The following is a 57,455-nucleotide window of genomic DNA, read 5'->3' on the forward strand; positions in this document are numbered from 1 at the left end:
CGCCGAAGACGGTGAGAGGGGAACGGAGACGTTGTGGGCGCACCGGGTCGACCTTCCGTGGGGGGCGAGGCAGATGCCAACCTACCGATCGCCCCCGGGGGGCGCGCGACGGCATCAGCTCCGTCAAGTGGCCCCGCACAGTGGGTAGTCGGCGAGGACCGCGCGCGACAGAGGACCTCCCGCTGGAGTGGCGGGCCGAGCCGAGCGCCCCGTGGATCCGGCTGAGCACGTGGGCCCGCAACGTGGAGGAGGGCGTCGAGAACCTGACGGCCCGGGTGACGGTGTCCGCGCCCGGTGAGCGGGTGCTGCGGCTGTTCATGGTGGATCGGGGGATCGCGGTCGACCGGATCGTGATCGAACCGGGCGGGCCGGCTGGCGGGTATCTGGCGCGCCCCGGTCACTCACAACGGCATTCCGCTTCGGATCCGTGTATACGGAAAAGACCTTGGAACGCCCCGGCGAGTCCGAGTGCCGGAAGGAGACCATGTGTTCGGGACGTGCATCGGAAGTGATTCCCCCAGCGCCTTCCCTGTGCACCCGTGCGCCCCCCTGGAGAAAGGGTTCACCAAGTCGGCGGCACGCTTGGACTGGGCAGGACATGGGGCAAGCCCCACGTCGGTGAAACGTCACCGTTTTCCCTGGTCGACTGAAGCAGGTGGTATTCGATGAACGGCTGCGTTCCTGAATCGGAACAGGCATGGACGGTTGGTACTGCTCCAGGCATATTCCCATCCGTCGGCCACGGTATCGCCTTGTTCCGCCGGCCGCTGGAGTTTCTGAATTCTCTTCCCGCGCACGGCGATCTCGTCGAGATACGCCTGGGCCCCCAGCGGGCGTGGATGGTGTGTCACCCGGAACTGGTGCACCGGATGCTCCGGGACACCCGCACGTTCGACAAGGGCGGGCCGCAGTACGAGAGGCTGCGGGTGCTGATGGGCGACGGCGTCGTGACCTGCCCCCATGCGCAGCACCGGCGCCAGCGCCGGCTCCTGCAACCCACCTTCCGCCCTGCCCGGGTCGCCGCACAGACGGATGTGATGGCCAGGGAGGCGGAGTCCCTGTGCCGGGACTGGCGCAGCGGGCAGCGCGTCGATGTCAGTGCGGCCACGCTGGGTCTGACGACCCGGCTGATCAGCCGGCTCCTGTTGTCCGACTCGCTCTCCCCCGCCGCGGCCGACGAGGTGCGGCACTGCCTCGCCGTCATCGTCCGCGGCCTGTTCGTCCGCACGGTCGTTCCGGTCGACGCCCTGTTCCGGCTCCCCACGCCCGCGAACCGCCGCTACCGGCGAGCGGTGGAGCGGGTGCGCGAACTCATCGACGCGGTCGTCGCCGAGCGCCGCCGGGGCGCCCCCCGCGACGACCTGCTGGGGCTCCTGCTGGCTGCCGCCGAGGCCGAGGACGGCGGGGTCCCGGTCGGCGACCGGGAGGTGCACGACCAGTTGGTGTCCCTCCTGCTCACCGGTTCCGAGAGCCCCTCGATGTGCCTGGCCTCCGCCTTCAGCCTGCTGGCCCGGCACCCGGAGGCGGAGCGGCGGCTGCACGCCGAGGTCGACACCGTGCTCGCCGGCCGGTTACCGGACGTCGACGACCTGCCGCGTCTGGTCTACACCCGGTCCGTCCTCACCGAGACGCTGCGCCACTCCCCGCCCGGCTGGCTCTTCACGCGGGTCACCACCCGGGAGACGGAGCTGGCCGGACGGCTGCTGCCGCCGGGGACGACGGTCCTCTACAGCCCCTATCTCCTGCACCACGACCCGGCGTCCTTCCCCGAGCCCGACCGGTTCCTGCCCGAGCGCTGGCTGGAGGGCGAGGCCGCCGCCGGGCCGCACGGGGCGCTGATCCCGTTCGCCGCGGGCAGCCGCAAGTGCATCGGCGACCTCTTCTCCCTGGCCGAGATGACGGTGGCCCTCGCCACCGTCGCCGGCCGCTGGCGGCTGCGGCATCCGGCAGGGCGCGTCGCGCCGCCGCGCCCCGGGGCGACGCTGGGACCGAGGTCGCTGACGATGATCTGCACCGCACGAGCGGACGCACCCGGCGGCACCGTGCCGCACGCGGTGGCGCTCGCGCACGGTTCCCCGACGCCGGCGCCCGGGCCGGAGAAGACCCGGAAGGACGGTGACAACGGTGTCCACCACGCATGAGGAAAGGGCGGCGGTCGCGCAGGCGGTGATGCCCGCCACCACCCTGGGGGAGCTGATCGACGCTCACCTCTACATGCCGTTCCCGTTCCGGCGCAGTCCTCACGAAGCGGCGGCCGCGGCAGACGTCGACCACTGGCTGCACGCGACCGGGCTGAGCGACGAGCCAGGGGTCCCGGCCATGATCGCCCACACCCGCCCCGCAGAACTCGCGTCCTTCAACAGCCCTGACGCGGACCCCGGCGTTCTGCAGCTCGTCGCCCGCCAGATCGCCTACCAGTTCGTCTTCGACGACCGGGCCGAGGAGGTCGGCCGGCACCGGCCCGGCCAGTTGCTGCCCATGCTGTGCGAGAGCGTCGCGATCCTGCGCGACGGAGCAGCCCCCTGCACTCCGCTGGGAGCGGCCCTGTCCGACCTCTACCGGCAGGTCCGGGAGCGGTGCACACCGGCCCAGGCCGCGCGCTGGGCCGCGAAGAGCCGTGAGTACGTGCACGGACTGCTGTACGAGGCGGTGGCCCAGACCCACCCCTCTCCCCTGCGGTCCGGGCTGTGCACCTCGATACGGTCCCTCACCGCCGGCGTCGAGCCCTTCCACCCGCTGTGCGAGGCGGCCCAGCCGTGCGAGCTGACCCCCGGGGAACTCCATCACCCGCTGATGCGGCGTCTGAGCCGGCTGTCGGCCGACGCGGCGGTGTGGATCCCCGACCTCTTCTCCGCGGTCAAGGAGCAGCGGTCCGGCGGCATGATCAACCTTGCCCTCGCCTACCAGCGGGCCCACCAGTGTCCCCTGCCGGTGGCCGTCACCCTGGCCATCCAGCAGATCAACCGCACGATCCGCGAATTCGAGAGGGTCTACGCCGAGATCGAACCGGAGTTGAGCCCTTCGGGCGTCGGCTACGTGGAAGGCATGGCCGGCTGGATCCGCGGCTGCTACTACTGGTCCCGCACCGTGCCGCGCTACGCGGACACCGCGGCCCCGGCCCTGCGGTGAGGGGGCGCTTCGCCGGGCAGCGGGGCATGTGCCCATTCGAGCCACGGTACCCGCTGAATCCGCACTTCACGCGGCTTTAGCAGGTCATTCACCCTTCTTTGTCGTGCTCGTTCCAGAATCCGGAACGGTGGTCATCGGGAGGCGTACGCTCGCGCTGCCTCCCGATGGCCGACGACAGGAAGCGGTACGGCACATGGCGAATGAGCCGCGGCAGCCCATGCCCGAGACCCGGCCGTTGCTCGAGCGCCGCAAGGAGCTCCGGGCCCTCGACGCGGCGCTGAACGCCCTGCGGGACACCGTCGACGGCGTGCCCCAGGCGCCGCGCGGGGGGCTCCTCGCCTTCACCGGGCCCGGAGGCATGGGCAAGACGGCCCTCCTGACCGAGGCCCGGGCCCGCGCCCGCGCGCGGGGGTTCACCGTGCTGTCGGGCAGGGGCGGTGAGAAGGAGCAGGAACTTGCCTTCCACCTGGTGCGCCAGGTGGTCCAGCCCGCGCTGGCGTCGATGGACGAACAGGAGCTGCGTACGTTCCTGGGCGGCTGGTACGACATCGTCTCCGCCGCGCTCGGCCTGGTCGCCACGCCGAGCGGCCATGTTCCGGACCCGACCGGGGTGCGGGACGGTCTGGACTGGGTGATGACGCGCCTCGCGGTGATGAAGACGCCCATGGTCCTGCTGCTGGACGATCTGCACTGGGCCGATGTCGAGTCGCTGACCTGGCTGGCCTCGTTCGCGCCCCGGGCCGTGGACCTGTCGCTGCTGATCGTCGTCGCCTTCCGGCCCGAACTGCCTCTTGAGGCAGCCGCGTTCAGCACCCCCTCCGACGACCTGGGGAACCGTCCCTTCACGCTGGCGCCGCTCAGTGCGACGGCCGTGGCACGGATCGTCCGCGACGAGGTGGGCGAGGAGGCCGAGGACGCGTTCTGCGAGGAATGCTGGGAGGCCACCGGAGGGAGCCCCTTCGAGGCGGTGGAACTCTCCATCCGGCTCGGCGAGCGCAATCTGAGGGGCACCAGCCAGGACCTCCCGGCGATGCGCGACCTGGCCGCCGCGGTGAAGGGGCCCGGGCTGATCGAGCGGCTCCAGGGGCTCGGCACCACGACCGTCCGCTTCGCCTACGCCGCGGCCGTCCTGGGGCAGGCCTTCTCGCCGGAACTGGCCGCCCGGATCGCGGCGATCGGCAGCACGGCGGCGTCCGAGGCCACGGAGAAGCTGCGCGCCGCCCGCATCCTGGCCGACGGCGAGGGGCCCGGCGAGAGTCTGGAGTTCCTCCACCCGCTGATCGCCACCACCATCTACCGGTCCATCAGTCCGAGTCTGCGGGAGGGCATGCACAACTCGGCCGCGGAGGCCGTGCGGGCGGCGGGACTCGGTCAGGCAGCCGCGGCCCGGCACCTGCTGGAGGTGCCCTGCGAGGGCAGCACCGACGCCGTCACCTGTCTGCGGGAGGCCGCCCGTGAAGCCCTGCACTCCGGTGCCCCGGAAGCGGCCCGGCGGCTGCTCAGCCGGGCCCTGCAAGAACCGCCGCTGCCGGAGGAGCGTCCCGCGCTGCTGCACGAACTCGCCTGCGCGACCTTCCTCATCAAGCCCACCGCCACCGTGGCGCATCTGCGGGAGGCACTCGCGGATCCGGGCATCGACCCCGAGCTGCGCGCCTCGATGGTCTACCGGCTGACCCAGGCACTGGCCCACACCGACCGGATGGCGGAGGCCGCGACGGTGGCCGCCGACGAGGCGCGGCGGGCCGGCGCCCATCCCCGGATCCGGCTGCGGATGCAGGCCGACCACTTCGTGTGGAGTGCGTTCCGCACCGACGAGGCGGACTCGTCCGGCCGTTCGCGGGCGCTGGCCCGGCTCGCCGACCGGCTGGCCGGCCGCGGTCTGGAGGAGCGCTACATCCTGGGTCTGCGCGCCTGGGACGCCATGATGTGCGGCGAGCCCCGGCAGAAGGCCCTCGCGTACGCCGGTGAGGCCCTGCGCGGCGGACTGAGCTGGACCCACGAGAACCGGGGCTTCGAGGTGCCCGTCTCGGTCGCGCTGGTGTTCATGTACTGCGACCAGCCGCGGCGGGCCGAGGAACTGTTCGCCAAGGGCATGGCCGAGTGCGAGTCGAAGGGCTGGCGCGGCTCCCATCTGGCCCTCGGCCAGACGCTCTCCGGGTACATCCGGTACCGCCGCGGCTGCCTGGCCGAGGCCGAGAACCTGGTACGGGAGGGCCTGGGCATCGCGGACCGGGTGGAGGGCGCGGTGCCCGCCCAGTGGTTCGCCATCGGCATCCTGATCCAGACCCTGCTGGCCCGCGGCCGCGTCGTGGCGGCACGCCGGCTCGCCGACAAGTACCACTACGGCGACGCCATTCCGAACGCCGTCATCTACCCCGACCCGCGCACCGTCTACGCCGAGCTGCTCCTGGCGGAGGGCCGGCCGGAGGACGCCGCTCCCCTGCTCTCCGGCGTCGGCGAGTGGCTGGAGGGCCGGGACTGGCGCAACCCCGCGTGGTGTCCCTGGCAGCTGGGACTGGCCTCGGCCCTGTCCCGCAGTGCTCCCGACCGGGCGGTGCGGCACGCGCGGGACGCCGTGAAGCGGGCCCGGGACTTCGGCGCGGCATCCGCGATCGGCCAGGCGCTGCACACGGAGGCGGAGGTGACGGGCGGTGAGGCGGGCCTCGATCTGCACGCGCAGGCCGTCGACCATCTGGAGCGGTCGCCGGCCGCGTACGAACTGGCCCGTGCCCTGGTCGGTCACGGCGCCGCGCTGGCCCGGGCCGGCCGCCTGCACGACGCCGCCGACCGGCTCTACCAGGGCCTGGAAGGCGCGGTGCACTGCGGTGCCGAGGGCCTCGCCGCCCGAGCAAGGCGGGAGCTGTCCGCGGCGGGACTGCGCCCGCTCCCCCTGCGGTACGGGCAGACGGACACGCTCACCGCGCAGGAGCGCAAGGCCGCCGAGCTGACGGCGGGGTGCCACAGCCCGGCGGTCGTGGCCAAGGAGCTGCACCTCACGGAACAGGGTGTGCGGCACCTGCTCTCGTCCGTGTACCGCAAGATCGGCACGGACGCGGCGGGCTTGGCCGAGGCCCTGGAGACGTTTCCCCGGCCCCGGCCGTGACAGGTGCCGGTGACGGGCAGGCCACCTCGGCGGGCGCCGGTCACCGGTACCTCAACTTCCCCTCGTCGTTGCCCACTTGACGCTGAACCGTTTCACTGGTTCCCTCGGAAGACTGCTCTGGGAGCGCTCCCACCCCACCACCCCCCACGTGAAGGGAACCCCGTGCAGATATCCCCCCGCACCTTCCCGAGACGCGCCCTGCCGGCCCTGCTCGCGGCCGTGCTCACGGCCTGTCTGCTGTCCTGGGCCGGCGCCTCTCCCGCGCGGGCCGCGCCCGGTGACGGCTCGGTCTCCGACCCCAACATCGCGTACGTCGGGCGCTGGGACACCTCTTCGGGTTCCGCCGCGGTGCCCAACTGGACCGGCGCGTACCTGCGGACCGGTTTCACCGGCACCACCGTCAAGGTCAGGGCCAGGAACGCGGTCAACTTCTACGCGAGCGTCGACGGCGGCCCCGACGTGTTCCACGCCGGCGTGCGCGGCACGGTGAACCTCACTCCCCGGCCGTTGTCCCCCGGCACCCACACCCTGCGCCTGACCTACCGTTCCGGCGACACCGTCTTCCAGGGCCTGGTCCTGGACCCGGGGGCCCGGACCGTCGCCGCGGCTGCCCCGGGCGGGCTCGTGGAGTTCGTCGGCGACTCCATCACGGCCGGGGCCCTCACCGACCGGCTGGCGCTGGACTCGTACGCCTGGAAGACCGGCGAGCGGCTGGGCACGCGGCACACGCAGATCGCCCGGTCCGGCTACTGTCTCGTCGCGCAGTCGGGGTGCACCGGGCTGAGCGGGCAGTTCTTCAGGACGGCCAGCACGGGCGGCACGAACTGGGACTTCTCCCGGTACCGCGCCGATGCCGTCGTCATCAACCTCGGCACCAACGACATCGGGCACGGCGTGTCCGGCGCCGCCTTCCAGTCGGCGTACACCACGTTCCTGCGCGACGTGCGCGCCAAGTACCCCACGGCGCATCTCTTCGCGGTGCAGACGCTGAAAAGGCGCTACACCGGCGAGACCAGGGCCGCCGTCGGTGCCCGCAACAGCGCGGGTGACGCGCGGGTGTACTTCGTCGACACCACGGGCTGGCTCACGGACGGCGCCGACTACGAGGACGGCAACGGGCACCCCAACGAAGCGGGGCACACCAAGTTCGCCGAGCGCCTGGCCCCGGTCGTGCGCGCCCGGCTCGGCTCCGGGGCCACGGTGAAGGCGGCGGCGCCCGGGCAGCCCGGCGACCCCAACATCACGTTCGTCGGCCGCTGGGACACCACCAGTTCCAGCACCGCGTACACCCCGTACTGGGCCGGCGCCTACTACCGGGCCGGCTTCACCGGCCGGACGGTCAAGCTGAAGCAGCGCGGCACGATCGACCTGTGGGCGCGGATCGACAACGGGCCGGTGAAGTTCTACGACGACGTAAAGGGGACGGTGGACCTGACCCCGACGGCCCTCTCCCCCGGCAACCACACACTCCAGGTCAACTACCAGGTGGTGGCCGGGTCGTACAAGGGCGACGCGGTCTTCCAGGGGCTGGTCCTGGACAGCGGCGCGACGACGTTCGCACCGCCGGCCCCGGCCAGGACGGTCGAGTTCGTCGGCGACTCGATCACCGTGGGCACGACGAGCTCCCAGAACGCCCGGACCGCGTACGGCTGGCTCATCGGGGAGCGGCTGGGCGTCGAGCACACGCAGATCGCACAGGGCGGGGCGTGCCTGGTGGCCGCGGCGGACGGATGCGTGGGACTGGAGCGGCAGTTCACCAGACTCAACCCGAACGCGGCCACGCCCGACTGGAACTTCTCCCGCTACCGGGCCGACGCGGTCGTCATCAACCTCGGCACCAACGACGTCGGGCACGGGGTGAGTACGGCGCAGTTCCAGTCGGCGTACAGCAGTCTGCTGCGCAAGGTGCGGGCCGCGTATCCGCAGGCGTGGATCTTCGCGCTGGAGACGTTCCGCGGTCGGTTCGTCCCGCAGACCGAGGCCGCGGTGAGGGCCGCCGTCGCCGGGGGTGACGCGCGGGTGTCCTTCGTCGACACGACCGGCTGGCTGGGGTCGGGCGATCTGTCGGACTCGGTGCACCCCAACGACCGGGGGCACCGGGTCATCGCCGACCGGCTGGCACCGGTGATCGCGGCGAGGATCGGGGGGTAGTGGCCCCGGGGGCGGGCCTCACATCGGGCCGGGGCCCGCTCCGCCCTTGAGGCGTTCGAGGTCCGAGGGCCGGACCTGGATGACGAGCAGGGCGATCAGCGCGGCGACGGCGGTGAAGATCGCCGCCATGATGAACGCGGCCGAGACACCGGCGGTGAGGATCTCGTCGGACCAGGGTTTGGGCAGTTGCCCGGTGCGTTCGAACCGGATGCGCTCGGCCGGGGTCGCCTGCTGGAGGAAGTCCGGGATCTGCTTCTCGGCCTCGTTGGTGCTGGCCGTGCCGTACATCGTGACCAGGATGGACAGGCCGAGGGAGCCGCCGACCTGCTGGGTGGCGTTGAGGAGTCCGGAGGCCGCGCCGGTCTCCGGTGTGGGCACGTTGGACAGCGCCATGAGGGTCAGGGACACGAACTCCATGCCCATGCCCATGCTGAAGACGAGCATCGGTCCGAGGACGCTGCCCGCGTAGGTGGAGTGGACGTCGGTGAGGGTCAGCCAGGCCAGGCCCGCCGCCGCCAGGATCGCGCCCACCACCATGAACGGCTTGGGCCCGTAGACGGGCAGGAACCGCGAGGCCAGACCGGCGCCGACGGCGATGACCGCGCTGACCGGCAGGAAGGCCAGTCCTGCCGCGAGCGGGCTGAACCCGAGCACGTTCTGCACGAAGAGTGTGAGGAAGAAGAACATGCCGAAGATGGCGGCGGCCAGGCACAGCATGATGCCGTAGGTGCCCGCGCGGTTGCGGTCGGCGAACATGTGCAGCGGCGTGATGGGTTGTTTCGACCGGCGCTCGATCAGGATGAAGGCCGCCAGGACGATGACCGCTCCGGCGAACGAGGCGAGGGTGAGCGGGTCCCGCCAGCCGTCCTGAGCGGCTCTGATGAAGCCGTAGACGAGCAGCACCATGCCCGCGGTGGAGGTGAGCGCGCCGGTGAAGTCGAAGCGCCCGGGGTGGCGTTCGGACTCCCTGATGTAGCGCGGTGTGGCGAGCACGATGAGCAGGCCGATGGGCACGTTGACGAACAGCACCCATCGCCAGTTCAGCCACTCCACCAGCATCCCGCCCGCGAGCAGGCCGATCGCGCCGCCGCCGGCCGAGACCGCGGCGAAGACGCCGAAGGCGCGGTTGCGTTCCGGTCCCTCGCGGAAGGTGGTGCTGATCAGGGCGAGGGAGGTCGGGGAGGCGATGGCGCCGCCGACGCCCTGGAGAGCGCGTGCGCCGAGGAGTTGGCCGGCGTTCTGGGCGAATCCGCCGAGCAGGGAGGCGAGCACGAAGAGCAGCACGCCGAAGATGAAGACGCGCCGCCGGCCCAGGATGTCTCCGGCCCTGCCGCCCAGCAGCAGCAGACCGCCGAAGGTGAGGGTGTAGGCGTTCACCACCCAGGACAGGCTCGTGGTGGAGAACTCCAGTGAGCTCTGGATGTGCGGCAGCGCGATGTTCACGATGGTGATGTCGAGAACCACCATCAACTGGCACGAGGCGATGACCAGCAGCGCCATCGCGTTGCCGCCACCACCGGGTTCCCTGGTGGTGGTCGCCTGTGGTGAAGCCGGCTGCGGGCTGCCGCCTGCGGTGTCCACCGTTCGACGGTACGCCCGGCTCCCGGGCCTCACCACTCGATCAGTCGTACCGAGGCCCGACCTGAAAATACCGCGGTGTGCGGCGATAATCCGTTCAAGGTGGCCCTGCGGGCCACGTACGGCGGAGAGGGAGCGACCGTGATCCGCGTTCTTCTCGTCGAGCACACCCGTCTCGTCCGGGGGGCGTTCGCCGCTCTGCTGTCGCGGGAGGACGACATCGAGGTCGTCGCGGAGGCCGACGGCGACGGCGACGTGGTCGCGCGCGCCGTGGCGTGCCGGCCGGACGTGGCGGTGATCGGCGTGGACTCCCGGGAGGGCGAGGAGATCGCTGTGCGCGGTGAGCTGCAAGCGCGGCTCCCGGAGTGCCGGATGCTGCTGATGATGGCCTCGACGACGCCCGAGCGGCTGCGCCGTCTGCTCGACCTGCACGCCGCCGGGGTCATCAGCACCAACGCCCCGCCGGACCGGCTGGTCCACGGTGTCCGCAAGCTGGTGCGGGGGCAGCGGTTCGTCGACCCCGAGTTCGCGCTGGCCGCGCTGGACGCGGGAGCCAACCCGCTGACCCCGCGCGAGGTGGAGGTGCTGCGGCTGACGGCCGACGGTACGCCCACGCGGGAGATCGCCGAGCGGCTGTGCCTGTCCGCCGCCACGGTCCGCAACCATCTGTCGGCGATCACCCGTAAGACGGGCGGCCGCAGCCGGATCGACGCGGTCCGGATCGCCACGGAGTCGGGCTGGGTGTGAGCCCCGCACCCTTGTCCCGCCCTGTCCGCCGGCGTCCGCCCCCGTGCCGGCAGCATGGTCAGCGGCGTGTCCGTGTCCGCCCCGACAGCAGAACGGCCGGGCAGGTCATCGAGGTGTACCTGCCCGGCCCCCGCGGGCCCTCGCGCCCTGTCCCGGGATCTGTTACGAGCATCGCAGAGCGGCCGCCCCGTGGACCAGCACCTTTTGTCACGTGTGCGGCGTGAAAGCGTCATCCCGGGACCGTGACGAACGCCGGTGCGGGATGGGCGTTCGACTCGGCCCTTCCAGGTCAGCGGCCGCCGCGGATGAGGCCCGTCAGATAGCGCCAGAGCGAGGAGCGCTGCCGCGCGGCCGGGTCCGGCAGGACCTCCTCGGCCACGCCCGGGGCGGGTGCGTCCGCCCACGGCCGCGGGGGCGGCACGGAGGCGAGTTCGTACCGCACGGGCAGGGACCGCAGGCCCCGCATGAACGGCGAGGAGCGCCACGGCAGTTGGTCGGCGGGCAGGGCGAGGTCGAGGTGGTCGAACCGCTCGAACAGCCGCCCCACACCGGCCGCCGCCACGGCCGAGGCGAGCTCCCGCGCCGGGCACTGGCGCGGTCCGGCTCCCCAGGACAGGTGGGCCCGGGTGCTGATGGCGGTGCCCGAGGCGACGTGGTCGGCGAAGAGCGGGTCGGCGTGCGCGGCGCCCGCGGAGACCCACACGGGGTCGCCGGCCCGGATGGTGTAGTTGCCGAGCGGGGTGTCCCGGGCGGCGAACCGCGGGACGAAGTTGACCAGGGGCGGCTTGCGCATGACCACCCGGTTCATGCTCTCCCTGACCATGCCGGCGGACAGGCTGGCGCGCACGCTGCCCTCGCCGGAGATGACCTCCACGACGGTGTTGGAGATGAGGATGCCGACGTGGTCGGAGGTCATGCCCAGCAGCATGAACAGCTCGCGGGCGAGCTGGTCGAGCGACAGGTCCGGGTGGGCGGCCAGCAGGTACGAGGGGAAGTCGTCGCCCGGCTTCTCCAGCTTCAGCGCGGCCAGTTCGGCCAGCGTCGCCAGCAGGCGCTCCAGCGCGGCCTCGGCGTCCGGGCCGGCGTCGAGCACCCGCCACATGTCCATCAGCGCGTCGTCGCCCTGCGAGCCGGGGAAGCCCAGCAGATGGCTGGCCACCATCAGGGGCAGCGGCCGGGAGAACTGCGCGGACAGATCCGCCACGCCGGTCGCGCCGCCCTGCCCGACGAGGGTGATCAGTTCGTCGGCGTAGGCGGTGACGGCGGCCTTCAGACGCTTGGTCTGCGGGTGGCGGGGGTCCTGGAAGGGCTTGAGGGCGACGTCCCATGCGGTGCGCAGCGGCCGGTAGCCGGGGCCGCCCTGGATCAGGATGTGGTTGACCTCCAGGGAAGGCCCGAGCGGCCAGTCCGACGGCACCCTGCCCTCGGTGCGGGCCCGCCAGTTCTCCAGGCCCTTGGGCCAGCCTTCGTCGTCCTGGAGCACCTGGAGCGACTCGCGATAGCCGAGGACCAGCCAGGCCGGGACCCCGAGCAGGTCGACCGGTGCGACCGGGCCGTGCTGCTGGCGCAGCCGCTCGTACACGAGCGCGGGGCGCACCTCGTAGTCCCTGGTCAGCAGCGGCTCGGGCGCCAGTGCCTCCAGATCCGTGCCGTCCAGGTCCACGGATCCGCCGTCACCCCGCTGGGATTCCATCGTCTTGCCACCCTCCGACACGCCCTGTACCGGCACACCACCAGCCGGTAGCCGGAAACGGTGGGGACCCTACCCCAGGCCGAACTCGCGGGTAACGACGGGGGTGGGGAGGCCGGGAGGGCCGGCCCCGCGGGTCAGGCGGCCGTGTAACCGAGTTGACGGCGCATGTAGGGCGTCATGAGGCTCTTCGCCTTGGTCAGGGTGGTGGCGCGGCTGCCGAGGACGGCGGACTCCCCGCCCGGCACGGGCAGCACGGTCAGTCCGTCGGCGGGACCGAACGGCACGATGAGCGGGGTGCGCCGGGTCGGGCGGTAGAAGCGCGGTTCCTTGCGGTGCTTGCCGGAACTGTGCAGGTAACCGCGGATGTTGTGGGCGGCGATGTCCGCCTGGGCGAGGGCGGCGGGGGTGATCTTGAGTTCGCTGACGTCGTTCACGTCGCCTACGGCGAACACGTCCAGCCTGCCCTCGACGCGGAGCGTCCGGTCGACCTTCACGTGCCCGGCCCCGTTGAGCCAGTCGCCGTGTCCGGCCAGGCGCAGCCAGAGGGTGTTGGGGGTGGTGCCGGTCGCCCAGAAGGACAGGTCGGCCTCGATGACGGTGCCGCGGGCGTCGCGGTAGGTGCCGAAGTCGTTCCCGGGCGACATGAAGGAGTCGAGCCGTACCTCCACGTCGTGGGACTCCAGCCAGGCCAGTGCCTTGCGTCCCGGACGGGCACTGCCCGTGGAGTCCAGCAGGGCGGGCCCGGAGTGGGCGAGGGTGAGCCGGGCGTCCGGGCGGGCGAGGCGCAGCTCGGCGCTGAGTTCGACGCCGCCGGGGCCGCCGCCGACGACCAGGATGTGTTCGGCCGTGGCGATGTTGCGCTGGTGCTCGGCGAAGGACTTGACCGCTTCCTCGGTCGTGGTGCCGGTGAAGCGGGCCGGCTCGGGGTAGTCCGCGCCGGTGGCGATCACGACCACGTCGTACGGCAGCCGCTCGCCGGTGGCGAGGACGACCTGCCGCTCGCTGGTGTCGATGCGGACGGCCTTGCCGGTGGTCACCCGGCCGTGGCGCAGCAGCCGGTCATAGGGGATGAAGGGCGTGTGCGTCCACTCGGGGTGCACTCCCGCGCGCAGCGCGGCGATGCGGTGGAAGAAGACCTCCTTGCGGTCCACCAGCGTGACCCGGGCCGTGGCGTCCAGCCGTCTGGCCAGCCGGACACCGGCGTAGCCGCCGCCGATCACCACTACGTCGCCGTCGTGCACAACGGGGTCTCCTGTGCTGTGGGGGGGGGAGCGAGGGCCGCCGCGGACGGGCCCCGCTCGGATCGGCCCCCGGGCGGCCACTCGACTGACGCGACAGTAGCCCTTGAAAGTTAAAGAGATCCCCGGGGTTCCGTGCATGTTCCGTGAAGGGATCCGCACCTGACCGGCCGTCACCTCCCCCAGATCTCCCGGTAGGCCTGGCGGTAGCCCGACGGGTCCCAGCTGGTGGCGCCCTCGCTGTTGCCGGCCGTGGCGATGTGCACGGGGGCCACGTATCCGCTGTCGGGACGGCCGGCGAAGGCGCGGTTGAACTCGTCGACGATCTGCCAGCCCTGCAGGGACAGTGGTTCGGGCACGGTGGCGGCCTGGTACTGCCTGCTGTTGACGCGCTGGAAGGCGGACGGGTCGCCGTCACCGGCCCCGATGTTGAACGGCGGCCCGGAACCCTTCTCACCGGCGGCGCGGAAGGCGGGGGCGGCGTCGGCGAAGTACAGGTCGTTGATGGCCACGGAGTGGGTCCAGCGGTCCTGGAAGCGGGAGAGCAGGGAGGAGATCTCCCGCGGGGTGCGGGTGCTGGCGTCGGGGATCGGGATGTTCTCCACCGAGAGCAGCCGCACCCCCTGGCAGCTCGTCAGCTCCTTGCGGATCAGGTCGGACTTGTTGCGCGCGAAGGGGATCGACGCGTCGGTGATGAGCACGACCCCGGCGCGCCCGTCGGAGTCGGAGATGATCCACTGCGCGCTGATGCGGGCCACGTCCTCCACGCGGGTGGTGACGTTGGTGAAGAGGTCGGGCTGCCGGCTGGGGCCGGGGTCGGGGACGGCGTGCCAGCCGATGAGCGGGATGCCCTGCTCGTTGGCCCGGGCGGCCTGCTGGGACGTCGAGTCGGGGTCGAACCCGCCGATGACGATGCCCGAGGGCCGCAGGGCGACCGCTTCGCTCATGGCGGCCTGGATGCCGGCCGGGGTACCGCCGCCGTCGATCACCCGGACGTTCCAGCCGATGGCCCGCGCGGCCTCCCGCACTCCGTTCGCGGCGCCGGCGACGCCGGGATTGGTCATGGTCTGGGCGACGTAGACGATGTTCTTGCCCGACACCGCCTCGGGGCCGCTGGTGGGCCCTCCCCAGGGGATGTCGGCCCGCTCGGCCCGGGTGACGGCTTCCCGGGCCCGGGCCTGGACCGTCGGACAGCCGCTCGGGCCCGTCGCGGTCTCGTCCGCGCCGTCGGAGGAACCGCGCTCGCAGCCGGTGAGGGCGGCGGCCGTGGCCAGCAGGGCACAGGAGGCGAGCCGCGCGGTGCGGACTGCGGGGGTGGCCTTGCGGGTGCGGTGCACGGGGACTCCAGTGAGGGGATCGAGGCAGCGGGGGCGGGCCGAGAGGGTCAGGGAGGGGCCGTGCCGTCCGCCCCGGCCGGGGAGGACGGGGGCGGCGCGACGGGCGCGTCGCGGGCCGCGCCGCCGCGCAGCCGGCGGCGGGCGGCGTATCCGGCCAGGCCCACGGCGATGAGCAGGGTCCCGCCGTTGAACAGTGGGACCGTCCAGAACTCGGCGCCCAGCTGGGCGATGCCGGTGAGGCCCACGGCCAGGACGGCGACGGCGACGACCGTGCCGAGGGCGTTGGGCCGGCCGGGCTTGATCGCCGTGGAGCCGAGGAGGGCGCCGACGAAGGCGGGCAGCAGGTAGTCGAGGCCCACGCTCGGATTGCCGATCTGCTGCTGGGCGGCGAGCAGCACACCGGCGAACCCGACGATCAGGCCCGAGGCGGCGAACGCGTAGACGGTGTACCTGCGGGTCGGGATGCCCACGAGATCTGCGGCGCGCGGGTTCGACCCGACGACGTACAGGTACCGGCCCAGCGGCAGCCGCTCCAGCACCAGCCAGAGGACGGCCGCGAGGGCGAGCACGTAGAAGGCGGGGACCGGGAGGCCGAGGAACGAGGAGTCGTAGAGGTCGGTGAACGCGGGAGGCAGGCCCTGCGGGCCGGGGACGATCCGGCCGCCGTCGGTGATCCAGCCGGTCACGGCGTACATCATGCTGCCGGTGCCGAGCGTGGCGATGAAGGAGTCGATCCGGCCGAACTCGACGATGACGCCGTTGAGGACGCCCACCACCAGCCCACCGGCGAGCACGGCGAGGCAGGCGAGCGGCCAGGGCCACCCCGCGTTGACGACGAGCTGGAGCACCATCACATGGGCCAGGCCGAGGCCGTAGCCGATGGAGAGGTCGAACGCGCCGGTGACGACGGGCACCATGGCGGCGAGCGCGAGGACGGCCGGGATCGACTGGGTGGACAGGATCGAGTCGACGGTGTCCAGCGTCGGGAAGGTGTCCGGCAGGGCGAGGGCGAAGACCAGGCAGAGCAGGGCGGTGAGGGCGAGCAGGCCGTAGGCGCCGATGTGGTGGCCGCCGGGGCGGTGGCGCTGCCGCGGCGGCGTCACGGCTGACCGGCCGTGGACGGGGGCATGGCCGAGGCCGCCCGGGTCAGTCCGGCGACGGTGAGGGCGGGGCCGCTCAGCTCGGCCGTCACCGTTCCGCGCACGAGGACCAGCGTGCGCCGGCACACGCTCGCCACCTCCTCGAAGTCGGTGGACAGCAGCAGGACGGCGAGGCCCGCCTCCAGCGCCTCGTTCAGGAGGCGATGGATGGCGGCCTTGGCGCCGACGTCGACGCTCGCGGTCGGCTCCTCGAGGATCAGCAGCCGCAGGTCCGTCCGAAGCCAGCGGCCGAGCATGACCTTCTGCTGGTTCCCGCCGGACAGCGTGGCGATGGGGGTCTCGCTGTCGCGGGGTCGTACCGAGAAGCGGTCCATCAGGGCGGCGGCCCGGGCCCGTTCACCGCGGGGGCCGATCCAGCGCGCGGGCGGCGCCCCGCCCGCGCGGGGGTTCGCCAGGAGGTTCTCCCGTACGGTCAGCTCGGCGAGGCAGCCCTCCCGCAGCCGGTCGCCCGGCACCAGGCCGACCCCGAGGGCGACGGCCTCCGCGACCGTGCGGGGCCGGTACGGCCGCCCGTGCAGGAAGACCTGCCCGTCCAGGAGTGGCCGGGCGCCGGCGAGGGCGCGGCCGAGGTCCATGTGCCCGGCGTCGGAGAGACCGACCAGGCCGAGGATCTCCCCGGCCGCGAGCTCGAAACGGACGGGTCCGGCCCGGGCGGTGCGCACGCCGTCGAGGGCCAGGACGGGCGCCGCCCCGGCCGGGGCCCCGGCCGGGCGGTGGACGGCCGGTTCGTCCGTCTCGCCGACGATGTCGCGGACCAGCCGCGCCGGGCTGTGGCCGGCGAGCCGGCCGTGGCTGACGACCCGGCCGTCCCGCAGGACGGCGAAGAGGTCGGCGACCCGGTACACCTCGTCCAGGCGGTGGCTGACGTAGAGGACGGCGTGTCCGCGGTCGCGCAGGTCGTGCAGGACACGGAAGAGCCGGTCGCAGTCCGCGGCGGGCAGGCGGGCGGTCGGCTCGTCGAGGACGATGAGCCGCGCGCGGGCCGCGAGGGCCCGGGCGATGGCGACCAGCGAGCGGTCGGCCGGTGCGAGGCCGGAGACCGGCGTGTCCGGGTCGAGGTGGGCGGCGACGACCTCCAGGGCCTCGACACAGCGGGCCCGGGTGCGAGGCCAGGAGATCAGCCCGGCCCGGCGCCCGTACCCGGTGGTCAGGGCGATGTTCTCGGCGACCGTCATCCACTCCACGAGGCCGAGGTCCTGGTGGATGAACGACATGCTCCGGGTGGCGTGGGGGCTGCCGAGGGGTTCCCCGGCGACGGTGACCTGCCCCGCGTCGGCCTGATGGACTCCGGCGAGGATCTTGATGAGTGTGGACTTCCCGGCGCCGTTGGGCCCGAGCAGGGCGAGGACGCTGCCGGGGTGGACGTCGAGGTCGGCCCCGGCCAGCGCGACGGTGCCGCCGAACCGCTTGCCGAGTCCGCGGATCCGGACCAGGGGTTCGGGCCCGAAGGGTGAAGCCGCCTCCGGGGGCGTGTCGGGAGCGTCGCGCACCCGATCAAATTACATCATTTCGGTCATTTTTCGGTTCGCTGCGACGCCGACGGGGCGTGGACTCCGCGGCCGCCGACGCTGGACCGGCGGACGGCCGAACCGGACCGGCGGCCGACGCTGGACCGGCGGCCACGTCAGGCCGCAGCAGGCGGTGTCATGCCGCGTCCAGATCGCATTCGGCCCAGATGACCTTGCCCTCGGGCAGGTAGCGGGTGCCCCAGCTCTGCGAGAGCTGGGCGACGAGGAACAGACCGCGCCCGCCCTCGTCCGTGCTGGCCGCCCGCCGCAGGTGTGGTGCGGTGTTGCTGGCGTCGGAGACCTCGCAGATCAGCGTCCTGCCGTAGAGAAGCCGCACCCGGATCGGCGCGGCGCCGTGCCGGATGGCATTGGTGATCAGCTCACTGAGGATCAGCTCCGCGGCGAACCCGGTCTCGTCGAGTCCCCAGTCGGACAGCGCCCGCATGGCGGACGCCCGGACCTCGCCGACGCGGGCCGGGTCGGCGGACAGCTCCCAGGTGGCGATCCGGCCGGGGTCCATGGCGTGGACGCGGGCGACGAGCAGGGCGATGTCGTCGTGCGGGTGCGCGGGCGCCACGGTGTCCAGGACCGCCTGGCAGGTCTCCTCGGGGGCGCGCTCGGGATGGGCCAGGGCCTCGCGCAACTGCTCCAGGACCGCGTCGACGTCACGGTTGCGGTCCTCGATGAGCCCGTCGGTGTAGAGGACCAGCTGGCTGCCCTCGGGAAGGCCGACCTCCACGGCGTCGAAGGGCAGGCCGCCGAGGCCGAGCGGGGGTCCGGCGGGCAGGTCGGGGTAGGTCACGCTGCCGTCGGGGTGGACGACGGCGGGCGGCGGGTGACCGGCGCGGGCCATCAGGCACCGCTGCGCGGTCGGGTCGTAGACGGCGTAGAGGCAGGTCGCGCCGATGACTCCGGCGCCCTTGCCGTCGGGGTCCTCCCGGTCCAGGCGGCCCACCAGGTTGTCCAGGTGGGTGAGGACTTCGTCGGGCGGGAAGTCGAGCTCGGCGAAGCTGCGGGCGGCGGTGCGCAGCCGGCCCATGGTGGCCGCGGAGAGCATGCCGTGGCCGACGACGTCGCCGACGAGGAGGCCGACGCGGGCGCCTGACAGCGGGATGACGTCGTACCAGTCGCCGCCCACGTCGGACTCGGCGGGCAGGTAGCGATGGGCGACCTCGACGGCCTCCTGGTCGGGCAGACCGTGCGGGAGGAGCCGGCGCTGGAGGGCCAGGACCATGGTGCGCTCATGGGTGTAGCGCCGGGCGTTGTCGATGGACAGGGCAGCGCGGGAGGCGAGTTCCTGGGCCAGGGAGCGGTCGTCGTCCCCGAAGGGGCCGCCCGCGCGGTAGAAGGAGGCGACACCCAGGACGACACCGCGGGCGAGCAGCGGTACCGCGATGAGGGACTGGACGTGGGCCAGGAGGCGCGCGGTGTGCTCGGGGTCCTGGGCGAGCCAGCCGGCGGCGGCCTTCAGGTCGGGTTCCAGCACGGCCTCACCACTGCCGAGGCAGCGCAGCTGGGGCGTCGTCGGGCCGAAGTCGACGCGCTTGCCGGGGGGTGTGAAGGGCAGGCCTTCGTGGATGCCGTGGACGATCGTGCGGCGCAGGTCGGCGATGGGGTCGGCGGATTCCTCGCCGCGCAGCACGGCGTCGGGCAGGTCGATGGTGACGAAGTCGGCCAGTCCGGGGGCCGCGGTCTCGGCCAGCTCCTGGGCCGTGCGGCGCACGTCCAGTGTGGTGCCGATGCGGGTGCTGGCCTCGGACAGCAGCTCCAGACGGCGGCGCGCGGCCAGGGCGTAGGCCCCGACCTGGGGCTCCCCCAGCATCACCAGCCCCCGGGCCGGGAACGCCGCCTCGGAGTGCTCCCCGGCGGGACCCCGCCCGTCCCCGTCGGCCGTGGTGGGCTCGGAGGGGCTCCGGCCGCTCGCGGCCGGGGCGGGCTCGGAGAGGCTCCGATCGCTGTCCGTCGCCGGCTGCCCGGTGGTCCGGTCACCGTCCGCCACGACGGGGCCGGCAGGGGTGCGCACCCGGCCGGGCTCGGCGGGTGTGGGGGGCTCGGCGGGCGTGACCGGTCCGGCCGTCCCGCCGGACCCCGGGGTGCCGCCGTCTCCGTTGGTCGTGGCGAGCGGGCCGGAGGGCGCCGCGAGGTGACCGGACGGCAGGGTGATCGCCGGGCGGGCCGCGGAGAGCGGGACGGCGGGGGCGGTGAGGGCGGACAGCTCCTCCGTCTGGTGCGGTATGACGAACGGCTCGCCCGCCGCGGGGCCCGGCAGCACGGCCTCGATGGCGATGCCGTGCACACCGGAGCCGCTGGCCACCGGACGGCTCACGAGCGTCACGCGCCGCCCGCCGGGCAGGGTCACCTCGACGGCTCCCCGCTGCGCGCCGGAGATCAGCTCGGCCGCCCTCTCCCGCAAGATCGCCTGGTCGCGGGGAGGGAACTCGTTCGCCAGCGCGTCCAGAGCCACACCGCGGTGGAGACCGGCGGTGCCGGCCCCGGCGGCCAGGTACGTCCGCAGCAGGGCGCGCTCACGTGCGGAGCTCTGCCCGAGCAGCCGCCGCTCGATGCCCTCGGCCGCCCTGCGGATCGCGACGCCCAGCGCGGGCCTTTCGAAGCCGCGTGGATAGCCGAGGCACAGGACACCCTCGATGCGCCCGCTGAGCGGGTCACGGACGGGCAGCGCGACGCAGGCGCTCTGCTGGGAGCGCTCCGCGAAGTGCTCGGCACCGTAGACGCGGATGAGCTGCCGCTCCGCCAGGGCCAGCCCGATGCCGTTGGTGCCGGCGACCTGCTCGGCGAACACGAACCCCGGCACGACCTGGATGTCGGGGAGGTTCCTGGGCATCGACGGATCCCCGAAGCGGCGCAGCAGCACCGTCCCGTTCGGGTCGGCGACCGAGATGTTGACGAGGCTGCCGGCGAACGTGGCCTGAAGCCGGTCGAGGACGGGCACGGCCGCCCGGACGATACGGCCGCCCGGGTCGAAGTCCTCCCGGTAGGGCAGGTCGATCGCGTCCGGCGACAGGCCCAGGGACCGGCAGCGCTGCCACGAGTCCAGGATGGACGTCCGCACGCCCGTTTCCACCGGCTCGCCCTGGAGGAACAGCTCGCGGAGGCTGGCGGGTCCCGTGCCGTCCGTCGCACGCCCCGCCGGCCTGGGTTCCTCGCCGGACCGAACCACGCTTCGCCTCACTTGCGCCCGCGACAATCCGCTGCTCGGAAGAGAATCTGGCATTGATGAGGATACGGGCATTACGGGCGGCCGTCACGGCACGCCAGGGCCATGCGGGGCGCACGACCGCCCGGCGGGAGCCGTGGGACCGCGCTCACCCCAGGAAACTCAGGCGCACCTTCCGTTCCGGGTTGTCCTTGTTGGTGTCCACCAGGCACACCGACTGCCAGGTGCCGAGTTCCAGCCGGCCGCCCAGCACCGGCAGGGTCGCGTGCGGCGGGACCAGGGCGGGCAGGACGTGGTCGCGGCCGTGGCCGGGACTGCCGTGCCGGTGCTGCCAGCGGTCGTCGGCGGGCAGCAGGGTGTGGAGTGCCGCAAGGAGGTCGTCGTCGCTGCCGGCGCCTGTCTCCAGGACGGCGATGCCGGCCGTCGCGTGCGGGACGAAGACGTTGAGGAGGCCGTCGCGGCCGGCCGCCGCCTCGCGCAGGAAGGACTCGCAGTCGCCGGTGATGTCGAGGACCCGCTCCGCGGCGCCGGTGCTGAGGTTCAGAACTCGGGTGGTGAAGACGTCTGACATGCCTCCATCCTGACGCACGGCCGGGACTCCCCGGGCCGGCGGTCGGGCGACATGGAGGTCCGATCGCCCCGGACTCCGTCGACCGTGGGGATGCCGCGGCCGCGGGGTCCCCCGCCGGGGCGGGGACCTTCGCGTCACGGCCTGGTGACCACCGAGCCGTCGTAGACGTTGCCGGGGGTCACGACCGCGGTGATCGCCCGGGCGAGCAGCGTCGACGGCTCCTGGCCCTCGGCCACGACATCCGTGTTGATCATGATGACCAGGGTGGCCTTCTGGGAGGGCAGGTAGACGGTCACGGTCTCGTAGCCCGGGATCGAGCCGTTGTGCCCGATCCAGCCGTTGGTCTCGAAGATGCCGAGGCCGTAGTCGGTGCCGGGGTAGCCGGTGGGCAGCGTCCGCAGTCGCTGCGCCTGGGTGCCGGGGCTGAGCAGTTCGCCCGTGGCGACGACCTTCGCCCAGCGGCGCAGGTCGTGCAGGTCGGAGATCATCGCCCCGGCCGCCCAGGCCCAGCTGGGGTTCCAGTCGGTGACGTCCTCGACCTCGCCGCTGAGCGTCTGGTCGGTGTAGCCGCGCGGGTGCGGCTCGGGGAACTCGTCGTCCTGCGGGAACAGGGTGTGGCGCAGGCCGGCCGGGCGGAGCACCCGCTCGTGGATGACGTCGGCGAGCTTGCGGCCGGTGACCTTTTCGATCACCAGACCGAGCAGGACGAGGTTGGAGTTGGAGTACTGGAAGTCCTCGCCCGGTCCGAAGGTGTTCGCGTGCCGGAAGCCGTAGGCGAGCACCTCGCGGGGGTTGAAGTAGCGCTCCGGGTCGCTCAGGAGGTCGTGGATGAACTCGGGGTCGGCGGTGTACGGGAACAGGCCGCTGCGCATCCCGGCGAGCTGACGCAGCGTGATCCGGTGACCGCCCGGAACGCCCCTGACGTACTTCGCGATCGGGTCGTCCAGCCCGATCCGGCCGTCGTCGACGAGCTGGAGCAGCGCGGTGACCGTGAAGGTCTTGGTCTCGCTGCCGATCCGGACGGAGGAGTCGGCGGTCATCGGCATACGGGTGACGGTGTCGGCCACGCCGGTGGCGCGGACGTAGCTGCCCCTGCCGGGCATCCACAGCCCGACGACGACGCCGGGGATGCCGGCCTGCTCGCGGACCTCCGCGACGGCCCGGTCAAGCCGTTCGGTGAGCTCGGGTCCGAGACCGTGCCGCGGGAGGTCGTCGTGGTCGTGCCGGGCGGTGGCGGGGGACGGGGCGGCGGTGGCGGGCATCGTCGCCACCGGGGCCAGCACGGTCGCCACGAGCAGCGCCGCGGCGAGCAGACGGCGGGAGGGAGTACGTCTCATGGGGGGCGCCTCTTCCGGAGGGGGCAGGACGCAAGGAACATCACCATCAGCGTCCGTGGCGGAGACCGCCCTGCGGCCCGCGAGGGGAGGAGTCCACTCGTTCGGAGCCGCGCGCCACGCCCCGGGAAGATCCACGACCCCGTCCCGGTTAGTAGAAGCGTGAACAACACACGCGAGGTCGAGGTGGTCGTCATCGGCGCGGGGCAGGCCGGGCTGGCCGGCGCCTATCACCTGCGGCGGTCCGGCTTCGAGCCGGACCGCGACTTCGTCGTGCTGGACCACTCCCCCGCCCCCGGCGGTGCCTGGCAGTTCCGGTGGCCGTCACTGACGTACGGCAAGGTGCACGGGATGCACGCCCTGCCGGGCATGGAGCTCACGGACGCGGACCCTGCGCGGCCGTCCGCCGAGGTGATCGGCGCGTACTTCGACCGCTACGAGCGGACCTTCGACCTGCGGGTCAGGCGCCCGGTGGACGTACGGGCCGTGCGCGAGGGGCCCGGCGGGCGGTTGCTCGTGGAGACCTCGGACGGGGTCTGGTCGACGCGGGCACTGATCAACGCGACCGGCACCTGGGACCGGCCGTTCTGGCCCCGCTATCCGGGCCAGGAGACCTTCCGGGGGCGGCAGTTGCACACCGCGCAGTACCCCGGGCCCGAGGAGTTCGCCGGGCAGCGGGTCGTGGTGGTGGGCGGCGGCGCCTCGGGCACCCAGCACCTGCTGGAGATCGCCTCGCACGCGGCGGCCACCACGTGGGTGACGCGGCGCCCGCCCGTCTTCCGCGAGGGTCCCTTCGACGAGGAGGCGGGCCGAGCCGCGGTCGCGCTCGTCGAGGAACGGGTCCGGCAGGGGCTGCCGCCCCGCAGTGTCGTGTCGGTCACCGGCCTTCCGCTGAACGACGCGATCCGGCAGGGCATCGAGGACGGAGTGCTCGACCGGCAGCCGATGTTCGACCGCATCTCGCCGACCGGCGTGGACTGGGCGGACGGCCGCCATGTCGACGCCGACGTCATCGTCTGGGCCACCGGCTTCCGCGCCGCCATCGACCATCTCGCCCCGCTCCGGCTGCGCTCCCCCGGCGGCGGCATCCGCATGGAGGGCACGCGCGCGGCCGCGGACCCGCGCGTCCATCTCGTCGGCTACGGCCCGTCGGCCAGCACGATCGGAGCCAACCGGGCCGGCCGCGCGGCCGTGCGGGACATCAGGCGGCTGCTGGAGCGGGAGCCTGCGGCGGCGTGACCGGCGGCGGGGGCCTACCGGGTCCCCGCCCGGACGTGACGTGAGACGGGGCGGTGTCCGCCAAACCGCCCTCATCCGGCCGCCTGAGCCCCGCTCTTCCTCCGCTGCGCGTTGAACTCCGCGACGTTGCGCTGGTGTTCCCGGTAGTCCGCCGTGAAGCGGGTGTCGCCCCGGCGGACCGTGACGAAGTACAGCCAGTTACCGGGGGTCGGGTTGATGGCCGCGCGCATCGCCTCTTCGCCGGGGTTGGCGATGGGCGTGGGCGGCAGGCCCATGCGCTGGTACGAGTTGTAGGGGCTGTCGATCCGGGTGTCGGCCTCCGTCGTACGGAGGGTGGAGCGGTTCAGGGCGTAGTTGATGGTGGAGTCCATCTGAAGTGGCATGCCGCGTTCGAGGCGGTTGAAGATGACGCGGGCCACCTTGCCCATGTCGGCCCTGGTCGCCGCCTCCGCCTGGACGATGCTCGCGATGGTGACGGCCTGGTACACGTTCATGGCGTTGCGCTGTGCCCCGGCGGCGATGGGGGCGCCGTTGAACCTGTCGTTGGCGGTGTCGACCATCAGCGCGAGGAGCCGGTCCGGCGTGGTCTTCTCCTGGAGCGGATAGGTGGCCGGGAAGAGGTAGCCCTCCGGGTTGCCCTCGGCGTCGTTCGGCAGTTTCAGCGCCGCCTTGTCCAGGGACTTCCTGGTGCTGCCCGCGGGCAGGGCGAGGGCCTTGTCGACGGCCGCGTAGACCTGGCTCGCGCGCCAGCCCTCGGGGACGGCCAGGGTCGTGGGCCGGCTCTCCTCCTCGGTCCCCAGGGTCAGCAGCGGCACCGCCACGGCGGTACCGACCACGACGGCTCCGGTCGCGACGAGGGCGATACGGCCCCGGCGCGTCAGTCGGATCGTGCTCCGTGGCGGAGTGTTCTTCTGCATGCGGGCACGGTAACCCGCATATCGTCATAAACCCGGCATATTTTCATCTTGTCGGTTCCAGTTGGGCGTCCCGGCGTACGAGTGCCGCGTAGCGCCCGCCCTCCTCCAGAAGCTCCTCGTGCGTACCGCGTTCGACCGCGCGGCCCGCGTCGAGGACCACGATCTGGTCGGCGCCGCGCACGGTGGACAGCCGGTGGGCGATGGTGAGGGTGGTGCGGTTCACCGAGAGGGCGTCGATGGCGTCCTGGACGGCGGCTTCGGTCCGGGTGTCCAACGCGCTGGTGGCCTCGTCGAGGATGAGGACCGGCGGGTCGCGCAGGATGGTGCGGGCGATGGCCAGACGCTGCTTCTCGCCGCCGGAGAAGCGGTGGCCGCGCTCGCCGACGACGGTGTCGTAACCGTCGGGCAGGGCGGCGATGTGGTCGTGGATCTGCGCCGCCTCGGCCGCTGTGCGGAGTTCCTCGTCGGTGGCGTCGGGCTTGGCGAAGCGCAGGTTGTCGGCGACCGAGGCGTGGAAGAGGTACGTCTCCTGCGAGACGACGCCGACCGCGCGGGCCAGGGTGTCGAAGTCGAGGTCGCGGACGTCGACCCCGTCGAGGGTGACGCGGCCGCCGGTGACGTCGTAGAGACGCGGCACCAGGTAGCCCAGAGTGGACTTGCCGGCGCCGGTGGGGCCGACGATCGCGAGGCTGCCGCCGGCCGGGACGGTCAGGTCGATGCCGTCGAGGACCGGGCCGTCCTTGCCGTCGTAGCCGAAGGAGACGTCGTCGAAGCGGATTTCGCCCTTGATCCGGTCGAGGCGGACCGGGTCGGGGCGCTCGGTGATGTCGACCGGCAGGTCGAGGTACTCGAAGATGCGCTGGAAGAGGGCGAGCGAGCTCTGGATCTGCACACCGGTCGACAGCAGGCTCACGGCCGGGCGGAACAGGCCCTGCTGGAGTGAGACGAAGGCGACGATCGTGCCGATGGAGACCTCGGGGCCGCCGAGCTGGAGGGCCATGCCGGCGGTCCAGTAGATGACGGCGGGCAGGGCGGCCATGACGATCGTGATGACGGCCATGCGCCAGCGCCCGGCCATGTTCGACCGGACCTCCAGGTCGACGAGTTGCTCGGACTCCTCGGAGAAGGACTTGGTCAGCGAATCGGAGCGGCCCATCGTGCGGCCGAGCAGAATGCCGCTGACGGAGAGCGACTCGGTGACCGTGGCGGCCATGGCGGCCATCTGCTTCTGGCGCTGGGTGGTGATCTTCCGGCGTTCGTTGCCGACGCGGCGGCTGATCCACACGAACACCGGCAGCAACAGCAGGGAGACGACCGTCAGGCGCCAGTCGAGCGCCAGCATCGCGACGACCGTGGCGACCACGCTGGTGACGTTGGAGACCAGGGAGGTCGCGGTGGAGGTGACGGTGGCCTGCATGCCGCCGATGTCGTTGGCGATGCGGGACTGCACCTCGCCCGTGCGCGTGCGCGTGAAGAAGGCGAGGGACATGCGCTGGAGCCGGCCGTAGACGGCGGTGCGCAGGTCGTGCATGACGCGCTGGCCGACCGTCGTGGAGATCAGGGTCTGGAGGACTCCGAAGACGCTGGTGAGGACCGCGCTGAGGATCATGCCGAGGGCGAGCAGGCTGAGCAGGCCCGTGCGCCCCTGGGGGATCGCGACGTCGAGGATCTCCTTCAGCAGGAAGGGCGTGGCGACCGAGACCAGTGACGCGGCGGCGACCAGCAGCCCGACGATCGCGAGACGGCCCCGGTAGGGGCGGAAGAGGCCGAGGATGCGGCGGACCTGCCGGGGCTGCTCCTTGGCGTCGGCCGGCGGGGTCCAGGGGGCTTCACGATCGGGATGCATGGGCTCCTACGAGGGATGCGACGGATCGGATCACAGTTCATTGTTACCTATACTCACAATGAACTGCATCCTGATATTGTTCCCGCATGACCACGCCCGACCCCGACGGCCTTCTCGCCGAGCAGCTGCTGCGGCTCACCCGCCGGGTGCACCGCATCCAGAAGCGCCATCTGGAGCAGCGCGAGCTGGGCATCACACCCGCCCAGTCCCGGCTGCTGCGCACGCTGGCGCACTGGGGATCGCCGCCGCGCATGGCCGACCTCGCCGAGCGCCTGGAGGTGGTGCCGCGCGCCGTGACGACGCTGGTCGACGCCCTGGAGGCGGGCGGCAAGGTGCGCCGGGTCCCGGACCCGGCGAACCGGCGGGTGATCCGCATCGAGCTCACGGACGACGGCCGGGGCGCGTTGCGCGAGCTGCGGGCGGCGCGCAGGTCGGCCGCGGAGGAGATCCTCGCACCGCTGACGGGGGATCAGCGGGAGGCGCTCGGCGGGTTGCTGGACACACTGATCGACGGGACGCCGGCGGGGGCGTGCTGAGGGAACGAGACGCCGGCGGGGCCCCGCCGAGGATTGGCACGCGACAGCGGGCCGCGGCCTCCGCTCGTCCTGGAGCGAGGCCGCGGCCCACATGGTTCGGTTCCGGTCAACCGGCTTCGGGAGCGGGCTCCTTGAGCTCCTGGGGCTCCTTGTGCTTCTGGGCCGGGATGCCCGGGGCCGGCGCGACGGCACCGATCCCGCCGTCGGCGTCCTTGCCGCCGTCGTCCGGCTCGGAGGTGTCCTCCCCGTCCAGCACCCTCTTCGCCCGGGCGGTGTCCAGGGCCCCCTCCCAGCGGGACACCGCGAAGACGGCGACGCAGTTGCCGAGCAGGTTGGTGACGACGCGCATCGAGTCCATGATGCGGTCCACGCCCAGCAGCAGCGCGACGGCCCCGGCGGGGATCGCGCCCAGGGAGGAGGCGGTCGCGGACAGGGCGAGGAACGCCGAACCGGGGATGCCCGCCATGCCCTTGCTGGTCAGCATCAGCACCAGGACGACGGTGACCTGCTGGCCGAGGCTCAGGTCCACACCCACGGCCTGGGCGATGAACAGGGTGCCGATGGACAGGTAGAGCGAGGCGCCGTCGAGGTTGAAGGAGTAGCCGGTGGGGAGCACCAGCCCCACGGCGTCGTCGCGCGCACCGGCCCGGCGCAGCTTCTGCATCACCCGCGGCATGACCGACTCGGTGGACGCGGTACCGAGCGCGAGCAGCATCTCCTCGCGGATGTAGCGCAGGAACTTCCACAGGCTGAGCCCGGTCACGGCCTTCAGGGCGACGGCCAGCAGCGCGATGAACAGCGCCGCCGCCAGGTAACAGAGCACGATGAGCTTGGCGTACGTCCGCATCACGCCCAGGCCGTAGTTGCCGACCAGGTGGGCCATCGCGCCGAACACCGCGATCGGGGCCAGCCGCATGATGAAGCCGACGACCGCGAAGATGATCTCCTGGGCCTGCTCGATCGCGGGCAGGACCTTCGGCACCTTGGTGTGCCCGAGGTGCAGCAGGGCGGCGCCCACCAGGCAGGCCAGGATGAGGACTTGGAGGAGCTCGTTCTCGGCGAAGGCACCGGCGAAACTCTGCGGCAGCGCGTTGAGGACGAACTCGGTCGTCGTGGGCAGGTGGCCCCCGCCCGTCGTCTCCTGCACCGCCGCGGCGTCGAGCGAGGAGGGGTCGACGTTCATACCCCTGCCCGGACCGACGACATTGGCGGCGACGAGACCGATGACCAGGGCGGCCGTCGAGGCGATCTCGAACCAGACAAGGGCCTTGACCCCGATCCGGCCGAACGCCTTCAGGTCACCGGCCTTGGCGATGCCGACGACGACCACGCAGAACACCAGGGGTGAGATCACGGTCTTGATGAGCCGGGTGAAACCGTCGCCGAGCGGTTGGAGAGCCGTGGCCGTGTCCGGCCACAGCTTTCCGACGACGATTCCAAGGACGAGGGCGCAGGTAACCTGCGCGAAAAGCGAGGTACGTAGCGTGCGTGCGACGCGTCGCGGGAGGGACGGTACGGACGGGGGCACGAAGCCTCCTCAGGGGACGGGACACACAGAAGCCGGAGGGGACTTCTGCGATGCGGAAGGCATCTTCCGTTTCCCAACACTCTGGAGGTCGTCTTGATCGCGCACAAGACCGCAACGTTTCAGCCAAGTAAAAGCGTCATAAGTGATGTACGTCACAGGCGCCTCTGACGCTCACCTCAGCACCGGTCAGCACCGGTTGCGGTCCTCCGTGAGCACCCCCTGCACGGCGGTCAGCGTCCGGTCGTGGCAACCGTGTGAGCCGTGGAGCCGGTAGCGCTCGCTCGTGGTGCCGACCGCGTGACGCTGGTCGCGCGGCACGTTCGCCGTGTAGGTCGCATCGCCCGTGTAGGAGTTGTCGAGGCGCGACCACGCGGTGCGCCGTCCGCCGTGCGTGCCCACGACTGTGGCGCGGTCGCCGAGGGTCAGGACGGTGCGCAGGCGGTCGCCCGCACCGAGGGTGGTCGTGCCGTCCATCGTGTAGACGCGGTGGGTCCGCGTGGTACGCCCGCCGGCGGTCACCGACTCGTCGTCCGTCCAGGCGGCTTCGAGCGCGTCACGCGTCTCGCCGTCGGTCCAGCGGTGCGTGGACGTGTTGGCGAGCGAGCGGCTGACGGTGGTCGTGACGCGGCCGTGCGAGGTGTCGACGTAGCCGCCGACGGTCAGCCGGTGGGCGCCCTCGGTGGACACGACGTGCTCCGAACCGGGCGTGTACACCGATGAGTTCACCAGGTCGCCCGCCCGGTGCACGGTGAGCTTCCCGGTGACCCGTGCGCGCTGCTCGTCCTGCCAGACCAGGACGTTGACGGGCGTGCTCCAGCCCGTCTGCCCCTCGGGCACGCCGACGACCGAGACCTCGACGCGGTGCGGGCGGCCGTCGTTGAGGATTCCGGCGAAGGGGGTGAGGTCGTAGGTGATCGGCTTGATGTCGAAGGCGCGCGGACCCGGGATCACGTACCAGAGGAACGGGTTGGACCAGCCTCCGGTCCACACGGTCGGGAACGGTGCGGCGATGCCGGCGAGCCGCCCGTCCACGCTGATCTGCACCTCCCGGTAAGGACCTTGACCGGCCTTGCAGGAGTACGGAGCCGGCTCGGGCACGGTCAGGTACCAGTACTCCTCGCAGCCGCCGCCGGAGCCGGTTGCGTACACCTCGGCGACGATCCGCTCGCTGTTGCGCGGGGTGGTGAGGGCCGAGTCGCGGTCGAGCGTGAGGACCCGGTCGGGGCTCTTGCCGTCGGGGCGGCCCTGGTGGAACGTCAGCGTGACCCGGACGTCGAGGACGCCCGTGTACGTGTCGTCGACGACGTTCCCGATGAGCATCTCGACGTCCCGGCCCGTGCGGAAGGTGTCGCTGTAGGCCGTGACGTCCTTCTCCACGGACCACTCGATGCCGTCCGGTGAGGGCTGCGGCGTCGACGTGCGGAAGATCTCGACCCCGCCGACGTGCACGTAGCCGAGCCGGTCGTACTGGCGGCCCTTGACCTTGCCGTCGAGCCGGAGCACCACCTTGCTCCAGCGGTCGCCGCAGCCGTCGGGCGGGGTGTAGGTGCCGCGGTACGGGGTGAAGTCACGGAACTGCGCGCGGGCGAGGGTGACTTCGCAGGACTTTCCGGAGGGCCTTTCCACCGGCGGGGCGGCCGTGACCGGGTCGTGCCAGTCGGTGCCGAACTCGGCGGGGACGCCGGCCGCCGGGGCCGGGAGGTCCGCCGCTCCCGCGGGTCGGGTGCCGAGGAGGGTGCCCGCCAGGAGGGTCGCTCCGGCAAGCATGGACATGACGATCCGTCTCTTCATGGGCGGTGTTCTACGGCGTCCCGGACGCCTCCGCAATGCGCACCGGCCCGCCGGGACAGCCCCGTTCGCACCTCCGTCGGCCGGTTCCGTTCGGTGGACGGAAAACCTGTTGCCCGCGACCACGCGGCAAGGCGAACCTGTCACGGTTTGCTGCCTTCGGCCGGACCCCCATCCCCCTGACACGAGCCACTGGGACGTCATGCAGATTCAAGACCTTCCGTATCCCGACCCGGGCGTGCCGGACGCGCGTTCGGGCCCCCGATTCCTGTGGTGGCTCTTCCGCAATCAGCTGGGCGGCCAGCTCAAGTCGCTGTCCTGGGGGCTGCTGCACTTCGCCTCCGTCGCCGCCCTGCCGTTCTGTGTCGGTGTCGCCGTGCAGGCCGTCGTCGACCGCTCCGGCACCGGACTCGCCCTGGCGGGCGGGCTGCTGGCGCTGGCCTGCGCCGGCAACGCGGTCGGCGACACCTTCCTGCACCGCACCGCGATCACCAACTGGATCACGGCGGCCGCCCGCGTCCAGCAGCTGCTCGCCCGCAAGGCCGCCCATCTGGGCTCGGCGCTGACCCGGCGCGTCGCGGCCGGTGAGGTGGTCGCGGTGTCCACGGGTGACGTCGAGAAGATCGGCTGGTTCGTCGAGGCCCTGTCCCGCTTCACCGCGGCGCTGGTCACCATCGTGCTGGTCTGTGTCGGCCTGCTGGTCTACCAGCCGGCGCTCGGCGTGGTCGTCGCCGTGGGGCTGCCCGCACTGGCGCTCGCCGTGCTGCCGCTGCTCCCCCGCGCCACCCGGCGCGCCGACACCCAGCGCGAGAAGGCCGGACGTGCCACCGAACTCGCCTCGGACACCGTCGCCGGCCTGCGCGTGCTGCGCGGCATCGGCGGCGAGGAGCTGTTCCTCGACCGCTACCGCAGCGCCTCCCAGGAGGTCCGCCACGCGGCCGTGCGCAGCGCCCGGATGTGGGCCCTGATCTCCGCGATCCAGGTCCTGCTGCCGGGGCTGCTGCTTATCGCCGTCGTCTGGTACGGCGTGCGGCTGGCGCGCGAAGGCCGGATCACTGTCGGTGAACTGGTCACCGTCTACAGCTCGGTCATGGTCCTCACCTATCCGCTGCGGCACTTCGAGGAGATCGCCATGGCGTACTCCTTCTCCCGGCCCTCCGCCAAGCGGGCCGCGGGGGTGCTGTCGCTGCAACGGCCCACGGACACCGCGGGATCGCGCGCCGCCGAGGTTCCCTCGGGCGACCTGTACGACCCGGACACCGGGCTGCTCGCGCCCGCCGGGCGGTTCACGGCCGTGGTGTGCGGCGACCCGGACGCGGCGGGCCTGCTGGCGGAACGGCTGGGCGGACACCCCTCCCAGGAGGGCACCTCGGTGCTGCTGGGCGGTGTGCCGCTCGACGAACTCCCGCTGGACAGCGCCCGAACGGCCGTCCTCGTCCAGGACAAGGACCCGGTCCTGCTGTCCGGCACGCTGCGGGAGCTGCTCGACGTACCCGCGTCGGGCGTCGTCCGGCCGGAAGAGGCGCTGGCCGCCGCACAGTGCGACGACGTGCTGGCGGCGCTGGTGCAGGGCTCGCTGGACGCGGGCGACCCGATGGACGCCCGGATCACCGAGCGCGGCCGGTCCCTGTCCGGCGGTCAGCGCCAGCGGCTCGCGCTCGCCCGGTCGCTGATCACGGACCCGGAGGCGCTCGTCCTGGACGAGCCGACCTCGGCCGTCGACTCGCACACCGAGGCCCGGATCGCGCAGGGCGTGCGGGAGTTGCGCGACGGGCGCACGACCGTGGTGTTCACCTCGTCCCCGCTCCTCCTGGACCGCGCCGACCGGGTCGTGTTCCTGCACGACGGCGAGGCCGTGGCGGTCGGCACCCACCGTGAGCTGGTGCGGACCGACCCCCGCTACCGGGCGGTGGTCACCCGCGAGACGGAAGACGAGGCCGCGCTGAACGGCTCCGTCGACCTGGACGACGTACTGCATGAACTGGAAGAGATCGAGGAGAAGGCATGATCGGCGTCGCGCCACCGGCGTACGACCCGGCGGCCCCGACGACGGCGAACACCCTGCCCGTCGGCGCCCCCGAGACCGTCCGCGCCTACGTGGCCGAACTGCTGCGCCGGCACCGGCGGGCGTTCCTGCTGCTGGTCGCCGTCAACACGGCCGCCGTGATCGCCTCGATGGCCGGTCCCTGGCTGCTGGGCGGACTGGTGGAGCGGGTGTCCGACGGGGCGCGGGACCTGCGGCTGGAGCTCACCGCCGGGCTCTTCGTGGCCGCGCTGGCCGTCCAGGCCGTGTTCGTCCGCCAAGTGCGCCTGCGCGGCGCGATGCTGGGCGAGCGGATGCTGGCCGACCTGCGCGAGGACTTCCTCGTCCGGTCGGTCGGGCTGCCGCCCGGGGTGCTGGAGCGGGCCGGGACCGGCGACCTGCTGTCGCGCATCACGACCGACATCGACCGGCTGGGCAACGCGATGCGCGAGGCCGTTCCGCAGCTGTCGATCGGCGTGGTGTGGGTGTTCCTGCTGATGGGCGGGCTGGTGATCACGGCGCCGCCGCTGGCCCTCGCCGTGCTGCTCGCCCTGCCGCTGCTGATCGTCGGCTGCCGCTGGTACTTCCGTCGGGCGCCCTCGGCCTACCGTTCCGAGGCCGCCGGGTACGCCGCCGTGGCCGCCGCGCTCGCCGAGACCGTGGACGCCGGGCGCACCGTCGAGGCCCATCGCCTGGGCGAGCGCCGAGTCGCGCTGTCGGAACGCCGGATCCGGGAGTGGACGGCCTGGGAGCGGTACACGCTCTGGCTGCGGTCGGTGCTCTTCCCGGTCATCAACACCACCCACGTGACCGTGCTCGCCTCCGTCCTGATGATCGGCGGTGTGTTCGCCCTGCACGGGTGGATCGGCGTCGGCCAGCTGACGACCGGCGCCCTGATCGCCCAGATGCTGGTCGACCCGGTGGGCATGATCCTGCGCTGGTACGACGAGCTCCAGGTGGCGCAGGTGTCGCTGGCCCGGCTCGTCGGGGTCCGGGACATCGAGCCGGACGCCGGGGATCCCACCGTGGCCCCCGAGGGTCGCCATGTACAGGCCGACCGGGTGCACTTCGGTTACCTGGAGGGCGTGGACGTCCTGCGCAAGGTGTCCCTGGAGGTCGCCCCCGGCACCCGGCTGGCCCTGGTCGGCCCCTCGGGTGCGGGCAAGTCCACGCTGGGGCGGCTACTCGCCGGGATCTACGCGCCCCGGGACGGCCGGATCACCCTGGGCAGCGCCGAGCTGTCCCGGATGCCCGCCGAGCGCGTCCGCTCCCACGTGGCCCTGGTCAACCAGGAGCACCACGTCTTCGTGGGCTCCCTGCGCGACAACCTCCGGCTCGCGCGCACGGGTGCCGTCGACGCCGAGCTGTGGGCGGCACTGGGCGCGGTCGACGCGGACGGCTGGGCCCGTGCGCTCGACGAGGGCCTGGACACCGAGGTCGGCTCGGGCGGTCTGGCGCTCACCCCGGCCCAGGCCCAGCAGATCGCGCTGGCCCGCCTGGTGCTGGCCGACCCGCACACGCTGGTCCTGGACGAGGCGACGTCGCTGCTCGACCCGCGCGCGGCCCGCAACCTGGAGCGCTCCCTGGCCCGGGTCCTCGACGGCCGAACCGTCGTCGCCATCGCCCACCGGCTGCACACCGCCCACGACGCCGACGTCATCGCCGTCGTCGAGAACGGCAGGATCAGCGAGCTGGGCAGCCACGACGAGCTGGTCGCGGCGGACGGCGCGTATGCGGCGCTGTGGAGGTCGTGGCACGGCTGAGCACCGCGTCGAGCGAAACGGCCGCCCGCCTCTCAGGGGGGCGGCCGTGTCGTTGGCGTTGCGCGGTCATGAGCCTGGGTGGAAGGCTGGAATCAGGCACCGGCTCGGGGGACGCCCGGGAACCAGAGGTCCGGGCGGCGTCAGTGCTCCGTGGCGGCGGCCCGGCACGGGCCCCGTGGATACGGGCCCGTCCCCACCCCCTGGAGGTACCCGTGAACAGCTCCGACGGCTGGGGAGACGACGTCTACCAGCCGGACCAGGACGAGCAGAGGGAGGACACGGGGCTGCTCGACGCCGAGGAGACCCTGGAGAACGACGGCGTCGACGATCCCCTGGACCGGGGCTGGTCCCCTCCCGAGCGGCCGTGGGCCGTCGAGCACCTCGGCGTGACGGCGGCCGAGCGGCAGCGGGGCGAGACGCTGGACCAGCGCCTCTCCGAGGAGCTGCCGGAGTCCGCCCCCCCGGACGGTGACGGCCTCGGGGACTGCGACGGCACCGACGGGGAACTCCTGGACAACGAGGTCGGCGCCGCGCGCTCCGGCCGGCTCGTGGCACCCGACGAGGGCGCCCACGAGGACGAGGAGGAGGCACTGGTCGCCATGGACGTGGGCATCGACGGCGCCGCGGCGTCGGCCGAGGAGGCCGCCGTGCACATCGTCGACGAGGACACCCTGTCCGGATGACCGCGAGCCCGTCCCGAGCCGTTGGAGGAGCATCCATGCAGCAGGACAAGCACCCCGACTACCGGCCCGTCGTCTTCCGTGACCGCGCTGCCGGGTACGCGTTCCTCACCCGGTCCACCGCGACCAGCGACCAGACCATCGAGTGGGACGACGGCGAGACCTACCCCGTCGTGGACGTGGAGATCTCCTCCGAGAGCCACCCCTTCTACACGGGAAAGGCCCGCACGGTGGACTCGGAGGGCCGGGTCGCCGCCTTCGAGCGGCGCTACGGCGGCGGCTGAAGGAGCTCCGGGACCGGCTGCGCTCAGATGACGTTGAGCGCGGCCGCGCAGCCCACCCCGCCGAGCAGCATGAACACCGGCATCAGCACCTTGAGCTCGACCCAGCTGCCGGCCCGGAACCGCATGGCCTTGGGCGGACCGATCGGGTACCAGCGTTTACGCCCGACCGGGATGGGCCACAGGATCGGGCAGCCGGACACCGTGAGCGCGTCCCCGATGTCGTGCACGATCGCGCCCAGCACCACCGGCAGTCCCAGCCACAGGTACTCCTGGCCCGGCGCCGTGAACAGCCAGTCCGCGCCGTTGCCGGGCTGGTCCAGTACGCCCGCGAGAATCCACGCGGTGGTCGCGGCCAGCAGCCACACCAGGACCTCGCTGCTGGAGCCGCGCGTCGCCCGCCACAGCAGGCCCTCGATGGCCAGGACCATGTGCACGAAGAGGATCGCGAGCACGCCCCAGCGGTCGCTGGTGATCGCCACCACCGAGGTGCCCGCCCCGATCAGCACCGCCCACAGCCAGGTGTGCGTGAGGGTGCGGTGCCCGCCGGAGCGGCGCGGGTCACCCTGCTTCTTGGTGGCTTTGTAGACGGCGTACGACAGCCTGTCGACGATCTCGCACAGCCAGCGCGACACCGGTCCGAAGGACCGGGAAATGGTGGCCGCCTTGTGGTCGAGGTCCGGGGCGAGGGCGGCTCCGGCGCAGATCAGGGCGCCGACGAGGAGGACCGGCCAGGGCATCGGGTGCCCGGCCGCCGCGGCGGCCGCACCGACGCCGAGCCAGGCGGCGGCTCCCGACAGTGAGTGTGCTGGTCCCATCATGGCCGCTGCCCGCCCCATTCGTCCTGTGCCGCTGTCCAGTTGACCGGGCGCGCTGACGTCCCGCCGGCGCCCAGCGTAGCGTTCGTGATCTTCGGGCCCGCAGCCGATTCCCGCATCGGGCACCGGGCCAGGCAAGATGGGGGCGTGACCCTCATCGATCAGCTGCCGCGGACCCCCGACCCCGATGCCTTGTACGAAGCCTTCGAGTCGTGGGCCGGCGAGCGGGGTCTCACGCTCTACCCCCACCAGGAGGAGGCGCTGATCGAGGTGGTCTCCGGCGCGAACGTGATCGTGTCGACGCCCACCGGCTCCGGCAAGAGCATGATCGCGGCGGGCGCGCACTTCGCGGCCCTGGCCCGGGACGAGGTCACCTTCTACACGGCGCCGATCAAGGCGCTGGTGTCGGAGAAGTTCTTCGAGCTGTGCAAGATCTTCGGCACCGAGAACGTCGGCATGCTCACCGGCGACGCCTCCGTCAACGCCGACGCCCCCGTCATCTGCTGCACCGCCGAGGTGCTCGCGTCGATCGCGCTGCGCGACGGCAAGGACGCGGACGTCGGCCAGGTGGTGATGGACGAGTTCCACTTCTACGCGGAGGGCGACCGCGGCTGGGCCTGGCAGATCCCGATCCTGGAACTGCCGCAGGCGCAGTTCGTGCTGATGTCGGCGACGCTCGGCGACGTCTCCTTCTTCGAGAAGGACCTCACCCGCCGCACGAACCGCCCGACCGCGGTGGTCCGCTCGGCGACCCGGCCGGTCCCGCTCTCCTACGAGTACCGGTACACCCCGCTCACCGAGACGCTCACCGACCTGCTGGCAGCACGACAGGCACCCGTCTACATCGTGCACTTCACTCAGGCGCAGGCCGTGGAGCGGGCGCAGGCGCTGATGAGCATCAACATGTGCTCGAAGGAGGAGAAGGAGCAGATCGCCGAGCTGATCGGCAACTTCCGCTTCACCACCAAGTTCGGCCGTAATCTCTCCCGTTACGTCCGGCACGGCATCGGCGTCCACCACGCCGGCATGCTGCCCAAGTACCGGCGTCTGGTGGAGAAGCTCGCGCAGGCCGGTCTGCTGAAGGTCATCTGCGGCACCGACACACTCGGCGTGGGCGTCAACGTCCCCATCCGCACGGTGTTGTTCACGGCCCTCACCAAATACGACGGCACCCGCGTCCGCACCCTGCGCGCCCGGGAGTTCCACCAGATCGCGGGCCGGGCCGGACGGGCCGGGTACGACACGGAGGGCTTCGTCGTCGCGCAGGCGCCCGAGCATGTCGTCGAGAACGAGAAGGCCCTCGCCAAGGCGGGCGACGACCCGAAGAAGCGCCGCAAGGTCGTCCGCAAGAAGGCCCCGGAGGGCTTCGTCGCCTGGTCGGAGCAGACCTTCGAGAAGCTGATCGGCTCCGAGCCGGAGCCGCTGACGTCCCGGTTCCGTGTCACGCACACGATGCTGCTGTCGGTGATCGCCCGCCCCGGCAACGCCTTCGAGGCGATGCGCCGGCTGCTGGAGGACAACCACGAGCCGCGCAAGCAGCAGTTGCGGCACATCCGCCGGGCCATCGCGATCTACCGGTCCCTGCTGGACGGCGGCATCGTCGAGAAGCTCGACGAGCCGGACGCCACCGGCCGCATCGTCCGCCTCACCGTCGATCTCCAGCAGGACTTCGCGCTCAACCAGCCGCTGTCCACCTTCGCGCTCGCCGCGTTCGAACTGCTCGACCCCGAATCGCCGTCGTACGCGCTCGACATGGTGTCCGTGGTGGAGTCGACGCTCGACGACCCGCGGCAGATCCTCGCCGCCCAGCAGAACAAGGGGCGCGGCGAGGCCGTGGCCCAGATGAAGGCGGACGGGGTCGAGTACGAGGAGCGCATGGAGCGTCTCCAGGACATCACGTACCCCAAGCCGCTGGAGGAGCTGCTCTTCCACGCGTACAACACGTACCGCAAGAGCCACCCCTGGGTCGGCGACCATCCGCTGTCGCCGAAGTCGGTCATCCGCGACATGTACGAGCGGGCGCTGTCCTTCACCGAGCTGGTGTCCCACTACGAACTGGCGCGCACCGAGGGCATCGTGCTGCGCTACCTCGCCAGCGCCTACAAGGCCCTGGACCACACCGTCCCGGACGACCTCAAGTCCGAGGACCTCCAGGATCTGATCGCCTGGCTGGGCGAGATGGTGCGCCAGGTCGACTCCAGCCTGCTGGACGAGTGGGAGCAGCTGGCCAATCCGGCGGAGATGACCGCCGAGGAGGCCCAGGAGAAGGCCGACGAGGTCAAGCCGGTCACCGCCAACGCCCGTGCCTTCCGCGTCCTGGTCCGCAACGCCATGTTCCGCCGCGTGGAACTGGCCGCCCTCGACCAGGTCGGCGAACTGGGCGAGATGGACGGGGAGTCCGGCTGGGACGCCGACGCGTGGGGCGAGGCGATGGACAAGTACTGGGACGAGTACGAAGATCTCGGCACCGGGCCCGACGCCCGCGGCCCCAAGCTGCTGATCATCGAGGAGGAGCCGGAGAACGCCCTGTGGCGGGTCCGGCAGATCTTCCACGACCCGAACGGCGACCACGACTGGGGCATCAGCGCGGAGGTCGACCTCACGGCCTCGGACGCGGAGGGCCGCGCGATCGTCCGCGTCACCGACGTCGGCCAGCTGTGACAGGCCGGGCAGCAGCGAACACAGGAGAATCCCACCCATGACGACGAACCCGGCCGAGAGGCTCGTCGACCTGCTCGACCTGGAGCAGATCGAGGTCAACATCTTCCGCGGCCGCAGCCCGCAGGAGTCCTTGCAGCGGGTCTTCGGCGGGCAGGTGGCCGGGCAGGCCCTGGTCGCCGCCGGCCGCACCACGGAGGGCGACCGTCCCGTGCACTCGCTGCACGCGTACTTCCTACGCCCCGGCCGGCCGGGCGTGCCGATCGTGTACCAGGTCGAGCACGTGCGCGACGGGCGGTCGTTCACCACCCGCCGGGTCACGGCCGTGCAGCAGGGCCGCACGATCTTCAATCTCACCGCCTCCTTCCACAAGCCGGAGGAGGGCAGCTTCGAGCACCAGCTGCCGCCCGCCCGCAAGGTCCCGGACCCGGAGTCCCTGCCCACCGTGACGGACGAGATCCGTGAGCACCTGGGCGCGCTGCCCGAGCAGCTGGAGCGGATGGCCCGCCGCCAGCCCTTCGACATCCGCTACGTCGACCGTCTGCGCTGGACCGCCGAGGAGGCCCGGGACGCCGAGCCGCGCAGCGCCGTGTGGATGCGCGCGGTCGGGCCGCTGGGCGACGACCCGCTCGTGCACACCTGCGCCCTCACCTACGCCAGCGACATGACCCTCCTGGACGCCGTCCGCATCCCCGTCGAGCCGCTGTGGGGTCCGCGCGGTTTCGACATGGCGTCGCTCGACCACGCGATGTGGTTCCACCGTCCCTTCCGCGCGGACGACTGGCTCCTCTACGACCAGGAGTCGCCGATCGCGGTCGGCGGCCGGGGTCTGGCCCGGGGCCGGATCTACGACCGTGAGGGCCGGCTGGTCGTGTCCGTGGTGCAGGAGGGGCTCTTCCGGAAGCTGGGCTGAACCGGCTGTCCGCCATACCGGGGCGGCGATCGGGGCGGCGATCGGGGCCTGTGCGCGGGGGCTCGGTGCGCCGGGGTTCCGATCGCGTCCCCGGCCGGATCCGGCGACCATGGCAGGAGCAGGCACTGCCGACGTCGCACGCCCGCCGATCCGGGAGGTGGCCACGCTGCACACCGTGCTCCCCGTCGTGTTCGCGATCTGCGCGGCCTTCAGCAACGCCGTGGCGACCGTCCTGCAACGCAAGGCGGCGCTCACCGTGCCCGCGTCCCAGGGGCTGCGGGCCGGCCTGATCGTCGATCTGCTGCGCCGCCCCGTCTGGCTGGCCGGCATCCTCGCCGTGATCGGCGCCGCCGTCTGCCAGGCGCTGGCGCTGGCCACCGGGCCGCTGACGATCGTGCAGCCGTTGTTCGTGCTGGAGCTGCCGCTCACCCTCATCGTGGCGTCGCTGCTGATGCACCGGCACCTCCCGGGCAGGGGCTGGCTGGCCGTCGCCGTGGTGGTGGCGGGTCTGGCGGTCGCGCTCGCCGCTGCCGCCCCCGCCGGGAACCGTACGCAGGTGGCGCTGGACCGCTGGATTCCCGCGCTCGCCGTGTGCGCGGGGGCGGTCATCGCCCTGGCTCTCGCCGCCCTCCGGCGCCCGGAGGGCCGGGCCCGGGCCGCCTGCCTCGGGGCCGCGACGGCGATCAGCTACGCCATGACCGCCGCACTGATGAAGGCGGCCACCCACATCCTCGACGATCAGGGCCTGGTGGGCTTTCTCACCGCCTGGCAGACCTACGCCTTCGCCGCCACCGGTGTGTGCGCCCTGTTCCTGCTGGAGAACGCCATGCAGGCCGGTCCGCTCGTGGCCTCGCAGCCCGCGCTCACCCTCGGCGACGCCCTGGTGAGCCTCGCCCTCGGCATCACCCTGTACGAGGAGACCATCCGCTCCGGGTGGTGGCTGGTGCCCCAGCTGTTCGGCGTCGCGCTGATCGCCGCAGGGGTTCTCGCACTGGCGCGGATTCCGTTCACGCAGTCGCTGGTGGCTCCGGACGAGGAACGCGAGACCGCGGCGGCGCCCTGACCTGCCGATCGCACGGCGGGCGGCCTGGTTGTCCGACCCGTCCGACCTGTGTCTGATCGGGTCATGCCTCCGGCTGGCACCGGGGACACCACACCGTTCCCCGCCCGGCCATACGGGACCTGCGCAGGTCCGTGCCGCAGCGCGGGCACCTCGGGTCCCGGTCGTCCCGGTGGCCGGTGAGCCAGGTGTCACGCGGGGGCACGCAGCCGGCGGTGACGGATGAGCGCAGGGTGCGCCGCATCTCGCTGAAGAGGCGTCGGCGGTCCTCCTGGGTCAGGTCCCGTGCTCCCCGGTCGGGGCGCAGCCGGGCCCGCCACAGGATCTCGTCGGCGAGCAGATTGCCGAGGCCGGCGAGAACGGACTGGTCGGTGAGGGCCGTCTTGAGATGCCCGCGGCGCGATGAGAGCACCTCCTCGAACTCCGCACGGTCCACCGCCAGGGCGTCGGGCCCCTGCCCCCGCAGCAGCCGCTGCACATCGGATTCGTCGTGGGCCAGCCAGAGCCCATGCAGCTTGCGCTGGTCACGGAAGCGCAGCTGGCGACCGGCACCCAAGGTGAACAGGACTCGGTCATGAGCCTCGACGGGATCATCGGCCCGCCCGCACACCAGCCGCCCCGTCATGCCGAAGTGCAGTGCGAGGGTGGGGCCGCCGGTGCGGGCCAGCAACCACTTGCCGTGCCGCTGCGGCGCGCCGAACCGCCGCCCCTCCAGCGCGTCCCGCAGTCCCCCGGCGTCGACCCCGTGCAGGACGCCCGGGTCCCGCACCTCGACGCGTCGGATGACGCGTCCCTTCGCACAGGACTGGAGCACCTGCCGGAAGCCCTCGACGTCGGGGAGCTCGGGCACGGCCGGTGGGTCAGGATTCCTGGAGGACGGACAGCACGTTCCCCGCGGGGTCGGTGAACCAGGCGATCAGCGGGCCACCGCCGCGGAAGATGCCCTTGTCGTCCGTCTTGAGGTGGTCGTAGCGCTCGAAGCGCACCCCTTTCCCCGCCAGCTCGTCGACCGCGGCCTCGATGTCGTCGACCGGGAAGTTGAGGATGGTGAACGTGGCCGGCGTGTGGTCCGGCTTGGGGTAGACCAGGGTGTCCCGGTCACCCGCGAGGTGCAGGATCAGCATCCCGTTCTCCTCCGACACGCGGAGCCCGAGCGTGTCGGCGTAGAACGCCCTGGCGGCCTCGATGTCGTCCACCGAGAACCAGCTGAACGCCTTTGTCGTACCGAACATGATCGCCTCCCGGGGACAGTCTCCTCAGGGAAGGACCCGGGCGCATCCGGAAACTCATCGGTCAGCGGGCCCACCAGCGGTGACGCCGTACCGCGGGGGTCACCCGGCCGGCCGACGGCCTCTGCGGCGGAGCCAGCTCAGCAGGCCGCGGGGAGGGGTGGGCCCGGGGGGTGCGGGCCGCTCCGCCACCCAGGCCGGGGCCGGGCCCGGCGCGGGCGGTCGGGGTACGGGCGGAGGTGTCGGGGGGAGAGCTTCCGCCACGGGGCGCCGGCGGCGGGCCTCCGCCATCGTGTGGGCCAGGTCAGCGCGGAACCAGGACACTTCGTCCGGCTCGCTCGCCGTCATCAGCTTCTCCGCCAGCTCGGCGGTGGCCGAACCCGGTGCGCCGTGCGCCGGGAGCCGTGGGCGGCGGCCGGCCAGGAGGGCACGCTCGCCGGGGTCCGGGACGACGTCCCCCACGTCGGCCGGGTCGAGGAGACAGGCGACCGCTGCCGCGCGGGCCCAGGGGTCGTCGCCCGCGTCCCGGGTCAGGAACCCGACGTGACGCCCCCGCCAGTTGCGCGGCCGCCGGTCCATTCCGGCCTTCAGCCCTTCCCTGATCTCGACGGACGTGCGACGGGCGTTCAGCAACGGGGCGTTGCTCCTCTCTGCCGCGAACTGCCGCAGCTCTTCGGCCAGGTACAGCCAGACGACGGTCCGATAGCGGTTGAGGTAGAAGGTCACCGGGACGAGCAGGCCGTAGCGCGCGAGGCTCGTGAACCTGGTGGGTGCCACCTCCATGAGCCGGGCGCCTTCGGTGGTACCGACGGTCGCGACGCGCCGGCGCAGGGTGTCCGGAAAACCCTCCCCGGAGCGCAGCCGGTCGATCTCGGCCCGGGCGACGCGCCGGCCCCCGCCTCCTTCGTCGGGAACGGTCCGGATGAGCCCCAGATTCACCGCGAGGTCGAACTCCCCCCGCTTCAGGTCCAGTTCCCGGGCGGCCCGGCTCGGGGCGCAGGTGAGGCGGTCTGTGGTCGTGCCGGTACGTGACATGGTCGGTCTCCCCCGTGGAGTCAGAGTCAGCGGCTCACTGCCGTGTGCGGTCGCTGTACGCGATCGCTGTGCGCGGTCGCCGTATGCGGCCGCCGTCCGCGATCGCCGTGAAAAAACCGTAGCCGGTTCGGCGGATCGCGGCGCGAGCCTGTGGATAACTCCACGGGGGTGACGAACGTGCAGGTCAGAGGTCCGCGATCGATTTTGGCTCGGGCTGGCGTGCGTCCACGTCGAGGTGCTCGCCGACCCGGTTGACCAGCAGTGTCATCTCGTAGGCGATCTGGCCGATGTCGGCTTCGGCGCCGCTGAGTACGCACAGACAGCTGCCCGTCCCGGCCGCGGTGACGAAAAGTACCGCGTCGTCGAACTCGATCATCGTCTGGCGGACGTTGCCCGCGCCGAAGTGCCGTCCGGAGCCCTTGGCCAAACTGTGCAGCCCGGATGACACGGCTGCGAGGTGCTCGGCGTCCTCGCGGCGCAGTCCGGTGCTCGCGCCGGTCACCAGGCCGTCGTTGGACAGGACGAGTGCGTGCCGCACTTCGTGGACGCGCTCGGTCAGGTCGTCCAGCAGCCAGTCGAGTCCCTGGTTCTGCGCCATCTTCCGGTCTCCCCGTTTTCTCCCCGTGTGATTCCCCTCCTGGCCGGAGGATCTCCATCTCAGCCTTCCCCACGACCGCGGCCGGGGCAAGGAGGATGGGAGCCATGGCAGAGAAGATGACCGACGCGCAATGGCGGGAGTTCGTCTCCCACGGCACCCGCACCGCGAAGCTGTCCACGGTCCGGGCGGACGGCAGCCCGCACGTGACCCCGATCTGGTTCCTGCTGGACGGGGACGAGGTGGTGTTCAACACCGGCAAGGACAGCGTGAAGGGGCGCAACATCCTCCGGGACGGCCGGATCGCCCTGTGCGTGGACGACGACCGGCCGCCGTACTCGTTCGTGGTGCTGCGGGGCCGTGCCCGGGTCTCGGACGACCTCGACGAGGTCCGGCACTGGGCCACCCGGATCGGTGCCCGGTACATGGGCGAGGAGCGCGCCGAGGAGTTCGGCGCGCGCAACGGCGTCCCCGGCGAACTCCTCGTCCGTGTCGCCGTCGACAGGGTGCTGGCGGAGCGGGACGTCGCGAACTGACCGCGAGAGGACCCCTGGTCCGCGGTCAGCCGACCGAGTCGAGCAGCCGGGCGGTGTGCATCCGCCCGGCGTACTCGACGAGCCGGATCAGCACCTCCTTACCCGAGTCGCGGTCCCGGGCGTCGCACAGCACCACGGGTGTGCCCCTGTCGAGGTCGAGTGCGCGTGAGACGTCCGGGGCCCCGTGCCGCCGTGCGCCCGCGAAGCAGTTGACCGCCACGACGAAGGGGATGCGCCGGTGCTCGAAGTAGTCGACGGCGGGGAAGCAGTCCTCCAGGCGTCGGGTGTCAGCGAGGACGACCGCGCCGAGCGCACCCTGCGACAACTCGTCCCACAAGAACCAGAACCGGTCCTGGCCCGGGGTGCCGAAAAGGTACAGGGACAGACCGGACCGGATGGTGATGCGTCCGAAGTCCATGGCGACGGTCGTGGTGGTCTTGTGGTCCACGCCGTCGGTGTCGTCCACCGACTGGCCTGCTTCGCTGAGGAGTTCCTCGGTGCGCAGCGGCCGGATCTCGCTGACGGCGCCCACCAGGGTGGTCTTGCCCACGCCGAATCCGCCGGCGACCAGAATCTTCAGCGCCAGGGCGGCGCTCTCGCCGTCCGGGGCGTCGGAGTGCTCGGAGACCATTGATCACTTCTCTCAGGAGTGCCGGTGTGGTGAGTGCGTGAGTGCTCTGGGTGCTCTGGGTGGTGTGGACCGGTGGGGCTTCGGGACGTTGGGATTTGGGGCTCTGGGCTGCGGGCCTTGGGACGTAGCCCTTCGCGGCCTGGGAGTTGGGGGCTACAGCGCTCTCAGCCCCTCGATCACCTCGCGCAGGATGCGTTCGTCGGGCAGCTGCGCCGGTGGTACGGGACGGCTGACGGTGACACAGCCGAGTTCCAGGAGATCACCGAGGAGCACCCTGACCACGCCGACGGGCAGATCCGCGCCGGCGGCGAGTTCGGCGACCGACTGGGTCTCCGGGCGGCACAGGTCCAGGAGGTTGCGGTGTTCCGGGCCGAGCGGTGCGTCCTCCACTCCGGGGGCGCCCGGGTCCAGCGTGACCAGGGCGATCAGGTCGAACCGAACGCCGGTGGGGCCGGGCCGGGTGCGTCCGCCGGTCATCGCGTAGGGGCGGACGAGCGGGCCGGCCTCGTTGTCGTACCACTGGCTGCCCTGCTCGCGGGGGGCGCCCGTCATGTCCTCGGTCATCTGCGCGGACCGTTCTCCCGGTTCATCCTGCGGCGGGGGGCTGCGCGGCCGTACGGGGCGCGGTGCCGAGGTGCTCGCCGACGCGTTTGACCAGGCGGGCCATCTCATAGGCCACGAGACCGATGTCGGCGGTGACGGCGGTGAGGAGGGCCAGGCAGGATCCGTCGCCCGCGGCGGCCACGAACAGGAAGCCCTCGTCCATCTCCACCATGGTCTGGCGAACCCCTCCGGCGCCGAAGTGCCGTCCCGCGCCCTTGGCGAGGCTGTGGAAACCCGAGGCGACGGCGGCGAGGTGCTCGGCGTCCTCACGGCGCAGGCCGGTCGAGGCGCCCACGGCGAGACCGTCGTTGGACAGCACCACCGCGTGCCGGACGTCGCTCACGCGGAGCACCAGATCGTCCAGCAGCCAGTCGAGTTCACCGGAGTGCCGGGTGGACTGTGTGCTCGGATCCTGGATCATGCGGGGTCTCCTTCGCTGCTGTCGCTGCCCGTCACTGGGCCCGGGGTGGTGCCGCGGCCGGGGTGCCTGCCGCCGCCGCGCGCCCATCCGGAGCGGTAGGCCGCCATGCGGTCCCGTACGAGTTCGGGGGTGCGCTCGTCGTCCCGGGAAGGGGGCGCCGACGACTGCTCTTCGGGACGCTTGTTGCGCAGTTGCGGAGCGAGGCTGGCCTGTCGTACGCGGCGCGGCAGGTCGTCGGAGTCTTCGGGCTGCTGCGGCTCGCGGTGCAGTCGCAAGGTGGCGACTCCTGGAGGTGGGGTCTGGCTCGGGGTCTCCTGATGGCGCGGCCCGTCCGTGTGACGCGAGGTGTCCGCGGTATACGAGCTGTCCGCACGGCCCAGGGTCCCGGGCTCCGTGGGGGGCGGTACGGGGGCCACGAGGGCGCGCCGGTCGGCCTGGGCCGGGACGGCGTCCTGGAGGAGGGTGTCGTCGGGCACGCGCGCGTAGGCGCGCTCTCCGGGCTGTCGCGCGGGCTGCGCCGCTTCGGGGGTTCGTTCCGCCGCGCCGGTGTGGAGCAGGGCGGTGGGCAGCAGGACGACCGCAGTGGTGCCGCCGTACGGGGACGTCCTCAGGTGAACCTTGACGTCGTGCCGGGCGGCGAGCCTGCTGACCACGAACAGGCCGAGCCGGTCACTGTCGAACAGGTCGAGCGCCTCGGACTGGGCGATGCGGCGGTTGGCTTCGTCGAGGGTCTCCTTGCCCATGCCGAGGCCGCGGTCCTCGACCTCTACGGCGTAGCCGTTGCCGACGGGCTCTCCGGTGACGCGCACGCGCGTGTGGGGCGGGGAGAACTGGGCGGCGTTCTCGATGATCTCGGCCAGCAGGTGCGTGAGGTCGGCGACGGCCGCGCCGGCCACGGCGGCCTCGGGAAGCTGGCGAACCTCCACGCGCGCGTAGTCCTCCACTTCGGATACGGCCGCGCGGACCACGTTCGTGAGGGAGACCGGCATGCGCCACGCCCGGCCGGGGGCGGCTCCGGAGAGGATGATCAGGCTCTCCGCATGGCGCCGCATGCGGGTGGTCAGGTGGTCGAGGCGGAAGAGGTCGCTCAACTCGTTCGGGTCGTCGGAGCGGCGTTCCATACTGTCGAGGAGGGCCAGCTGCCGGTGGACGAGGATCTGGCTGCGGCGGGCGAGATTGACGAAGACGCCGGAGATGCCGCTGGCGAGTTCGGCGCGTTCCACGGCGGCCCGCAGTGCGGCGCGGTGCACGGTGCCGAGGGCCTCCGCGACCTGCCCGGTCTCGTCCTCCGCGGGCGCTCCCGGCGGGGCTTCGGCCCGGATGTCGATCTCCTCTCCCGCGCGCAGTTTCCGCATGGCGTCGGGCAGTTTGCGCCGGGCGATCTCCAGGGCGCTGTTGCGCAGGCTGACCAGTTCGACCACGAGGCCGCGTCCGATGCGTACGGAGATGACGAGCGAGGCGGCGACGGCGGCGAGACCGAGCAGCACGGCGGCGCCGGCCGGGGTGAGCAGTCCCCGGGTGAACGGGTCGGCCCGTTCCGCGACGCCGCGTGCCGCGTCGTCCTCGATGACGCGCATGCCGTCCTGCACGCGCGCGTGGGCCGTGTTCCAGGTGCTCTCGGGTGCCGCGTCGACCGCCTTGGAGCCGGGCCCGCCGGCGAGGACTCCGTTCTCGGCGTCGCTCAGGCCGGTGTAGGCGCTGCTGTCGGCGAGGGCGTCCCATGCGGAGCGCTCGGTGCCGCTCAGGTCCGCCACGGCCGACTCGGTGAGCGTGCGGCGCAGGTCGACGGCGCCGGTGAAGAGCCGGAGCCGCTCCCCGGTCAGGGCGCCGTCCAGGCGGGCGCTCCCCAGCATCGCGTCCTCCTGGGCCAGTGCCTCGCCCGCGCGGGCGAATTCGAGGAGCACACGGGCGTCGGAGCCGAGGTCGGCGTCCCGGATGCCGGTTAGGGCGCCGCCGACGCCGAAGGCCGCCGAGATGGTCCGGGTGTAGCGGTCGTACGTCTCGGCCCAGTCTGCGCGCCGGTCCTGAACCGCGGTGCGCAGCTCCGGCAGTTGGCCGGCACCGGTGACGAAGTCCTTCAGCCGCTGGGCGACTCCGGCGGGCAGTTCCCCGCTGTCGGCGACGGTGGTGTCCTTGCCGAGCCGCAGTTTCGCGACGGCCCGGTCGGTGCGCCGGGCGAGCTCTTCCAGTTCGCCGGTTCGGACGGCGGACGGGTCGGTGGCGTGGCGTACGGCGGCCGCGCGTTCGGCCTGGAGGGCGGCGACGGCGGCGGAGACGGGGGCGCGGACCGTGGCGTCGACGCGCTGTACCTGCCGGAGCCGGGAGACGTCCTGGGCGGTGGTGACGGTGGCGTAGGCCCACAGGGCCAGGAGGGAGACGACCGGCACCATCAGCAGGCACACGATCTTGGCGCGGACGGTGCGGGGGCGTATGTGCCAGCCCTCCGCGCGCGGGGGCGGCGCTGCCGGCGTGCCGCCCGAGGCTGTGCCAGGGTCCTCGTCGGCCGGTGGTCCGGCATGCGCACGGCGGCCGCGCACGGGAGGGGACGGCGCCTCGGCGCCGGCTGTGGGGGTCCTACGGGGTGTTCGCATGGACTCCTCGCTCGGAGTGGGTCGGGGCGTTGGGACCGGCGGCGGGGCGGGGCGGGGGAGTCTCGTACGGGACCGCGGGAGCGCCGTCGGGCGGAGAGCTCACCGTGCGGCTCGGAGCGGGCCGGGCCGGGGCCGGCCGTTCAAGCTGTGGCCGGACGCCGCAACCGGGCCGCTGGCCGGCCCGGGCCATCGCCTCTGCCGAACTCGCGCTGGTGCCGGCCCTGCTGACCACTGGCCCTGCTGAACACTGGCTCTGGGGACCACTGGCCCTGCTGACCACTGGCCCTGCTGAACACTGGCTCTGGGGACCACTGGCTCTGGGGACCGGCCCTCACAACCGTTGGCGCTCCTGAGGGTCTGGTGCACCGTCCCTTGACCGCGAGGTGTCGTGCGCCGCATCGGCCGGGCCGTCACCGCGGCCGGTGGTCGGCTCCGCGGCTAAGGGGCGGCGCTCTGCACCGGCCGCTGGGCCGAGGCCGACGCCGCGCGTTCTCCCGCCGTCGGCGACAGTGCGACGAAAGCCGAGGTCAGGAAGAGATAGGAGCCGAGGCCGACAGCGAGGGGGAAGATGAACTGCATCGCCGTGGCCCCGGGCAGGGCCTCCGCGGAGGGCGTGACGCGCACGCCCACCGCGAACATCCCGGTGTAGTGCATGCTGCTGACGGCCGCGCCCATGATCAGGGACGCGATGGTGACCGCCACGGCCGACTTGATGTTGAGGGCCGCCCACAGGGCCGCCGTCGCCGCGACGACGGCGATCAGGACGGAGAGTCCGACGAGCAGCGGGTCGTAGGTCACGTCGCCGTGCAGCCGGACCGCGGCCATCCCCAGGTAATGCATGCTGGCCACCCCGAGGCCGGTGGTGAGCCCGCCGACGAACAGGGCCCGGCCGCGGTCCCTGCCGTAGCCGACGGCGAAGACGCCGGCGCAGACGACGACCATGGCGACGAGCAGGCTCAGCAGAGTGAGCGGCACGTCGTAGCGGATGTCGGTACCGGCGACGGCGAAGCCGAGCATCGCCACGAAGTGCATGGTCCAGATGCCGGTGCCGATCGCCGAGGCGGCGGTGACGAGCCAGTTGCGGCGCGAGCGCCCGGTGGTGGCGAGCGCTCGGACGGTGCAGCGCAGACCGAGCGCGGCGCCTATGCAGGCCATCACGTACGACAGTGCGGGGGTCAGCCACCCCAGGGCTGCGTGGTCCAGGTGTCCCATGGCCCCGGGACGCTAGACCCGGCAGGGGTGCTCGAACGGGGCGCAGTTCGAAAGGTGCTGGAATATGGCGCAAGGATGCACCGGAACGATCGGGTCACGCTCGAACATGTGCACTGAGGCGTCATCCGTGCCGGTGAGGCGTCCGCCGTGCAGGTGCGGAATCATGCAGGACATGAGCGACGAGCAGACGCGTGTCCAGGAGTTCTTCACCGCCCGCGCCGCCGACTGGGACAGCCGGTTCCCCGATGACGGTCCGGCCTACGCCGCCGCCGTCGCCGAGCTCGGGCTGCGGGCGGGTGACCGGGTGCTCGACGCGGGATGCGGCACCGGCCGCGCCCTGCCGCCGCTGCGTGCCGCCGTGGGTGCCGCGGGAGTGGTCCTCGGGGTCGACCTCACGCCCGCCATGCTGCGGGAGGCCGTGCGGGCCGGCCGGGACCGTGACGGGCAGTTGCTGCTCACAGATGTCGCCGCGCTGCCCCTGCGCTCGGGGTCGCTGGACGCCGTGTTCGGGGCGGGTCTCATCTCGCACCTCGAAAGCCCGGCCGAGGACCTTCGGGAGCTGGCGCGCGTGGTACGCCCGGGTGGTGTGCTCGCGCTGTTCCACCCGATCGGCAGGGCGGCCCTCGCGGCACGCCACGGCCGCTCGATCACCCCGGACGATCTGCGCGCCGAGCCCAACCTCCGTCCGCTGCTGGCTGGTTCCGGGTGGTGCCTGACCTCCTACGTCGACGAGGACGCCCGTTTCCTGGCGCTCGCCGCGCGCGAGGACTGACGTGCCCCGTCACCCGCCCTCGGCGTCCGCGGCCGCGCGCCGCACGGGACAGCCCCGGACGCCCGGGACCGGGCGGGTGCCCAGATCGGCGATCCGGTAGCCGTACGGGTAGCCCTTGATCTCCCAGTTCTGGCGGGCGAAATGCGGGGCGCGCCGGGGCGGCAGCAGGCGGACGGCGCGGCCCCGCAGCCGCATCGCCCGACGCACCCACGCGCGCGTGGTGGCGTGCGGCGGGGTGTAGCGGAAGGTGCGCAGCAGCGAGTCGTCGAGCAGGGCGAGGGTCGTGGTGCGCAGCAGGGGTGCGAGCGGGCCGGGGTACCAGGAGGCCATCAGGTCGAGTGTGGCGTCCGAGACGCGCCGGGCGTCCTCGTCCCAGGCGAAGTGGGCTGCCTCGTAGGTGTCGAGGCAGGTGTCGAACTCCTCGTAGGTCTCGGGGATGTCCTTGATCCCCATGTGCCGGCCCAGGGTGCGGTAGTGGACGGCGCTCGCGACGGTCTCGTGGCGTGACATCCTGCGCCAGCCGTAGGCGTCGATCCACCGTTTGGGCATCACGACGAAGGTGCACAGCACGTAGCGCATGTCGTCGTCGCTGATGTCGTAGCTGCGGTGCATCTGGTTGATGCGGCGGATCGCCGTCCTGCCCTGGTCGCTGCCGAAGCCGTGCTCGACGATGGTGTCCAGGAGCAGCGAGGTGTCGTCGTAGCGCTTCTGCGTCCGGTCCGTGAGCTCCCCCGTGCGCGCCAGCAGCCGGCCGATGCCCGGGACGGCGTAGGTGCGGTACAGGGCCAGCTCCAGGGCCCGTGTGAAGTCCCAGGGGAACTCGTACGCCACGCTGAGCCGGTAGATCTCGGTCGCCTGCACGTGCGGGTCCATCCGGCGGATCTGTTCGAGCCGCGAGAAGCGCTTCACCGTGCCGTCCCCCTTCTGCCACAGGTTCTCCAACTTTACGTTGGTGGCGAGGAGATGAACGACGAGGCACGGCAGGTGCGCAGGGGACGGGTGGTCAGCATGTGGGGCAGGTTCCGCAAAGCCGGGGGAAGGGTCGCCGATGTCTTGCGAACGGAGCAGAAGGCCGGTGCGGACAAACGCCCGCACAATCTCTTCGAGGCCGCGGCGGCCTATGTCACGGCCTGCGCGGACGACGACCGGGAGCGGGCCGACGAGGCAGCGGGCTGGGTGTCGCCCGAGGCGCTGTCGTTCGGCGTGAACGAGCTGGCCTGCCGCGCCGTGATCGCGCTCGCCCGGGAACGCGGCGGGTCGCCGGAGACCGTGGCCCGCGATTTGCTCGGGCTGCCGGCTGCTTGATGCGCACCGAGCGGAAGGCCGATTCGCCCCGTCCGCCGGAAAACTGCAGGTCCGCGTGCGCAGGCGAGGCAGTGACAAGGGGCTTGCGGGCGCACTAGGGTGCGCGCCGGGGACGAACCGATGGGGAGGCTGGGATGGCCGGGACGGACGAGGAAGCCGTCGCCGCCGAGGACGATGCGCTCTATGTGCTGACGGCGGTGCTGCTGACGCCGGCGAAGTTCCCGAGCGTGCTGGGCGACGACTACCCCGAGGCATGCGCGGCGCTCGGTCTCGCACCACTCGCCGACGGGTACGGGCTGGTACTCGGCCAGGACGGCGAGGGCGCGCGGTGGACGGTGGCCATCGACGACGTCTCGCTGGTGGCCGTCGCGATCGCGTCCTGGGACTGCGGCATGGAGTACGAGCTGTCGCCCGACGAGCGCACGGTCGTCGCGGCCCTGCCCGGCTGGCCTCTCGCGGTTGCCGTTGCGGCCCCCGGCGTGCCCGCGCCGCACGATCCGGACCCGGAGGCCGACGACCGGCCTCCGCTGGCTCCGCCGGACACCACCGTGTGGGGCCCGGCCCAGCGGCGCCTGGGCGCCGACGAGATCGCGTTGCAGTGGGCGACGTGGCGGGAGCAGGTCGACGACGCGGAGTTCCCCACGGGGGCGGCCGCGGGGACGACGTCCGAGGACGGGGGCGAGGCTGCCGACGGCCCGGACGGACGCGGGGAGAGCGGGCAGAGGGGTGGCCACAGCGGCATCCGGCGCGTGCTCGCGGAGGTACGCACCTACATCGACTCGCCGCCGCCGCTGGGCCGGGTCCGGTCGTCCTTCGCGCCGGGCGACGCCCGCACCCTGCGGGCCGACGGTCCAGGCTGGTCGCTCGTCGCCCGGACCGACGACATCGCTTTCGTCCTGCTCGACGAGGAACCCGGCGAGGTCCTGCCGGTGGGCCGGGGGCCGGAACTGCCGGGTCTCCTCGAAGCACTGGACAAGATGGCCGTACGGCCGAACTGAGCCGGGTCGGGCCCAGCCGAGCAGGTCGGGCCCAGCCGAGCAGGATGGGCCGAGCCGAGTTCGTTCGGTCGGGTCGCCGCGGCGCGGCCGGGCGCACCGGGTCAGCGCCTCAGCGGCCGAGCTCCTTGCGGGTGGCGCGGCGCAGCCTGCGCCGCTGGGCTGGGTCCAGCGTGAGGTACGCGGCGGCCGGGACTCCCAGGATGATCAGGAGCGATGCCCACCAGGGCAGCCAGATCAGCAGGATGAGCCCGACCGCCACACCGCCCGCGGCGATCTTGGCGTTCTTCGACATGACTGTCGCCTCCTTCGCGGCCAGTGCCGCTCTCTGTCTCGAAAACGGACCCGCGTTCGCGGCGGTTCCGGACCGCGCCCCTGAGACATCCCTGAGGTGCATCCCTGACGTACCCCTGAGACCTCCATGGTGACCCAGCTCACAGCTCTGCCATACCCATGCGCGATGGAAGTGCTGTACTCTCGGCGACTCCGCCCCCACTAGTCAAATTTGAGGAATCAGCCATAGCCGAGTATCCGACTCCCCCGGCACCCTCCTCCGACATCTCCGAACTGGCCCTCTGCCACTCCGTCTTCCTGCCCGGCGACCCCGCACGCACCGGGAGTGTCGCCTTCTGGCGGCCCGACGGCGCCGTCCCTCCGATGGTGGCCTCCTCGTCCGCCGCCGACCTGACCGTCGTCGCGCCGCATGACGGCGGGGTCGGGGAAGCGAGCGTGCCCGCCGTCCGGGTGCCGGTGCGCACAGCCCTGCCCGTCCTCACGCGCGCGCGTGCCGCCGGGCAGGGGCACCGCTCCACCGTCTTCTGGGGAGCGGCGGCCTTGCACGCCCTGCGCCTCGTGGCGCGCGGACTGCTGCTGCCGGGACTGTCCCCCGGCGACCACGACGCCTGGCGCGCGGGGCCGCTGAGCGCCCAGGACATCGAGGATCTGCGCCGCCTCGCCGCCGCGATGCCGCCCGAAGCCCACGCCGCCCCTCTGGCGGGTGACGGGCCACTGCGGCTGCCGGACCCGGAGCAACTGCTGCGCGCCTTCCTCGACGCGGTCGCCGACACACTGCCCCGCTCCCCGGCCGCTACGCTCATCACGGGCGGTCCCGCCTACGCGTCGCCGGAGCCGGTGCGGCTGCCCGAGCAGCGCGCCTGGGCGGCCGACGTCGCTGCGGGCCACGATGCAGGCGTACGGCTGTCGCTGCGGATCGAGGCCAACGGATTGTCGGACACGGCGGACGACGGCTCGGACGTGACGTTCCGGGCCGTGCTGCAGGTGCACAGTGTCAACGACCCGGCACTCGTTGCGGACGCCGCGGACGTCTGGGCCGGCGCCGGGGGCGAGGCCTTCGGTCCGCGGGCGCGGATGGACGCACTGCTCGCCCTGCGCCGGGCGGCCCGGGCCTGGGCCCCGCTCACCCCCCTGCTGTCGGCGACCGTGCCTGACGCGGCCGAGCTGGCCGACGAGGAGGTCACCGAGCTGCTCGGGGCGGGTGCCCTCGCACTGAGCGCGGCCGGCGTCGAGGTGCACTGGCCGAAGGGGCTCTCCCGTGAGCTCAGCACACGCGCGGACGTGGGACCTTCCGACGAGGAGCCGGAACACCGGGCGACCGTCGCCGACATGCCGTCGTTCCTGTCCGCCGACGCACTGCTCGCCTTCACGTGGTCGTTCGCCCTGGGTGACAGGCAGCTGGTCCGTGAGGAGCTGGACCGCCTCGCCGAGGCGAAGCGCCCGGTGGTACGGCTGCGCGACCAGTGGGTCCTGATCGACCCTCAGGAGGCGCGCCTGGCTCGCTCCCGGCAGGACCGCAAGGTGACTCCGGTGGACGCCCTGGGCGCGGCCCTGACGGGCTGGGCGGAGGTGGACGGCAGCCGGGTCGAGGTGCGGCCCACCGGGTGGCTGGCGGCCCTCCGGGAGCGGCTCGCGGACCCGGAGGCGCAGCAGCCCGTCGAGCAGCCGCCCGCCCTCGCCGCCACCCTGCGGGACTACCAGCGGCGGGGCTTGAACTGGCTCGCCGGCATGACGTCGCTGGGCCTCGGCTGCTGTCTCGCCGACGACATGGGGCTCGGCAAGACGATCACCTTGATCGCCCTGCACCTGCACCGGCAGACCGATGCCTCCTCCGCCGGACCGACCCTGGTGGTCTGCCCGACGTCCCTGATGGGCAACTGGCAGCGGGAGATCGAACGGTTCGCGCCCGGCACACCCGTACGACGCTTCCACGGGGCGCGGCGCGGTCTGGACGACCTGGCAAACGGGGAGTTCGTGCTCACCACGTACGGCACGATGCGCCTGGACGCGCCCCGGCTCGCCGGGGTGCCGTGGGGCATGCTCGTGGCGGACGAGGCCCAGCACGTGAAGAATCCGTACTCCTCGACCGCGCGACAGCTGCGTTCCATCGGCGCACGCGCGCGTGTGGCGCTCACCGGCACGCCGGTGGAGAACAACCTGTCGGAGCTGTGGGCGATCCTCGACTGGACGACCCCGGGGCTGCTGGGCCGGCTCGGCACCTTCCGCAGGAGGTACGCGGAGGCCGTCGAGGGCGGTCAGGACCCGGCCGCGGCCGACCGGCTGGCCCGGCTCGTACGGCCGTTCCTGCTGCGCCGCCGCAAGTCGGACCCGGGGATCGCGCCCGAGCTGCCGCCGAAGACGGAGACCGACCACGCCGTGTCGCTCACCCAGGAGCAGGCGGCGCTGTACGAAGCCGTGGTGCGTGAGGCACTGGCGGAGATCTCCGGCGCCGGCAGCATGGCCCGGCGGGGCCTGATCGTGAAGCTGCTGACCGGTCTGAAGCAGATCTGCAACCACCCCGCGCAGTACCTCAAGGAGGAGCGGCCCGTGATCCCCGGGCGCTCGGGGAAGCTGGAACTGCTGGACGAGCTGCTCGGCACGATCCTCGCCGAGGGCGCGGGCGTGCTGGTGTTCACGCAGTACGTGCAGATGGCCCGCCTCCTCGAACGGCACCTCGCCGCCCGCGGCACGCCCTCCCAGTTCCTGCACGGGGGGACGCCCGTCGCCGAGCGCGAGGCCATGGTGCGGCGCTTCCAGGACGGCGAAGTGCCGGTGTTCCTGTTGTCGTTGAAGGCGGCGGGCACCGGGCTGAACCTCACCCGGGCCGAGCATGTCGTGCACTACGACCGCTGGTGGAACCCGGCCGTCGAGGCGCAGGCGACCGACCGCGCGTACCGCATCGGCCAGACCCGGCCCGTGCAGGTGCACCGGATCGTCGCGGAGGGAACGATCGAGGACCGCATCGCCGAACTGCTGCTGCGCAAGCGTGAGCTGGCGGACGCGGTCCTGGGCGCCGGCGAGGCGGCGCTCACCGAACTGACGAACGCGGAACTGGCTGATCTGGTCGAACTGCGAGGGGGCCTGCGATGAATCGGCACGATGGCGACATGGAACGCACCTTCTCCGCGCTGCCGCCCGCGCACGGGCGGGGCTTCGCCGAGACCTGGTGGGGCCAGGCCTGGCTGAAGGCCCTGGAGGGCACGGCGCTGGACTCCAAGCAGCTCAAGACGGGCCGCCGGCTTGCCCGCGCGGGCGCTGTCGGAGCGGTGTCGGTGCGCCCGGGGCGGCTGACAGCCGTCGTCCAGGACCCCGACGGTTCGGCGCACCGGGCCGACGTGCTGCTGGAGGAGCTCTCGTCCGGGCAGTGGGACCACTTCCTGGACATGACGGCGGAACGGGCCGGTCATGTGGCGGCACTGCTGGACCGGGAGATGCCACCGCACCTGGTCGAGGACGCGGCCGACGCGGGCGTGGAACTGCTGCCGGGTCTGGGCGACCTGGAGCCGGAGTGCGACTGCGAGGCCTGGGACCACTGCGGGCACACGGCAGCCCTCTGCTACCAGGTGGCACGGCTGCTGGACCAGGATCCCTTCGTGCTGCTGCTGATGCGCGGACGCGACGAAACCGCCCTGCTGGAGGACCTGCAGGCGCGCAGCGGGGCCGGTGCGACGAGCTCCTCCGGGCCGGAGGGCGTCGACGCGGCCGAGGCGTACGCCGCCGGCGACATCCTGCCGCCGCTGCCGGATCTGCCCGGGCTCCCTGCTGAACCGGGTCTTCCGCCGTCCCTGGACACCGAGACGGCCCCCGCCCCCGGCATCGACCCGGCCGCACTGGCGTTCCTGGCCGCGCGGACGGCCGTAGCGGCGCACCGCCTGCTCGGGGAGGCGCTCCGGGGCACCGGTCACACGGAGTTGACGGCGGCGCAGGACGCCGTGCGGCTGGCCGCGGGTGACCCCGACCGGGAGATGAGCGACCGGCTCGCCACCGGGTCGGGACGCGGGCGGGAAGGGCTGGCGGCAGCCGTGCGCGCCTGGCGTCACGGCGGGACGGCCGCACTCTCCGTCCTCGACGAGGAGTGGCGTGTGGAGGGTGAGACGCTCGCACGCGCACGTGCCGCCCTGGAGTCGGCCTGGGACGCCGCCGAACGGCCGGAGCTTCAGCCGCGGGGCAACCGGTGGACGGTCGCCGGCACGCCGGTCCAGCTGCGCCTCGGCCGGGACGGGCGCTGGTGGCCCTACCGCAAGGAGCGCGGCCGCTGGCTGCCCGCGGCAGGCCCCGCCCAGGATCCGGCGACAGCACTGGCCTCCGTGACGGGCCCGGCATCGGCGGAACCCGCCCCCGCAGAAGGGAACTCCCTGTGACGCTCACGTGGTACGGCCCGGACCTCCTCACCGTCGCCGACGAGCTCACCGAGGCGTACGCCGAGGTCTTCACGGCACCGCCCTGGCAGCCCCGGGACTTC

At 72.5% G+C, this 57,455-nt stretch carries 47 protein-coding genes (1 of these 47 running past the window's edge); 22 read left to right on the top strand and 25 right to left on the bottom strand.

The genetic code is table 11. The features are described from left to right. Positions 1–275: 275 nt before the first annotated feature. The 5 genes from GTY56_RS41665 to GTY56_RS28760 all read left to right on the top strand — a co-directional run bounded on the left by GTY56_RS41665 (position 276) and on the right by GTY56_RS28760 (position 8,383). Positions 276–512 carry a hypothetical protein gene (locus GTY56_RS41665; protein ID WP_524540152.1) on the top strand — a complete coding sequence of 79 codons (237 nt, stop codon included), beginning with the start codon at positions 276–278 and terminating at the stop codon, positions 510–512. 240 nt (positions 513–752) lie between these two features. Then, complete coding sequence (locus GTY56_RS28745; RefSeq protein ID WP_237525086.1) at positions 753–2,141, top strand: cytochrome P450; 1,389 nt, start codon at positions 753–755, stop codon at positions 2,139–2,141. After that, positions 2,125–3,129, top strand: a complete 1,005-nt coding sequence (locus tag GTY56_RS28750) for a (-)-alpha-amorphene synthase (protein ID WP_346345612.1) — start codon at positions 2,125–2,127, stop codon at positions 3,127–3,129. Before GTY56_RS28745 ends, GTY56_RS28750 begins: the two co-directional genes overlap by 17 nt. A gap of 193 nt (positions 3,130–3,322) precedes the next feature. Next, the gene (locus GTY56_RS28755; protein ID WP_161368228.1) at positions 3,323–6,232 is read left to right on the top strand and encodes an ATP-binding protein; all 2,910 of its coding nucleotides are present in this window, start codon (positions 3,323–3,325) and stop codon (positions 6,230–6,232) included. A gap of 162 nt (positions 6,233–6,394) precedes the next feature. Further along, the gene (locus GTY56_RS28760; RefSeq protein WP_161368229.1) at positions 6,395–8,383 is read left to right on the top strand and encodes a GDSL-type esterase/lipase family protein; all 1,989 of its coding nucleotides are present in this window, start codon (positions 6,395–6,397) and stop codon (positions 8,381–8,383) included. Positions 8,384–8,401: 18 nt separating this feature from the next. Here the strand turns inward: GTY56_RS28760 and GTY56_RS28765 are convergent, their stop codons facing one another. After that, a complete protein-coding gene (locus tag GTY56_RS28765; protein ID WP_161368314.1) occupies positions 8,402–9,883 on the bottom strand; it encodes an MFS transporter in 1,482 nt (493 codons plus the stop codon). 219 nt (positions 9,884–10,102) lie between these two features. Here GTY56_RS28765 and GTY56_RS28770 point away from each other — a divergent pair, with 219 nt between their 5' ends. Beyond that, positions 10,103–10,708, top strand: a complete 606-nt coding sequence (locus tag GTY56_RS28770; protein WP_161368230.1) for a response regulator transcription factor — start codon at positions 10,103–10,105, stop codon at positions 10,706–10,708. 289 nt (positions 10,709–10,997) lie between these two features. On the opposite strand, the gene GTY56_RS28775 is transcribed toward GTY56_RS28770, so the two are convergent. The 8 genes from GTY56_RS28775 to GTY56_RS28810 all read right to left on the bottom strand — a co-directional run bounded on the left by GTY56_RS28775 (position 10,998) and on the right by GTY56_RS28810 (position 22,727). Then, positions 10,998–12,401, bottom strand: a complete 1,404-nt coding sequence (locus GTY56_RS28775) for a cytochrome P450 (RefSeq protein WP_161368231.1) — start codon at positions 12,399–12,401, stop codon at positions 10,998–11,000. Positions 12,402–12,535: 134 nt separating this feature from the next. Further along, positions 12,536–13,642 carry an FAD-dependent oxidoreductase gene (locus GTY56_RS28780; RefSeq protein ID WP_161368232.1) on the bottom strand — a complete coding sequence of 369 codons (1,107 nt, stop codon included), beginning with the start codon at positions 13,640–13,642 and terminating at the stop codon, positions 12,536–12,538. A gap of 170 nt (positions 13,643–13,812) precedes the next feature. After that, positions 13,813–14,976, bottom strand: coding sequence for a substrate-binding domain-containing protein (locus GTY56_RS28785; RefSeq protein WP_161368233.1), 1,164 nt, complete (start codon positions 14,974–14,976; stop codon positions 13,813–13,815). Positions 14,977–15,023: 47 nt separating this feature from the next. Beyond that, positions 15,024–16,079 (bottom strand): ABC transporter permease subunit, encoded by a 1,056-nt coding sequence (locus GTY56_RS28790; protein ID WP_161368234.1) that lies wholly within the window; start codon positions 16,077–16,079, stop codon positions 15,024–15,026. After that, positions 16,076–17,626 carry an ATP-binding cassette domain-containing protein gene (locus GTY56_RS28795; protein WP_161368235.1) on the bottom strand — a complete coding sequence of 517 codons (1,551 nt, stop codon included), beginning with the start codon at positions 17,624–17,626 and terminating at the stop codon, positions 16,076–16,078. Before GTY56_RS28795 ends, GTY56_RS28790 begins: the two co-directional genes overlap by 4 nt. Positions 17,627–17,780: 154 nt before the next feature. Then, complete coding sequence (locus tag GTY56_RS28800) at positions 17,781–20,822, bottom strand: SpoIIE family protein phosphatase (RefSeq protein WP_161368236.1); 3,042 nt, start codon at positions 20,820–20,822, stop codon at positions 17,781–17,783. 145 nt (positions 20,823–20,967) lie between these two features. Then, entirely contained in the window at positions 20,968–21,390 is a 423-nt protein-coding gene (locus GTY56_RS28805) for a YjbQ family protein (protein ID WP_062925484.1), read from the bottom strand. A gap of 134 nt (positions 21,391–21,524) precedes the next feature. After that, the gene (locus GTY56_RS28810; protein WP_161368237.1) at positions 21,525–22,727 is read right to left on the bottom strand and encodes a serine hydrolase domain-containing protein; all 1,203 of its coding nucleotides are present in this window, start codon (positions 22,725–22,727) and stop codon (positions 21,525–21,527) included. 159 nt (positions 22,728–22,886) lie between these two features. Here GTY56_RS28810 and GTY56_RS28815 point away from each other — a divergent pair, with 159 nt between their 5' ends. Further along, positions 22,887–23,963 (top strand): NAD(P)-binding domain-containing protein, encoded by a 1,077-nt coding sequence (locus GTY56_RS28815; protein WP_161368238.1) that lies wholly within the window; start codon positions 22,887–22,889, stop codon positions 23,961–23,963. Between the two features lie 71 nt (positions 23,964–24,034). On the opposite strand, the gene mltG is transcribed toward GTY56_RS28815, so the two are convergent. Further along, positions 24,035–24,880, bottom strand: a complete 846-nt coding sequence (mltG, locus tag GTY56_RS28820; protein WP_161368239.1) for an endolytic transglycosylase MltG — start codon at positions 24,878–24,880, stop codon at positions 24,035–24,037. 43 nt (positions 24,881–24,923) lie between these two features. Then, a complete protein-coding gene (locus GTY56_RS28825) occupies positions 24,924–26,726 on the bottom strand; it encodes an ABC transporter ATP-binding protein (protein ID WP_161368240.1) in 1,803 nt (600 codons plus the stop codon). 86 nt (positions 26,727–26,812) lie between these two features. Here GTY56_RS28825 and GTY56_RS28830 point away from each other — a divergent pair, with 86 nt between their 5' ends. Beyond that, entirely contained in the window at positions 26,813–27,262 is a 450-nt protein-coding gene (locus tag GTY56_RS28830; RefSeq protein ID WP_161368241.1) for a MarR family winged helix-turn-helix transcriptional regulator, read from the top strand. 106 nt (positions 27,263–27,368) lie between these two features. On the opposite strand, the gene GTY56_RS28835 is transcribed toward GTY56_RS28830, so the two are convergent. After that, positions 27,369–28,790 (bottom strand): cation:dicarboxylate symporter family transporter, encoded by a 1,422-nt coding sequence (locus GTY56_RS28835; protein ID WP_161368242.1) that lies wholly within the window; start codon positions 28,788–28,790, stop codon positions 27,369–27,371. A 186-nt stretch (positions 28,791–28,976) separates the two neighbouring features. Then, the gene (locus GTY56_RS28840) at positions 28,977–30,581 is read right to left on the bottom strand and encodes a peptide-N4-asparagine amidase (RefSeq protein ID WP_161368243.1); all 1,605 of its coding nucleotides are present in this window, start codon (positions 30,579–30,581) and stop codon (positions 28,977–28,979) included. Positions 30,582–30,780: 199 nt separating this feature from the next. On the opposite strand from GTY56_RS28840, the gene GTY56_RS28845 reads away from it, so the two are divergent. The 4 genes from GTY56_RS28845 to GTY56_RS28860 all read left to right on the top strand — a co-directional run bounded on the left by GTY56_RS28845 (position 30,781) and on the right by GTY56_RS28860 (position 35,328). After that, positions 30,781–32,586, top strand: coding sequence for an ABC transporter ATP-binding protein (locus GTY56_RS28845; protein ID WP_161368244.1), 1,806 nt, complete (start codon positions 30,781–30,783; stop codon positions 32,584–32,586). Next, positions 32,583–34,364 (top strand): ABC transporter ATP-binding protein, encoded by a 1,782-nt coding sequence (locus tag GTY56_RS28850; protein ID WP_161368245.1) that lies wholly within the window; start codon positions 32,583–32,585, stop codon positions 34,362–34,364. Before GTY56_RS28845 ends, GTY56_RS28850 begins: the two co-directional genes overlap by 4 nt. Before the next feature lie 212 nt (positions 34,365–34,576). Further along, the gene (locus GTY56_RS28855) at positions 34,577–35,047 is read left to right on the top strand and encodes a DUF5709 domain-containing protein (protein ID WP_161368246.1); all 471 of its coding nucleotides are present in this window, start codon (positions 34,577–34,579) and stop codon (positions 35,045–35,047) included. A 35-nt stretch (positions 35,048–35,082) separates the two neighbouring features. Then, a complete protein-coding gene (locus GTY56_RS28860; RefSeq protein ID WP_161368247.1) occupies positions 35,083–35,328 on the top strand; it encodes a type B 50S ribosomal protein L31 in 246 nt (81 codons plus the stop codon). Between the two features lie 23 nt (positions 35,329–35,351). Here the strand turns inward: GTY56_RS28860 and GTY56_RS28865 are convergent, their stop codons facing one another. Further along, on the bottom strand, positions 35,352–36,146 hold the full coding sequence (locus GTY56_RS28865; protein ID WP_161368248.1) for a metal-dependent hydrolase: 795 nt from the start codon (positions 36,144–36,146) through the stop codon (positions 35,352–35,354). 144 nt (positions 36,147–36,290) lie between these two features. Between GTY56_RS28865 and GTY56_RS28870 the strand changes: the two genes are divergently transcribed. From GTY56_RS28870 to GTY56_RS28880, 3 genes are all read left to right on the top strand, one after another. Continuing rightward, a complete protein-coding gene (locus GTY56_RS28870; protein WP_161368249.1) occupies positions 36,291–38,804 on the top strand; it encodes a DUF3516 domain-containing protein in 2,514 nt (837 codons plus the stop codon). A 37-nt stretch (positions 38,805–38,841) separates the two neighbouring features. After that, a complete protein-coding gene (locus tag GTY56_RS28875; RefSeq protein ID WP_033307195.1) occupies positions 38,842–39,714 on the top strand; it encodes an acyl-CoA thioesterase in 873 nt (290 codons plus the stop codon). Positions 39,715–39,823: 109 nt separating this feature from the next. Further along, positions 39,824–40,777 carry a DMT family transporter gene (locus GTY56_RS28880; RefSeq protein ID WP_202510870.1) on the top strand — a complete coding sequence of 318 codons (954 nt, stop codon included), beginning with the start codon at positions 39,824–39,826 and terminating at the stop codon, positions 40,775–40,777. A gap of 61 nt (positions 40,778–40,838) precedes the next feature. Here the strand turns inward: GTY56_RS28880 and GTY56_RS28885 are convergent, their stop codons facing one another. The 4 genes from GTY56_RS28885 to GTY56_RS28900 form a co-directional block, all read right to left on the bottom strand. After that, entirely contained in the window at positions 40,839–41,624 is a 786-nt protein-coding gene (locus GTY56_RS28885; protein WP_161368250.1) for a DNA-formamidopyrimidine glycosylase family protein, read from the bottom strand. Between the two features lie 10 nt (positions 41,625–41,634). Then, complete coding sequence (locus GTY56_RS28890) at positions 41,635–42,006, bottom strand: VOC family protein (RefSeq protein WP_161368251.1); 372 nt, start codon at positions 42,004–42,006, stop codon at positions 41,635–41,637. Positions 42,007–42,105: 99 nt separating this feature from the next. Continuing rightward, positions 42,106–43,038, bottom strand: coding sequence for a DUF6397 family protein (locus GTY56_RS28895; RefSeq protein WP_161368252.1), 933 nt, complete (start codon positions 43,036–43,038; stop codon positions 42,106–42,108). A gap of 184 nt (positions 43,039–43,222) precedes the next feature. Beyond that, positions 43,223–43,636: a roadblock/LC7 domain-containing protein gene (locus GTY56_RS28900; protein ID WP_161368253.1), complete on the bottom strand. Its 414-nt coding sequence runs from the start codon at positions 43,634–43,636 to the stop codon at positions 43,223–43,225. A gap of 104 nt (positions 43,637–43,740) precedes the next feature. On the opposite strand from GTY56_RS28900, the gene GTY56_RS28905 reads away from it, so the two are divergent. Beyond that, positions 43,741–44,169, top strand: a complete 429-nt coding sequence (locus GTY56_RS28905; protein WP_161368254.1) for a PPOX class F420-dependent oxidoreductase — start codon at positions 43,741–43,743, stop codon at positions 44,167–44,169. A gap of 25 nt (positions 44,170–44,194) precedes the next feature. On the opposite strand, the gene GTY56_RS28910 is transcribed toward GTY56_RS28905, so the two are convergent. From GTY56_RS28910 to GTY56_RS28930, 5 genes are all read right to left on the bottom strand, one after another. Beyond that, positions 44,195–44,800 carry a GTP-binding protein gene (locus GTY56_RS28910; RefSeq protein ID WP_062925504.1) on the bottom strand — a complete coding sequence of 202 codons (606 nt, stop codon included), beginning with the start codon at positions 44,798–44,800 and terminating at the stop codon, positions 44,195–44,197. 153 nt (positions 44,801–44,953) lie between these two features. Next, the gene (locus tag GTY56_RS28915) at positions 44,954–45,364 is read right to left on the bottom strand and encodes a DUF742 domain-containing protein (RefSeq protein WP_161368255.1); all 411 of its coding nucleotides are present in this window, start codon (positions 45,362–45,364) and stop codon (positions 44,954–44,956) included. A gap of 22 nt (positions 45,365–45,386) precedes the next feature. Continuing rightward, positions 45,387–45,824, bottom strand: coding sequence for a roadblock/LC7 domain-containing protein (locus GTY56_RS28920; RefSeq protein ID WP_161368256.1), 438 nt, complete (start codon positions 45,822–45,824; stop codon positions 45,387–45,389). Then, on the bottom strand, positions 45,821–48,415 hold the full coding sequence (locus GTY56_RS28925; protein ID WP_161368257.1) for a sensor histidine kinase: 2,595 nt from the start codon (positions 48,413–48,415) through the stop codon (positions 45,821–45,823). The genes GTY56_RS28920 and GTY56_RS28925 overlap by 4 nt, the downstream gene beginning before the upstream one ends. 438 nt (positions 48,416–48,853) lie before the next feature. Next, entirely contained in the window at positions 48,854–49,627 is a 774-nt protein-coding gene (locus tag GTY56_RS28930; protein WP_161368258.1) for an MHYT domain-containing protein, read from the bottom strand. Between the two features lie 172 nt (positions 49,628–49,799). Here GTY56_RS28930 and GTY56_RS28935 point away from each other — a divergent pair, with 172 nt between their 5' ends. Further along, positions 49,800–50,399, top strand: a complete 600-nt coding sequence (locus GTY56_RS28935; RefSeq protein WP_161368259.1) for a class I SAM-dependent methyltransferase — start codon at positions 49,800–49,802, stop codon at positions 50,397–50,399. A gap of 9 nt (positions 50,400–50,408) precedes the next feature. On the opposite strand, the gene GTY56_RS28940 is transcribed toward GTY56_RS28935, so the two are convergent. Further along, a complete protein-coding gene (locus GTY56_RS28940) occupies positions 50,409–51,308 on the bottom strand; it encodes an oxygenase MpaB family protein (protein WP_161368316.1) in 900 nt (299 codons plus the stop codon). A 99-nt stretch (positions 51,309–51,407) separates the two neighbouring features. Between GTY56_RS28940 and GTY56_RS28945 the strand changes: the two genes are divergently transcribed. Together GTY56_RS28945 and GTY56_RS28950 are read left to right on the top strand one after the other, a co-directional pair. Continuing rightward, complete coding sequence (locus GTY56_RS28945; protein WP_161368317.1) at positions 51,408–51,704, top strand: hypothetical protein; 297 nt, start codon at positions 51,408–51,410, stop codon at positions 51,702–51,704. Positions 51,705–51,838: 134 nt separating this feature from the next. Continuing rightward, complete coding sequence (locus GTY56_RS28950) at positions 51,839–52,702, top strand: hypothetical protein (protein ID WP_161368260.1); 864 nt, start codon at positions 51,839–51,841, stop codon at positions 52,700–52,702. Between the two features lie 109 nt (positions 52,703–52,811). Here GTY56_RS28950 and GTY56_RS28955 read toward each other — a convergent pair whose 3' ends face one another. Further along, positions 52,812–52,994 (bottom strand): tail-anchor membrane protein, encoded by a 183-nt coding sequence (locus GTY56_RS28955; RefSeq protein ID WP_161368261.1) that lies wholly within the window; start codon positions 52,992–52,994, stop codon positions 52,812–52,814. A 158-nt stretch (positions 52,995–53,152) separates the two neighbouring features. Here GTY56_RS28955 and GTY56_RS28960 point away from each other — a divergent pair, with 158 nt between their 5' ends. The 3 genes in view from GTY56_RS28960 to GTY56_RS41220 are tightly spaced (each overlapping or abutting the next) and all read left to right on the top strand, a layout consistent with a single transcriptional unit that may run on beyond the window. Continuing rightward, positions 53,153–56,083 (top strand): SCO1167/SCO6262 family helicase, encoded by a 2,931-nt coding sequence (locus GTY56_RS28960; RefSeq protein ID WP_237525087.1) that lies wholly within the window; start codon positions 53,153–53,155, stop codon positions 56,081–56,083. Further along, positions 56,080–57,354 carry an SWIM zinc finger family protein gene (locus GTY56_RS28965; protein WP_161368262.1) on the top strand — a complete coding sequence of 425 codons (1,275 nt, stop codon included), beginning with the start codon at positions 56,080–56,082 and terminating at the stop codon, positions 57,352–57,354. Before GTY56_RS28960 ends, GTY56_RS28965 begins: the two co-directional genes overlap by 4 nt. After that, a protein-coding gene (locus GTY56_RS41220) for a GNAT family N-acetyltransferase (RefSeq protein WP_161368263.1) crosses the window boundary here: on the top strand, positions 57,351–57,455 show its beginning. 441 nt of this gene lie beyond the right edge of the window; 105 of the gene's 546 nt are visible here — the first part of the coding sequence; the start codon lies at positions 57,351–57,353; its stop codon lies beyond the right edge, outside the window. Before GTY56_RS28965 ends, GTY56_RS41220 begins: the two co-directional genes overlap by 4 nt.

The organism is Streptomyces sp. SID5643 (assembly GCF_009872555.1).
In the GTDB taxonomy this organism is placed as follows: Bacteria; Actinomycetota; Actinomycetes; order Streptomycetales; family Streptomycetaceae; genus Streptomyces; species Streptomyces iakyrus.

Excerpts from the sequence above, each read along its gene's own strand:
- GTY56_RS28755 (WP_161368228.1), top strand. The coding sequence starts at position 3,323 with ATGGCGAATGAGCCGCGGCAGCCCATGCCCGAGACCCGGCCGTTGCTC.
- GTY56_RS28765 (WP_161368314.1), bottom strand. The coding sequence starts at position 9,883 with ATGGCGCTGCTGGTCATCGCCTCGTGCCAGTTGATGGTGGTTCTCGAC.
- GTY56_RS28775 (WP_161368231.1), bottom strand. The coding sequence starts at position 12,401 with ATGGAATCCCAGCGGGGTGACGGCGGATCCGTGGACCTGGACGGCACG.
- GTY56_RS28805 (WP_062925484.1), bottom strand. The coding sequence starts at position 21,390 with ATGTCAGACGTCTTCACCACCCGAGTTCTGAACCTCAGCACCGGCGCC.
- GTY56_RS28810 (WP_161368237.1), bottom strand. The coding sequence starts at position 22,727 with ATGAGACGTACTCCCTCCCGCCGTCTGCTCGCCGCGGCGCTGCTCGTG.
- mltG (WP_161368239.1), bottom strand. The coding sequence starts at position 24,880 with ATGCAGAAGAACACTCCGCCACGGAGCACGATCCGACTGACGCGCCGG.
- GTY56_RS28825 (WP_161368240.1), bottom strand. The coding sequence starts at position 26,726 with ATGCATCCCGATCGTGAAGCCCCCTGGACCCCGCCGGCCGACGCCAAG.
- GTY56_RS28830 (WP_161368241.1), top strand. The coding sequence starts at position 26,813 with ATGACCACGCCCGACCCCGACGGCCTTCTCGCCGAGCAGCTGCTGCGG.
- GTY56_RS28840 (WP_161368243.1), bottom strand. The coding sequence starts at position 30,581 with ATGAAGAGACGGATCGTCATGTCCATGCTTGCCGGAGCGACCCTCCTG.
- GTY56_RS28845 (WP_161368244.1), top strand. The coding sequence starts at position 30,781 with ATGCAGATTCAAGACCTTCCGTATCCCGACCCGGGCGTGCCGGACGCG.
- GTY56_RS28850 (WP_161368245.1), top strand. The coding sequence starts at position 32,583 with ATGATCGGCGTCGCGCCACCGGCGTACGACCCGGCGGCCCCGACGACG.
- GTY56_RS28860 (WP_161368247.1), top strand. The coding sequence starts at position 35,083 with ATGCAGCAGGACAAGCACCCCGACTACCGGCCCGTCGTCTTCCGTGAC.
- GTY56_RS28865 (WP_161368248.1), bottom strand. The coding sequence starts at position 36,146 with ATGATGGGACCAGCACACTCACTGTCGGGAGCCGCCGCCTGGCTCGGC.
- GTY56_RS28875 (WP_033307195.1), top strand. The coding sequence starts at position 38,842 with ATGACGACGAACCCGGCCGAGAGGCTCGTCGACCTGCTCGACCTGGAG.
- GTY56_RS28880 (WP_202510870.1), top strand. The coding sequence starts at position 39,824 with ATGGCAGGAGCAGGCACTGCCGACGTCGCACGCCCGCCGATCCGGGAG.
- GTY56_RS28890 (WP_161368251.1), bottom strand. The coding sequence starts at position 42,006 with ATGTTCGGTACGACAAAGGCGTTCAGCTGGTTCTCGGTGGACGACATC.
- GTY56_RS28895 (WP_161368252.1), bottom strand. The coding sequence starts at position 43,038 with ATGTCACGTACCGGCACGACCACAGACCGCCTCACCTGCGCCCCGAGC.
- GTY56_RS28900 (WP_161368253.1), bottom strand. The coding sequence starts at position 43,636 with ATGGCGCAGAACCAGGGACTCGACTGGCTGCTGGACGACCTGACCGAG.
- GTY56_RS28905 (WP_161368254.1), top strand. The coding sequence starts at position 43,741 with ATGGCAGAGAAGATGACCGACGCGCAATGGCGGGAGTTCGTCTCCCAC.
- GTY56_RS28910 (WP_062925504.1), bottom strand. The coding sequence starts at position 44,800 with ATGGTCTCCGAGCACTCCGACGCCCCGGACGGCGAGAGCGCCGCCCTG.
- GTY56_RS28915 (WP_161368255.1), bottom strand. The coding sequence starts at position 45,364 with ATGACCGAGGACATGACGGGCGCCCCCCGCGAGCAGGGCAGCCAGTGG.
- GTY56_RS28920 (WP_161368256.1), bottom strand. The coding sequence starts at position 45,824 with ATGATCCAGGATCCGAGCACACAGTCCACCCGGCACTCCGGTGAACTC.
- GTY56_RS28925 (WP_161368257.1), bottom strand. The coding sequence starts at position 48,415 with ATGCGAACACCCCGTAGGACCCCCACAGCCGGCGCCGAGGCGCCGTCC.
- GTY56_RS28930 (WP_161368258.1), bottom strand. The coding sequence starts at position 49,627 with ATGGGACACCTGGACCACGCAGCCCTGGGGTGGCTGACCCCCGCACTG.
- GTY56_RS28935 (WP_161368259.1), top strand. The coding sequence starts at position 49,800 with ATGAGCGACGAGCAGACGCGTGTCCAGGAGTTCTTCACCGCCCGCGCC.
- GTY56_RS28945 (WP_161368317.1), top strand. The coding sequence starts at position 51,408 with ATGTGGGGCAGGTTCCGCAAAGCCGGGGGAAGGGTCGCCGATGTCTTG.
- GTY56_RS28950 (WP_161368260.1), top strand. The coding sequence starts at position 51,839 with ATGGCCGGGACGGACGAGGAAGCCGTCGCCGCCGAGGACGATGCGCTC.
- GTY56_RS28955 (WP_161368261.1), bottom strand. The coding sequence starts at position 52,994 with ATGTCGAAGAACGCCAAGATCGCCGCGGGCGGTGTGGCGGTCGGGCTC.
- GTY56_RS28960 (WP_237525087.1), top strand. The coding sequence starts at position 53,153 with ATGCGCGATGGAAGTGCTGTACTCTCGGCGACTCCGCCCCCACTAGTC.
- GTY56_RS28965 (WP_161368262.1), top strand. The coding sequence starts at position 56,080 with ATGAATCGGCACGATGGCGACATGGAACGCACCTTCTCCGCGCTGCCG.